Origin of the sequence: Psychrobacter sp. 72-O-c, assembly GCF_904846605.1 — a bacterium.
Taxonomy (GTDB): Bacteria; Pseudomonadota; Gammaproteobacteria; order Pseudomonadales; family Moraxellaceae; genus Psychrobacter.
In genome coordinates this window covers 1-52,504 of record NZ_CAJHBI010000024.1, presented here as the reverse complement: position 1 = coordinate 52,504, position 52,504 = coordinate 1, and the positions used below count along the sequence as shown (strand labels likewise).

Below are 52,504 nucleotides of genomic sequence, written 5' to 3'. Positions count from 1 at the left end.
GCCACCTGAGGTTTTAGCGGCTACTGTTGCGATAGCAGCAGTAAGGGTGGTTTTACCATGGTCAACGTGTCCAATAGTACCGACGTTGACGTGTGGCTTGTTGCGTTCAAACTTGGCCTTTGCCATGAGTTATTCCTCTTTATTTGGGGTTCAGCGCTTAATCAGCGTTAATACTTTTAGTATTTATACAAATATTAAGCCAATACTGACCACATTAAGACAGTTGTTAAAAGGGTGCACATGCAGTGTGCAGATATTATAAGAAAATTACGGCCAATAACAAGTCTTTTAACAAGTTATTGCCGTATTCTCAAATGACAATACAAAGATATACTCTATATTGCCATAATTAATTGGCTTTTAATTATTCGTCGCCATCTTTAGTGTTGAACTTAGAGATGATTTCAGCAGCAACTGATTTTGGAATTTCAGCGTACTTTTGGAATTCCATTGAGTAGGTTGCACGGCCTTGTGACATTGAGCGCATCTGAGTAGCATAGCCAAACATTTCTGCTAATGGTACTTCAGCGCGGATATGCTTAGTACCACCAGGCAGATCTTCCATACCTTGAACCATACCACGACGGCGGTTTAGATCGCCCATGATATCGCCCATGTAATCTTCAGGGGTTTCAACTTCAACTTTCATGACTGGCTCAAGTAGTGCTGGATTAGCAGCTAAGAAGCCTTTTCTGAAAGCGATAGAACCAGCCATCTTAAATGACAACTCATCCGAGTCAACGTCATGATAAGAACCATCATATAAGGTGGCTTTTACGCCAACGATTGGATAGCCAGCTAGGACGCCGTTTTTCATGCGCTCTTGAATTCCTTTATCAACCGCACTATGGAATTCTTTTGGTACCGTACCACCAACCACTTCTTCAGCGAATTCATATAACACTTCGCCTGCTGGATCCATAGGTTCAAGACGTAGCCAAACATGACCGAATTTACCACGACCACCGGTTTGACGTACGAATTTGCCTTCTTGTTGGACAGTCTCACGAATCGTTTCGCGATAAGCAACCTGTGGGGCACCAATGTTGGCTTCAACACCAAATTCACGCTTCATACGGTCAACAAGAATTTCTAAATGCAGCTCACCCATACCACTGATGATAGTCTGGCCAGATTCTTCGTCAGTATGCACACGGAACGATGGATCTTCTTTCGCTAAACGACCTAAAGCAATTGACATTCTTTCTTGGTCAGCTTTGGTCTTAGGTTCAACCGCTAGACTAATAACTGGATCTGGGAATTCCATACGCTCAAGGGTGATTACGTTGCTTTCGTCGCATAGTGTGTCACCAGTCGTCACATCTTTCATGCCGACTAAAGCGGCGATATCACCGGTACGAATTTCTGAAAGCTCTTCTTGAGTGTTCGCCATCATCTGAACGATACGACCAACGCGCTCACGTTTCATTTTAACGGGATTATAAACGCTGCTGCCTTGCTTTAGAACACCTGAATAAACACGAACGAAGGTTAAGTTACCGACGAACTTATCATTCATAATTTTAAAAGCAAGTGCTGAGAAAGGTGTGTCATCTGAAGCTTCACGGAAGCCTTCGCTTTCTTCTTTATCGTTAAGAATACCTTTAATAGCAGGTACGTCTATTGGCGCTGGTAGATATTGAATAACCGCATCCAACATCTTCTGTACGCCTTTGTTTTTGAAGGCAGTACCACAAAGTAGCGGAATGATTTCGTTAGCAATAGTCAACTGACGAATAGCGCCATTAATTTGCTCTATAGACAACTCACCATTGTCTAAGTACAAGTTCATAAGCTCTTCTGATGCTTCCGCAGCATTTTCTACGAGATATTCGCGATACTCTTCCGCTTTTTCTTGAAGTTCAGCTGGAATTTCACGCTCTTCGTATTCCATACCTTGAGACGCTTCGTCCCAATAAAGAGCTTTCATAGTGACTAAATCAACCACGCCTTCGAAATCATCTTCTTTACCAATTGGGATAACCAAAGGTACTGGCTTGCCGCCTAGACGGGTTTTGATTTGTTCAATAACGCGATAAAAATCAGCACCAACGCGATCCATTTTGTTCACGAAGGCAAGACGCGGTACTTTATATTTGTTTGCCTGACGCCATACGGTCTCAGACTGTGGCTGTACACCACCTACTGCACAGTAAACCATGCACGCACCATCAAGTACCCGCATAGAGCGTTCAACTTCAATCGTGAAGTCAACGTGACCTGGGGTGTCAATGATATTGATACGATGTTCATCAAACTGCTTAGCCATACCTGACCAAAAGCAGGTAGTTGCCGCTGACGTAATGGTAATACCGCGCTCTTGTTCTTGCTCCATCCAGTCCATGGTGGCTGCGCCATCATGTACTTCGCCAATTTTGTGACTGACACCGGTATAGAACAAAACACGCTCAGTAGTAGTCGTCTTACCAGCATCAATGTGCGCGGAGATACCAATATTGCGATAGCGCTTTAGGGGGGTTATACGAGCCATAGTGTTTTCCTAAGGAAAGTCGTTTATGTATTAATGTTTTTGGGGTCTCTACATTATATCCTGCAAAAGCAATCGGCTTTGGCATCTTACTGATTAATGAACCTAATACGGACAAAAAAGAGTAAATACTAAGAATATAGTGGCATTGGATTTAAGACAAAATCATCATGATAGATGTCCGCCATCTCAGCTGGTTGATGACATAAGTCACTCAGTAGCTAAATTAACGATGGCGGCAACCAATAGAATAAATAAACAATATAGTTATAAATTTCAAATGGGCGCCGGTCAACCAAATCCACAACTAATTGTGTCTGATTGACCAAGGCTTAAAGTCTTAAGCGACCTTAGAAGCGGTAATGTGAGAATGCTTTGTTAGCATCTGCCATGCGGTGAACTTCATCACGCTTTTTCATAGCATTACCTTTGCCTTCTGATGCATCACTCAATTCGCCTGCAAGACGTAGAGCCATTGATTTCTCAGAACGCTTAGCAGCGGCTTCAGCCAACCAACGCATAGCCAATGCAGTACGACGGGAGGGGCGTACTTCCATTGGTACTTGATAGGTAGCACCACCGACGCGGCGAGCTTTTACTTCTACCATTGGGCGAACATTTTCGAGCACTTCTTCGAAAAAAGTTACTGGATCTTCGATGTTACGCTTTTGGCTTACGGTCTCAAGAGCACCGTAAACGATACGCTCAGCAGTAGATTTTTTACCATCACTCATTATGTGGTTAATGAATTTGGCGATGACTTGGCTACCAAACTTAGGATCCGGTAGGATCTCACGGGTAGCTACGACGCGACGTCTTGGCATAATAAATTTCCTTATCTTCAGGAGAGTCTGACATTCATAATCTCATACTGGCATCAATATATTATGAGCGAGTAAAAGTTATCAGTCAGCCTTACTGCATGGTGGTGTGTTATGGCGGCAGTTTAATTAAATAAAATGCTCAAACCGCTAACATCAAACCCATGCACAGTTAATAGGTAGTACAAATAGACACTAAGTTAATATTATTGCTAATATTAAACTTTAGGTTTCTTCGCACCATATTTAGAGCGACCTTGCTTACGGTCTTTTACGCCAGCGCAATCTAGTGCACCGCGAACAGTGTGATAACGTACACCTGGTAGATCTTTTACACGACCACCGCGGATAAGAACAACACTGTGCTCTTGTAAGTTATGACCTTCGCCGCCGATGTAGCTTGATACTTCATAGCCTGAAGTCAAACGTACACGACATACTTTACGCATGGCAGAGTTAGGTTTTTTGGGCGTGGTAGTATATACACGAGTACATACACCGCGACGTTGTGGGCACGCTTGCAACGCAGGAACTTTTGACTTTTCCTTGATTGTTTTGCGACCCTTACGAATCAATTGGTTAGTTGTTGCCATAAGGCATGCTTCTCCCGTTTGGTATAAAACAAAAAAATGGGCTAATCCACCAGCCATCTAACGTTATACGTAGATTTTTGGGGTACCCATTTTTAGGACAGTGTATTATAAAGATATGTTGTTGCAATTTCAACCACTTATAGGCATTTTTACTTTACAACGTTCAATATATATGCATTAAGTATACGCTAATATTGACTAGCAATACAGCTAAGCCTGAGCAGTTACAATAAGCAGCTAACGATATAAACCTATAACTTCTATAAATTTGTCAATCGTTATGCGTTAAATGGTGATATTGTCTTATTTTTCAAGATATTATTGAGGATTATTAGAAACTATCTTCTCCAACAAGTCTTTTCTTAAGACAACACCACCTATTATCAACATTGTTTATTGATTTTTGATGGCTATTTCTTTGCAGCTACCTTTTGCTCATTATCAGCAGTTTTTTTGCTATCTGATTTTTTGTTATCACCAGATTCATTAGTTTTATTTGATTGCTTGTCGGCTGCTTTATCTGAGTTTTTTTCTGACTGTTTATCAGTCTTGCTGTCTGAGTCTTTTTGCTCAGCGTCTGTGGTTTTACTAACTTCTGCTTCGCTACTACTATCGTCAGTAATTGCCCGATTGGCAAGCTTGGGTTCTGGTGCAAAGGTAGCTTGTGCGACCCCAATGACTTCATCAATTAAGCCACTGTTATAACGCATGCCTACTGCAACGGCAGTTACCGGTAACAGGCGGCGTATCCAAGTTAAATCAATTTGATCCAAATCGATACCTACTTGTCCCGCAATGTTATCTACTTGTTCAGCATAGAAGTTGACGTTCTTATTTTTAAGTCCCAAGTTTCTAAGCTCACTGTGTAGGCCACGGCTTTGCGCATTATCAAGTAAGCCCTTACCCATTCCAATACCCGCTAACAGTGCTTGTTTTTCTTGCATTTTACTCAAATCAGCATTAGAGAGTAGCTCATAAGCCATTTTTATACCTTGTTTACCGGTCAGTGGTTTATTATAAACCGCCGCCAACTGATAGACGGTACGTAAAGATACCAATAGTAACCATAAAGTATCCGCCAATAGACCTGGCAGACCCGCTAAACCGGTCAAGCCACCTAGAGTTGCTAGGGCTCGATTTTGATTGGCAATATCGGTCGCTAACGCATAACGTTGCTCGTCGTCTAATGTGGCAATATCAGCGAACCGATGCTCCGCTGGCAAATCTAGCTGGCTCCAATTAGCGGCCAATTTTGCTACTTGTACAAAGGCGCCATCAATCACCGATTGAAACAAACTATCAGGGACTACTTTTTTGGCATACTTACCATAAGTTGCAAAGCGTGTACCAATTAATTGCTGAGTCGTTTTTAGCGTTTGCTCACGGAATAAGTCTTGCTGATAATCCTCATCCCCTAAATCTACTGCTTTATATTGACGTGGCTTGCCCGTTTTGGCATTGACGTTATCGATTAATGAACCGACACGCTCGAGATTACTACGGGTAAAGTGACCAACTGCGCTAATACCTTGAAAAAGAGTGCTACGCTTTGCCATTGTTATATCCTTAGTATAATGATTGTTATCGTTAAAGTGTTTTGGTTGAAAAGTAATACGATTAAAAAACTTAAATCCGAGCAGCCTTTAAGGTTTTAATAAACGCAAAATTAGTTTGGCTTAGAATAAGGTTATTACTCTAGCTGTTTTTTCACTGTAATGTCAGTGCGAACAATGTTATTACTATCGTGAAATTTGTATCTAAAAGTATGACTTATTTATAATTATAAACGCCACGCCTATCCTCTTCGTCTCATTTACCTCTAATGTTCCTGCTGTTTTTTTAAGTCTGATTATAGCTGATAGTCTGTTTCTCGAAAGCAATTAAAGAAACCTATTCAAATTGCCTAAAAAATTTAGCGGTATTTTTACCATTATTTTGTACTTGAGCAAGGATTTTGAACCCTTGATACGTTATCATAACGTGAATTAAGGTATGATTGATTTATTATTTAGATAATTTCTAGTCTTGTTACTACCCGATTAAGTCATTCAAAAAAGTACTTATAGTTAAAAACTATTTATAGACAAGCAGTAGAAGCAATCATTAGCAAATCGTTATTATAAGGAATAGAATATGCGCCGAGTTGTTATCACTGGAGCAGGGATTGTCTCTTGTATCGGACATGATTTAGACGCCGTTACTACTGCCCTAAAACAAGGGCAATCTGGTATTACCTTCAATGAATCTTATGCTGAGCATGGATTTAAATCGCAAGTTAGTGGCAGCATTGATAAAGCCGCCCTTGATACTTCTGGTATTGACCGTAAACTCAAGCGTTTTTTTAGTGACGCCAGTCTTTATGCTTATGTAAGCGCACTAGCCGCTATTAAGCAATCTGGCTTAACACTTGAGACCATCAATAATAACCCGCGCGTGGGTGTGGTTGCAGGCTCGGGCGGCGCATCAACAGAAGGTGTGGTCACCGCAGTAGACGCCATGCGCGAAAAAGGTCTGCGCGGTGTTGGAGCGATGGCGGTACCAAAAACCATGAGCAGCTCAGTATCCGCAGCGCTAGCGACTGGCCTTAAAATACAAGGCGTCTCCTACTCTATCTCTTCTGCTTGCGCAACTTCAACTCATTGTATCGGTCATGCCGCTGAGTTAATCCAGCTGGGCAAAGCAGACGTTGTGTTAGCGGGTGGTAGTGAAGCTGAGGACTGGACACAGTCTTGTATGTTTGATGCTATGGGTGCGATGAGTACGCAATATAATGACGTGCCCAAACAATCCTCGCGTGCTTATGATAGAGATCGCGACGGTTTTGTAATTGCCGGTGGTGGTGCGATGGTGGTGGTTGAAAGCTTAGAGCATGCGCAAGCTCGCGGTGCCAATATCTTGGCTGAAATCGTTGGTTATGGCGCTAGCTCGGATGGTGCGGAAATGGTCGCCCCGAGTGGTGAAGGTGCCATACGTTGTATGCAGCAAGCATTAGATCAAGCTGGTTTAAAAAGCGTTGATTATATCAATAGTCATGGTACCAGTACGCCATTAGGAGACATTACTGAACTTAAGGCCATTGCGGAAGTGTTTGGTGCTGATGCTAGTACTGAGGGTGCTTCTAATTCTAAAGCATCTGTTCCGCCTATCAGCTCAACCAAATCAATGACCGGTCATAGCTTAGGCGCAGTTGGAGCACAAGAATTAATCTATTGCCTACTGATGCTACAAGAAGACTTTATTGCCCCAAGTATTAATATTGAAAATTTGGATTCAGCTGCCGAGGGCTTTGATATTGTCACCGAAAAGCGTGATCATAAACTTGAAACTCTAATGAGCAATAGCTTTGGCTTTGGCGGTACCAATGCGACCTTAATTATCAAAAAATTCAACGTCTAATATATGATCGTAACTGATAACATTCAACAAACTCAATCATCAACGCCAGCTATGAAAATTAGCTGGCGTTTTGGTGACCTGCCAGCTTCAGAATTGCTGCCGGTATTGCAACAGCATTTAACTGCTCAGGATACTGATGCGCAATGGCAACTGGTATGGTTAAATAATGATGGACGACCAGTGATTGGCTTGCTGCCTAAAGTGGCGTGGTGTGTTTATTTTAATAATACTGATACCAATCGCAATCGCAATCGCAATCGCAATTCATCTGATCCCACTTCTACCGATACGCAATCATTTACTTATAAAGTGATCAAAAATTGTCGTGATAATAATTCTGTAACGACAACCTATATGAGTTATGCAGACTGGCAGGATGAGTTAATTACTTATAGCAAAGCTTTTGAAGCTGGCAATAGTAGTGCTCCGACTTCAATACATGAAGAAGGTGAGAAGCCCAGCTACTATCACGGTCTTATTGGCTTTATTGGTTATGATATTGCTGCCCATGAGCTAAGTCCAGCCGCTGACATTCCACAAACATCACAACCTTGTGCGGTTATAGGACATTATGATATTTATCTGACGCCGACGGATGCTACTAATAGTAGTGGAACCGGTTGGGATTTAAACGTTAGAACCAGCAATACGGACCCTGACAATGAAGCAGAAAACCCGCTTGTAACAGCGCTTATATCCTATTTAAATACGTTGGATAAAACTCTGTCTAATAGTAACCGTTCCAATAAGCAAATGCCTGAAACAGAATCCAAACTTGCACCGTTAATATTAACTGCGCAGTGGAGTAAGCTCGACTATCGGCAGGCATTTGAGCAGACCCAAAATTATTTAAAGCTGGGTGATTGTTATCAGATCAATCTTACGCAAGCGTGGCGAGGTCAGTTTGATAACTCGCGCGGCGATGTTGAAACAACAACGATACTTCTTGATTATTTGCCTGCCCTACACCGCAACACCCAAGCGCCATTTGCAGGGTATTTAGGGATTGATCGTTCAGACCAACCGACATTAAGCTTTGAGCTATTAAGTTGTTCACCGGAGTTATTTTTTACCTTCATTAAAGACGCTAAGACTGGCAAGCATCATATTCGTACCAAACCTATTAAGGGCACAATACCGCGCGGTATTAACACTGAGCAAGACTTGGCACTAAAGCAGCAACTGACTGATAGTAACAAAGACCGCGCTGAGAATGTCATGATTGTGGATTTATTACGCAATGATTTGGGTAAATATGCCAAGATCGGTAGCGTAAAAGTACCGCAACTATTCACGATTGAAAGCTTCAGCAACGTCCATCATATGGTCAGCACCATTACCGCTGAGCTAAAAGAAGACAGTCATCCTTTGGCGGTATTATTTGGCAGCTTACCAGCAGGGTCAATTACCGGTACGCCCAAAAGGCGCGCGGTTGAGATTATCTCTGAATTAGAAGCAGCGCCGCGCGGTGGCTATTGCGGTACCCTGGGCTATATGAATTTTGATGGTAGCGGTCAGTGGAATGTCCTGATTCGTACCCTGCAAGCCGACACCTCAGCAAGTAATACAGGACAAGTCAGTTTATGGGCGGGTGGCGGTATCACTATCGCCTCAGATTGTGACGCTGAATATCAAGAATGTCTCGATAAAGTCGGCAATTTACTTAATGTATTAAAGCAAGAAGCTGTCGCTAAATAGTCAGACATTAAATTATAAAACGTCGTTAGTTGATAGAAAGATTAAGTCGCTAGGTCAGTGGGGTCGGTAGTCCACCCAGCATTTCAGGACAGATGGGCACAATCCTGAGTTTACCGCTAAGTTGCGTTAATAAATCACTATCTGCCAGCTGCGCATGATTGCCATCGTAGCGAACACGCTGACCTAGCAGACAAGCACTGACTAAGATGGTTTCTTTTACCTTAATAGACATTTTTAACTGCTGATTAAATCCGTATCGTCAGGGGTTTGCATGCCTCTTACCGTATTGATGAGACGCTCATGTTGTGCTGCCGTACCAATAGTAATACGTAAATATTCTTGAATGCGTGGTTTATCAAAATGGCGCACGATAATGCCTTGCTCACGTAGTGTGTTGGCCACGTCACTAGCGTTACCATCTTTAGGACGCACAAAGATAAAGTTTGCATGTGACGGCAATACTTTATAACCCAATTCTGTCAGCTGGGCAGTCAATGACTCACGTAATTCGATAACCTGCTGGCAGGTTTGCTCAAAATATACGGTATCTAATACGCTAGCTCTTGCCCCTGCTTGTGCCAACTTATCTAATGGATAGCTGTTGAAGCTATTCTTCATACGAGTCAGCGCTGCGATTAACGACACGTTGCCGAATGCCATTCCTACTCGTAAACCAGCAAGCGAACGTGATTTTGAAAAGGTTTGAGTCACTAGAAGATTATCAAACTCATTAATTAAACTCACTGCTGAAACCGCAGTGTCTGAACTGTCCGAGTCTAGATGCGCAAAATCAATATAAGCCTCATCAATAACAATCACGGAATTAGAATGCTCACTAGCTAGCTTACGAATATCGCTTAGCGATAATAGTAGACCCGTTGGGGCGTTCGGATTGGCGATGATGATACCGCTACAAGGCTGACGATAAGCATCAGGATCAACACTAAAATCTGCTTCAAGGGCAATCTGTACCAGCTCGATGCCAAAGGTCTGTGCATAAACAGGATAAAAACTATAGCTGATATCTGGCGCTAAGACTGGTCGCTCTTTAAGGAAGAAGCTAGCGAATATTAGTGCCAATACTTCGTCTGAGCCGTTACCGACAAATACCTGATTGATATTTAAGTCATATAACTGGGCTAATGCTGCTCGCAAATCATCCGATTCAGGTGCAGGATAGAGACGTAATTCATCAGCTTGCTGCGCTAAAACAGCAGTGATGGCCTCCCCTACTTTTGGTGAAGGTGGAAATGGATTTTCATTGGTATTTAGTTTGCATAAGTTGTCATGCTGAGGCTGCTCACCGGGCACATAAGGTGATAGGTTGCGCGCTTTGGCTGACCACAATCTGGTGTCTATCTTTGGTTCACTCATAAGTTATCCTACTAATAGCTATATAGATGTTCATGAAATAGGTTTAACAACAGCTTAAAAAGCTAAAATGTATTACTGATAACGATAGCGAGCTGAGCGTGCATGCGCTTCTAAATCTTCGCGCTGCGCTAAAATGTCTGCGGTCTCAGCGAGTGGTTTACTACCACTTTCACTACAATAAATAATAGATGATTTCTTTTGAAAGTCATAAACGCCAAGTGGCGAAGAAAAACGCGCGGTACCTGAAGTCGGCAATACATGATTGGGTCCGGCACAGTAATCACCAATTGCCTCTGGCGTATGGCGTCCCATAAATATAGCACCAGCATGACGAATACTATCAAGTAGCGCATCGGGATCATCAACGGACAGCTCTAGATGTTCAGGTGCCACGCGATTGATGACTGCCATGCCTTCCTCTCGGTCTTTGACCAAAATAAGCGCGCCACGATTTTGTAAAGAATCACGGGCGATATCTGCTTTTGGCAACTCTGCTAAGGCCTTCTCAATCTCCGCTGCCACCGCTGCCAGCTGCTCAGCGCTGGTGGTCACAAAGATTGCTTGGGCAATACGGTCATGCTCAGCTTGCGATAACAAATCCATCGCCAGCCAATCGGCGCGATCATCTGCCTCGCCTTCCGCATAAACCAACACTTCAGAGGGCCCTGCAATCATATCAATACCCACTTGCCCGAATACCGCCCTTTTTGCCGCTGCAACATACTTATTACCCGGACCGGTTATTTTGTCCACTGCTGGGATAGTCTCAGTACCATAGGCCAATGCGGCTACCGCCTGTGCGCCACCAATGGTAAAAACACGATCAACTTGAGCCAAATGTGCTGCTGCCAATACCAGTGGATTGAGTACGCCTTTTGGGGCTGGCACGACCATGATAATCTCAGCAACCCCAGCAACTTTAGCAGGAATCGCATTCATCAGCACCGAGGACGGATAAGACGCTAAGCCGCCCGGCACATAGATACCCACACGATCAAGTGGTGTGATTTTTTGACCTAAACGGTTGCCTAACTCATCCTCATACTGCCAAGTTTCTTGCACTTGCCGTTCGTGGAATGTTTGTACTCGCGAGGCAGCGGTTGTTAATGCAGTTTTTACCTTATCATCAAGAGTAGCGAATGCCTCAGCAAGCGCGTCTTTAGACAACTCTAACTCATTTATACTCGTTGCTGGATGCTGATCAAACTGTTGAGTTAGTGCCAGTACTACGCCGTCACCGCCAGAGCGTACTTGAGCAATAATATCATCGACCGTTTTTAATAAGGTAACATCATTGACGGTCTCAAAGGCAAGCAAGGCTGTTAACTTTTGTTCAAAATCGATATCTTGGGTACTTAACTGGCGCATAACTTTATCCTATGATTGAGCTGATATATTACTGAGTTGCTATACTATTGAAATAGTACTGAGCTTTTATGAATACAATTTTATAAATATAAGACTGCGTTTTTATATTCTGGCAAACAGATATGATAAAACCAGTTTAGCACGCCTTATCTGTCTTGCAGCGCTAAACTGGTTTAAAAATACGTATAACCAACCTTTATATTATCAATGACTATCATATCTTATAGACAGAGGTAATTTTTTTGCGGTCTTAAACTTTAAAGATTACCAATTTACGATTACGAAGCGGTAGCAATACTGGCTTTAAAGCTATCTAAAATCGGCTCAAGGAGCGCAAATTTACGTTTATAGCTGACTTGATTGACAATAAGGCGCGAGGACACATCACAAATATGATCGAGTGCCTCAAGGCCGTTAGCCCGCAGCGTATTACCCGTATCGACTACATCGACAATCAAGTCCCCTAAGCCTACTAATGGCGCAAGCTCCATCGAACCATACAGCTTAATGACATCTACTTGCTGACCTTGACTGGCAAAGTAAGCACGCGCGACATTGACATATTTAGTCGCGATACGCAGGCGACGATTGGGTAATGGAGCACCTTTAACCCCAGCGGTCATGAGCTTACACTGAGCAATCTGTAGATCTAGCAATTCGTAAACATGATTGGCCCCATGCTCAAGCAAGACGTCTTTGCCAGCCACACCAAAATCAGCGGCGCCGTGCTCTACATAAGTCGGCACATCACTGGCACGTAGAATCAAAACGCGGACATTCGGGTTGGAAGTGGGGAAAATTAACTTACGTGAAGCTTCAGGGTCCTCTAACAGCTCAACGCCTGCTGCCTGTAGCAACGGCATAGTCTCTTCTAAAATACGCCCTTTAGATAAGGCCAGTGTTAAGCCAGTAAATTCATCATTCACTTCATTTAATAAGCTATCAGTTGCTTGGTCGTTTTGCTCAGTCTGATTTTTTTCAGTCATAATGGCGTCATGTCCATGTGCGGTTAAGGTCTCTCTATCTACAAGAGAGATTGTTCATTTTTATTGATAAAAAATATAATCATAAATGTTAATACGGCACGATATTTGTATCAATATTATTAGTCATTGGTATTGATACGATCAATATTAACGCCCAATGCACGCAGCTTGTTTTCCACGTCCTCATAGCCGCGATCAATATGATAAATACGATCTATCAAGCTCTCACCTTCAGCGGCAGCAGCAGCCATAACTAATGACATTGAAGCACGCAAATCAGTCGCCATCACCGGAGCCGCAGTAAAGCAATCAACCCCTTTAACCACAGCAGTATGACCATCTACTTGGATGGAAGCGCCCAAACGATTAAGCTCAGGGACATGCATATAACGATTTTCAAAGATGTTTTCGATGAAAGTACTAGTACCATCAGCCAGGCAAGCAATAGCCATTACCTGCGCTTGCATATCAGTTGGGAAACCAGGGTGCGGTTGGGTACGAATATCAACAGGCAACGGGCGACCTTTCATTTGCGCGCGAATCCAATCATCACCGCTAGTGATAATCGCACCCATATCTTCAAACTTCTCTAGCACTGGCGTCAATAATAGCGCAGAGGTATTTTTAGTCAATACATCACCGCGAGTCATCAACGCGCCTGCCAAATACGAGCCGGTTTCGATACGATCGGGTACCACTGAATACTCGCAGCCATGCAAGCGCTCAACGCCCTCGATAGTCATCGTTGCAGTGCCGATACCACTGATTTTAGCACCCATTTCGACCAGCATATTGGCCAAGTCAACCACTTCTGGCTCAAGCGCACAGTTGCCTAGAATAGTCGTGCCTTTCGCTAATGCTGCCGCCATGATGACGTTTTCAGTACCACCAACCGTAATCATATCAAAGGAGAAATTACAGCCGAGTAGCTTGCCGCCTTTTGGGGCTTGCGCTTTAACGTAGCCGTTTTCTACAGTAATACTAGCACCCATTGCCTCAAAGGCTTTGAGATGCTGATCGACTGGGCGTGAACCAATGGCACAGCCGCCAGGTAGCGAAACTTCTGCCTCACCAAAACGCGCTAGCAACGGACCTAGCACTAGAATTGAAGCACGCATGGTCTTAACCAAGTCGTACGGCGCATAGAAATTATCAATATTCTTAGTATCACAAGTGACGGTATCGTCTTGCTTTTGAATATTAATTCCCATGCCAGAGATCAGCTGAATCAACGTTCTCACATCTTGCAGCGAGGGCACATTATGTAATGTCGTTGGAGTCTCGGCCAATATCATCGCCGCCAGTAACGGCAAGGCTGCATTTTTGGCGCCAGAGATAGTAACTTCCCCTGCGATACGACTACTGCCGGTGATTAAAAACTGATCCATAAAAGTCACAACCTAGCTATAAGTATAAAGAAAATATGAAAAACCAGACCTACAAGGAGCGGCACCGCGAAGCGCTAGCCCTATATAACCTAGTTACGTATAAAAATATTTAGCCTTTTGATTGAACGTCCCACTCAGCAGGTGTTAATGCTTGAATGTTTAACGCATGAATATCACCACTGGCAATTTTATCATTTACGAGCGCATAAACCGCTTGCTGGCGCTGAACTGAGCGTTTGCCTTCAAAGCTAGCATCAACCACCCGCACATCAAACTTAGTACCTTGATTGGCTGCTTCAATAAAAGCTTCTGGGAAATGCTGCTGTAAAAATGCAATTAAATCGTCAGCGTTCATGCTCATAGAATATCCTGTTTTGTATTTGAAATAGCGTTTGGGTTTAATGTGGCGTCATTATAACAAGAGATTGATGGTCTTACAGTACTGTCTGCTAAATACCCTTGAGCTCTGGCGAGTTAAAGAAACTGCTAGCAAGTAACACTAAATGACCAGAGGGGCAAAGCATCAATTGAGCTTTTTATTCAAATACTGTAATACTTGCGCGCGCACATCGTTGACCCAGCGCAGTGGCGGCGCCATCGCCCCGATACTGGTCGCATGACTGGCACCTTCGATTTCCCCATTTTCGACCACCGCGCCATAATTTTTTAGGGCTTGAGTCATCTTAATAGTGTTCTGCTCGTAGACAATCTTATCGTTCTCAGCAGTCAGTAATAAATACGGTGGCTGTGGGCCTTTAATATGTCTGTCTGGCATTACCTGATCTGGGGTAGCATCAGCAGCAAAGGCAGTAGCGCTACTAAATTTTCGAAAATCGTAGCTGTAAGGACCAGCAATACCAACCACAGCGCGGATATCTTTTGGACTGATGCCATAAGGTGCCAAAAAATCTTCGTTGGAGATGGCGGCTACGGCATTAAATGCTCCTGAAGAATGCCCAACCACTGCTAAACGCTGAGGGTCGGCATGAAAGCTCGCTGCATTGTTATAGCTCCAGGCAATCGCTTTCGCGGTATCTTTTACATAATCGGGATAAACGTGTTCAGGCGCTTTGCGATAATTAATCACTGCGGTGATATAGCCAGCTTGAGCCAAACTTTGACCAACAAAGGCGTACTCTTCTTTGTTACCACTTTCCCATGAGCCACCATGCACGAATACCACCATAGGATAGCTGTCACTAATGCTCTTCTGCGTCTTCATCGCCTGTGCCAGTGGTTTAGGATAATACATATCCAAGTCTTGTAGTGGCTCGTTGCCATATAAAATGTTTTTACTGACCCCAACACCACCATTCGAGGTAATGCCGTTCACAATACTAAGCGCTGATAATGCTTGTGCTTGCTGGGTGGCTAAGGTAATGGCACTTACTGCCACTACACTTGCTCCGGCAAGCTTTAGCGCGCGAGATTTACGCGAGGGTTTGCCAGCAGTATTCTGAGTAGTGATATCACTAGTATCTGTTGTTTGATGTGCCTGTTCTTGATGTACTTTGTCTAAAGGTGAACCCTTCATAGCCAGTGTCCCTATTATAGTCTAGTCGACAGCCAACAATATAATGACTGCATTGTCGCTTTATTTTATCTGCGTCTTTTAATTTCTGTTATTTTACTGGCTGTCTGAGTATTTAACGTGTTTTTCCTGTTACGACTGTTTAGGGTTATTGTGACTGTCACCAATATAAAGCTGCGAATAATCGGGGTGGTTGGCATCACTAAAAAAACAAACCTTATATCTACTTATTTGACTGCTATACAGGCAATGTATCGGTTCTTATATTTACTGATTTTTATACAGATCAATATAAGGGCTTGATGACCCTTGCTCAGCATTCTCATTTTCTTCTGTGACGGTAGTCGGTGCGCTTGTTGACGTAGCGTCTCTGACGATAGGTGTTGCAGCGGCTGGTGACGAAGTGGCAGCATCAGCTAAATTACTCTCAGACATGATGTCCTCATCACTGATCGGCACGCCTCTATCATTAACGACGGTGGTGAGCAGTACCAACTCGGTGATACCAACGGTACTATTGGCAATATCGATCACATGACTTTGCTGAGTCGGTGTCATTCGTCCCATAATATAAACCACACCATCATTGGTCACGACTTTTATCTGTGAAGCTTTGACGCCGTCGTTGGCCACGACTTTCGCCAGCAACTTTGATGTGATATAGCCATCATGCACGGTTGAACTATAACCTTTAGCCACACTAACATTCAGCTCATTATAGACTTGGCGTACATCTGGCATAGAGCTGACTACTTTTTCAATTTGAACTTTGAGCGCCTCAGTGGGTACTTCGCCACTGAGCAGCACTTCACTATTAAAACTATCAATACCTATACGGCTGTTCTGTTGTAAATTCTCTTGTAGACCATAAATGTTAACCTTGACAGTGTGTTCAATACTACGGTCCAGTAGACGCTGCGGAATGGTTCGTTCGGTCATGGGAACCCCATACGTGCCTTCAGTACTATTGGTCAGATAATTGGTAGTACAGCCAGTACTTAAGATGCTGGTCATTAGCATAAGGCCAATCGCAGTACGGCGTGGCATTCCAAAAGTAGCGTTGAGCAAATGCATCCTTGTCATTATTTACCTCATAGAGCATTAGTTTGAACATTGTTGTTTCAGCTGATTTATTGCAGCTACTTTACTTAATTTTTCTCATTAGCGGTTAGGTTTTTGGTAACGACAGCTTGTTGCGTTGTCTTGTTTACCATTTAAGCGTGCCGCTATCACTATTCGCGCTACCATGCCGTGGCTATAAACGCCCCTATCAGCCATTCTGGTTGGTTATCTTTACCACTATCACCTTTATCATCATTAATACTATTAACAAGTTGCGCAATATCGTAGGCAATCACATCAAATCGACAGTCATAATGGGCATATGTAGGATGCTGATTTAAAAAGTATTTGGCGGTCTTGATAATCTTACGTTGTTTGGCTTTGGTGACGCTAAGCGCCGCATCACCGAAACTTGAACGTCGCCGCTGACGCACTTCAATAAACACCAGAGTCGACCACGCTTTCCCTGTCTCCAACATGATTAAATCTAGCTCACCAACTTTGGGTTTCTGCCAATTTTGAGCAATCAGTACCAAGCCTTGCGCTTGTAGAAACGCACACGCCTGCTGCTCAAAATAGCTGCCTTGGCGCTGCTTCGGTGAGGTTAGAGCCAGCGGGCGATGCGAGTTGCTTTTGTTAGGACTGCTCTTAACATTGTGATTAGCCATAGAGTTCTGACTTTGCCTAATTAACAATTCATAATTATCATAGCACAACATGCTAAACTAACCACTTTCGCGTTTTTATTACCTATTACTACTCGCTGACCCTTACTACCTGTTAATCGCTGCTTTTATCAGCGGCATTCTATCGGTAATGGCTCAGCATTATTTATTTTTTCATATCTTATTTTTAACGTCTTCGAGGTTTTCATGTCTACCCCTACCACCATGCCGGCTTGTTTGTATATTGTTGCGACCCCAATTGGTAACTTAAGCGACATGACACCGCGCGCTATCGATACCTTAAAGCAAGTCGCTATCATTGCTTGTGAAGACACGCGTACCTCAGGCAGGTTATTGTCGCATTTTGGCATTCATACTAAAGGCGATAGCAGTGATAGTGATAGATCTAATGATAACAACAGTTCTAATGATAAAAATAAACCTGATACTAAAAATAGTAGCTCTACAGATGGTAGCACTACGGACGATAAAGCCAAAGGTCATAACAAGCTGTGGGCGTATCATGAGCATAATAGCGCGATTCAAACGCCCAAAATTATCGAGATGATTCAACAAGGTCATTCGGTCGCATTGATTAGTGATGCGGGAACGCCACTGGTTAGTGACCCCGGTTATCAGTTGGTACAAGCCGCTCATGCTGCTGGCGTGGCCGTCTCCCCTATCGTTGGTGCATCGGCAGCGATTGCCGCGCTATCAGTAGCGGGTCTGCCTTCAGATCGTTTTAGCTTCATTGGCTTTTTGCCAGCAAAGACTCATGGACGTCAAAAACAATTAACTGATTTAAAATCGCGCCCCGAAACGCTAATTTTTTATGAAGCGCCGCACCGTATTATAAAAAGCTTAGCAGATATGGCAGAAGTATTTGGATCAGAACGCGGAGTCACTTTTTGCCGTGAGTTAACCAAGACCTTTGAAACCGTTCATAAAAGCACACTTGGCGAGTTGATTGAGTTCGTCAAAGCCGATGACAATCAGCAGCGTGGTGAGATGGTGGTGGTAGTCGCAGGTGATAATGCTGCGCAAGACGACGACGATATCAGTATCCACGATGAGCTATTACAGCGTCTTTTGGAAGATTTGTCAGTCAAAAAAGCGGCCGCCTTGGCTGCAGATATTACTGGCGTAAAAAAGAACGCGTTATATCAGCGCTTGCTTGAATTACAATCTAAATAATAAAACGACTATTTTATCGTTAATTTCATTTTAATAAAAAGTTTGGAGAAATAAGTAATGTACGATGTGATGGCGATAGGTAATGCGTTGGTTGATCATGAATATGTGCTGAGCGATGTTGCATTAGAAGAGACTGAGCTGACCAAAGGCAATATGACCCTAGCAGGAATTGAAGAGCAGCAGCAACTATTGGCGTATTTCCAGCTCGCCGAGATTGCGCCATCAAAACAAGCCGGTGGTGGTTCAGCGGCCAATACTATGTTTGCCTTTGCCAGCTTAGGCGGTAAGCCTTTTTATGCTTGCCGCGTGGGTGATGATAAGCAAGGGCAGTTTTATTTAAACGACTTGCATAAAGCGGGTGTTGCGACCTCAAAGCAGTCAATACATGCTGGTGGCGTGACGGGTTCATGTGTGGTCGCGGTAACCGAAGACGGCGAGCGTACCATGCAAACCTATCTTGGCACTTCAAGCGACATCACCGCTGACAACGTCGACTTTGACGCGCTGACGCAAGCAGATTGGCTGTATTTAGAAGGCTACTTGGCGATGTCTGAAAGCATTCAGCCTGCCATGACCCAACTGCGCCAACAAGCAGGTATTCATGGCGCTAAAATCGCGGTGAGCTTTGCTGATCCAGCAGTAGTGAAATTTGCTAAAGACGGTCTTCTCAATATGCTCGGCAATAAGGTGGCAGTGATATTCTGTAATAGCGAAGAGGCCAAGCTTTTCACGGATAAAAAACAAATCAAAGCTGCTGCCCGTGCATTACTTGAGCATTGCCAAATTGCTGTGGTCACTGATGGTGCAAAGGGTGCGGTTATTGCGCAAAAGCCTGAAAATGACAGCGATGATATCGCTATTCATGATGTTGCGGCACCAACCGTTACCAATGTCATCGATACCAATGGCGCGGGTGATAACTATGCCGGTGCGTTTTTATATGCGCTATCACAGCACTATAGCTTGCCAGAATGTGGTCGTCTTGCCAGCGAAATATCTGGACAAGTGATTCAACAGTTCGGTCCTCGCTTAGAGTCGCAAGATTACCGAGATATTGCTCGCCGTGTGTTGTCTGCTTAAGGATTTAACTTATCCTTTGAGTTGCTAAACAAGTAAGTAAGCAAACGATCAGTCAAACATCAAAAAAGCCCATATCAGACCGATATGGGCTTTTTTTATTTTATAAACCATTTTGCCTTTAACCAAGAAAAATTGGCAAACTAAGCAGAAGCTAAGGCTTGTTCTAAGTCCGCTTTAATATCTTCAATATGTTCAATACCAATAGAAAGTCTTACCATATCTTTGGTGACGCCTGCTTGTTCCAGCTCTTGCCCATTCAGCTGACGATGAGTAGTAGTTGCCGGATGACAGGCTAATGATTTGGCATCGCCGATATTCACCAAGCGTGTAATCAGCTGTAAGGCATCAATAAAGCGCGACCCTGCTTCGAGCCCACCTTTTACGCCAAAGGTAAGAATGGCCGATGGTGTGCCTTTCATATAGCGCTTAGCAAGCTCATGATCAGGATGATCAGGTAAACCTGCATATTTCACCCAAGCCACTTTGTCATGGTCGCGCAGGTATTCAGCAACGGCTTGCGCGTTCTGTACATGACGCTCCATGCGTAAGCTCAATGTCTCCATGCCTTGCATGATGCTAAAGGCATTTAGCGGACTTAATGCTGCCCCAGTATTACGTAGCGGAGCCACACGTGCACGAGCGATAAAGGCAGCAGCGCCCACGTCTTTGACGAAGTTTACGCCATGATAGCTGGCATCAGGAGTATTAAGTAGCGGGAAGCGCTCAGGATAATCACCCCAAGGGAAGGTACCACTATCGACAATTGCACCGCCGATAGAGGTCCCAGTGCCACTCATATATTTAGTCAATGAATGCACTACGATATCGGCACCAAATTCAAACGGACGGCAGAGTGCTGGCGTGGCAACCGTATTATCAATAACTACGGGAACGCCATATTCATGGGCAATATCACTCAACGCTTGAATATCGACAATGTTACCAAGTGGATTACCGATACTTTCTGCAAAAATCATCTTGGTCTTATCGTCGATTAAATCGTGGATAGATTCAGGATTGGTATGATCAAAAAAGCGTACTTCGATACCTTGGCGCGGTAAGGCATGGGCAAATAAATTATAAGTACCACCATATAACGTTGAGGTAGTGACAATATTGTCGCCCATTTCACAAATAGTCTGTATGGCATAGGTGATGGCTGCCATTCCTGAAGCCACTGCTAATCCGCCTATTCCGCCTTCAAGTGCAGCAACACGTTCTTCTAATACCGCATTGGTCGGGTTCATGATGCGCGTATAAATATTGCCCGCGACTTTTAGGTCAAATAAATCAGCACCATGCTGGGTGTCATCAAACGCATACGAGCTGGTGTGATAAATAGGTACAGCAACTGCTTTGGTCGTTGGCTCAACAGTGTAGCCGGCATGAATAGCTAGGGTTTCAAGACGCTGTTTTTGCTCTGATTGGTTACTTGCTTGTTCGTCACTCATAATGTGCTCCTTGGCGTTGATTAAACGCTTTATTGATTCAATAATCATCTCTAAAAAAGCTATTGCCTGAACGTTAGCTATAAAAAAAGCTGAGTTAATAGTAACCCAGCTTCTTTATGAAAAGAATAGCAAATTTTTAATCGCTTAGTGACTAATATTCACAAGCCAGCAGATACCCATATTGTTAACTGCTGTTATTTAACTTTTATTTAGCAGTTATTTGTAATAGGCATTTTCAGTACTAGTATGATCAGTCTCATCAACCACTTGCGTTAATTCTGGTATTTGCTGCTTCAGTTGCACTTCTACACCTTGACGCAAAGTCATATCGACTGCAGAACACCCTTGGCAACCGCCACCGAATTTTAATACGGCTGTGAGGCCAATACCTTCTTCTTCAATCAGCTCAAGCAATTGTACGTCACCACCATGCGCGGCTAAGCTCGGATTAATCTCAGACTGCAATACATAGTTAATACGTTCTTCAACACTGGCATCCGAACCCACTTTTGGCACTTTAGAATTCGGAGCACGGAAGGTCAACTGGCCACCGAAGCGGTCTTTATTATAGTCAATCACCGCATCTTCTAAATAGGGTACTGAAGCAGCGTCAATAAAGGCAGAAAAGTCCTCATAGCTGAATTGCAAATCAGCGATGTCTTCTTCACCTGGCTGATTATATGCCATGCAACATTCAGCGCGCGGTGTACCAGGATGCTCGACAAAGATACGTACACCGATACCAACAGTATCTTGCTTAGAGAGCAGGTCAGCTAAATAGCCTTGTGCCGCCTCAGTGATGGTAATGTTACTCTTGGTCTCAGTCTGCTCAGTATCTAATGCTGATTCATAGTCCGCAGGCGCGGTATCTGTTGGGTTATGCTCACTCATAATCATTCCTCATTCATTTGTAGGCGTTATGACATTATGGTATTAACGCCATATCTATTAAGGCTACTGTGTCGTCAATTTAGGGAAATGTGAATAATATCGATTATCGCAGCTTATCATTGAATCGGTCTAACCGCGATGGCTATCAAATTATATCGTTTATTATACCGCACTTAGAGGTTAATTCCGACCGCGCTACTGTGATTTAACGGCGACCGTTGCAAATGGTCATTATTGGTTTTTCTTATGAGCACGTTTAAAATATAAGCGCACTTTGTATAAACATTCTATCTTGGACACTGCGTCTGTTATTGTCTATATTAAGGCTGTTTTATTGATTATCAAGCTCTAACGCTTATAGGATATAAATTAGACACAGCATAAATTCAGTTCCTGTTTTTAACGTATGATCAGCATACTTTAGTGATGTTTGTTTACTTTTTTATAATAAGTACACCTTGCTAATAATCCAAGATTAATATAACAAACGCCCTAAACAAACGATTTAACTTGCATGAGATCACCTTTATGACTGATTCCGTATTATGATTAAAGAAACCCTAAATCTAGTGACCACTAAAGATGGTGAACAGGTCGCCGTTTGGAAAGTATTTGATAGCATCAAAGACAGTACTTTGGTTGATAGTCACGCGTCTAAAAAGCAGAATGTATTGTTGACTCACGGCACATTTTCGGACAAAAGAGTGTGTTTAGGAGTTGCAAAATATCTGGCGAAGCTTGGTCATACTTGCTATATCGTGGAATGGCGCGGACATGGTGATAGCTCTATACCAAAAGACAAATTCAATTTTGAAACTGTCGCTATTTATGATCTTGAGGCTACGTTTCACTACTTATTTGATGGCTTAAAACTGGATAATTTGCATTGTATCACCCACAGTGGCGGCGGTATTTGCTTGACTATGTTTTTAATCCAAGAAATATTAGCCCAAAACACACAATACATTAATAAAATAAATAGCATTACCATGTTTGCCTGCCAAGCTTATGGCGCGGTAATAAATCCTAAAAGCTACGCTAGAATCTTGCTGATTAAATCAATCACTCGGCTACTGGGCTACTTACCCGCAAAAAGGCTCAAATTAGGTACCATTAATGAAAATTATCATACCATGAGCCAATGGTATGACTGGAATCTAAACAAAAACTTTAAAAGTAGTTTGGCTAAGCAAGATGTCAACTATCAAAACACTGATTATAATGAAAACTTTGATTATCGCCAGCACATGCCCAAGGTTACTATACCCATTTATGCTATCAGTGCCAAAGGGGATGACTTTATTGCCCCATTCAGTGGTTGTCAGCTATTTTTAAATGACTTTAACAACCCTGCAAACGACTTTTGTGAATTCTCAATAAGTAATGGCGATTTGGAAGATTACTCCCATAGCCGAATAATAATGAGTCGTAACGCATCGAAAGAGATTTGGCCAACGGTTGCGGCATGGATTGAGAAACATGGGACATAGCAATTACACCTCGCGAAACATCTTTGCACTTGTCAGTAAGTTATGTGCTGTGTCAGTATTAGCGCCATTAAAAAATCATAAATAAATAAATAATTTATAGTAATTGTTAAGTGTATTTCACGGAGTTGGCATTTATGAGCGTATTATCGGAACAAGACCTAATGGCAAATCCAGCAGAAACCACAATAGAAAGCTCAGTTGGTTTAAAAGAACAAGAAGATATTAAACACTATCGTTATCTGATATTTATCGGCCGTTTTCAGCCCTTTCATCGTGGTCATAAGGCAGTGATTGACGAGGCATTAAAGCGCACTAATGATGTCATTATCCTGATTGGTTCAGCCAATTTACCGCGTAGCTTACGCAACCCATTTACCGTGGCTGAACGCACAGCAATGATTAAAGGGGCCTACTCAGCTGAAGAGGCGGCGCGTATTCATTGTGTGGCGCTGGATGATGCGCTATATAATGACACGCGCTGGCTGAAATATGTACAGGCTGCGGTAAGATCCGTTACCGGTGACTTACAGACCAACATCGGTTTGATTGGGCATTCTAAAGACAACTCCTCCTATTACCTAGCTCTGTTCCCCCACTGGGCATCAATTTCTGTTCCTAGTTATCATAATTTATCGGCTACCCCTATTCGTGACAGTTACCTGATGGGCGCAACGCCGACCTCTGAGCGCACCCCTGAATCGACTCGTAGAATATTAAACGACTTTAAAAAGACCACAGACTATCAGCAGCTGCACGAAGAAGCTGGCTTTATTGATAAATATAAAAAACAGTGGGAATCCGCTCCTTATCCACCAACGTTTATGACTGCTGATGCGTTAGTGGTACAGTCTGGGCATATTCTTTTGGTAGAGCGGCGTAGTATGCCGGGACGCGGCTTGTGGGCGTTACCAGGTGGTTTTCTTAATCCAAAAGAAACGCTGTTTGATGCCTGTATTCGTGAGCTACGTGAGGAGACCCGCCTTAAAGTCCCTGAGCCGGTATTGCGCGGCTCACGCCATAGCCAACATACCTTTGATGACCCATATCGCTCCGCACGTGGTCGTACTATTACTCAAGCTTTTTACTTTCAGCTCAAGAACGACCCAAAAGGTCTGCCAAAGGTAAAAGGTGGCGACGATGCTGCTCAAGCTTTTTGGTTACCACTGGCTGAACTTGATGCCAAGATGATGTTTGAAGATCACTATGCCATTATTATGAAGATGGTCGGCTTGTAAATTAGTTTTTTGCGATGATTTTTTGCTAAGCTGTCATCCAAAAAAAGCTTAATAGCCTGTTCTTACCAGCGCTTTTATAACCATTTTATTTTTTAACACTGTTTTATTTCAACGTCCAAATCGATAGACGATAGGGGCCGTTAATAGCAGAGGAGTTCTGTGATGTACACCAGCAATCTTAATAATCTAATTCTTAATAGCGACAGTTATAAGACTTCACATTGGGTACAATATCCGCCCGGCAGTGAATACCTATCTAGCTATATTGAAGCACGCAGCGGCGACTACGATGTGGTGTTTTTTGGACTGCAAGCTTTTATTAAAGAGTATCTCAGCACACCGATCACCCATCAAGATATTGATGAAGCCGAAATTGTTATTCATGCGCACGGTTTAACCTTTAACCGTGTAGATTGGGAACGTCTGGTTGATAAGCATGGCGGTTATTTGCCGCTACGCATTGAAGCTATTCCTGAAGGCACTATTGCGCCAGTATCCAATGTGGTCTGCCAGATAGTAAATACCGATCCCGAATTTTATTGGCTACCAAGCTATATTGAAACTGCCCTACTACGGGCGATTTGGTATCCTTCTACCGTGGCCAGTGTCTCGCGTTATTGCAAAAGCATCATTCGCCGTGCGTTAGAAAAGTCGGCGGACAATACAGAATCCCTGATTTTCCGCCTGCATGATTTCGGTTCACGCGGGGCCTCCAGTCATGAGTCGGTGGCGATTGGTAGCTTGGCACATTTAGTTAACTTTGCCGGTACGGATTCTATGACTGCCTTAGTTGCTGCCAGTCGCTGGTATCAAATGAGTAATGATATGTCAGCGTTTTCAATCCCTGCCGCTGAGCACAGTACCATGACCGCATGGGGTCGCGATGGCGAAACCGCAGCATTCGCTAATATGATTGAGCAGTTCGGCGGTGAAGGTAAAACCTTTTCGGTAGTGTCCGACAGTTATGACTTGTGGAATGCCATTGATAATATCTGGGGCGACACTTTAAAAGACGAGGTCAAAAATATGGGTGGCACCTTAGTTATCCGGCCTGATAGTGGTGAGCCGACTAAGGTTGTCCGTGAAGCCTTAGAGCGCTTGGCAGTGAAGTTTGGTACGACGCTTAATAGTAAAGGCTATCAAGTCCTGCCCGATTACGTGCGTATTATCCAAGGGGATGGCATCGGACCACAAAGCTTAAGTAAAATTATTAATGTGGTCATGGACGCGGGATTTAGCGCGGACAATATCACCTTTGGTATGGGCGGCGGTTTGCTGCAACAAGTCAATCGCGACACTATGAGCTGGGCGATGAAAGCCAGCGCTATATCTATCAACGGCACCTGGAAAGATATTTATAAAGATCCAGTCACCAGTCACTCTAAACGCTCTAAAAAAGGTCGATTGGCGTTGATAAAGGGCAGTAGTGGACAGCTGCAGACCATCAAAGCAGAAGATCTCAACGCTCATACTGACAATATGTTGCGTGATGTTTATGTCGATGGTAAGTTATTAGTTGAAGACAGTCTGACTACGATTAGGGAGCGCGCTGGATGGTAAACATTGCTAAAAATATGTTGTTTGCCCCTATTTATCTATATCAAGGGCGCAAGATCAAACGCGATACAGTACGTCTCCCTGAGCCAGACGGCGAACGATTTGGTCATGTTGAGCTGCACTCAGTAGATGGCTATATAGCCGCAACTTCAGCAGTCACAACCCTATCAGATTCAACCTCGCAAACGTTAAGTCTTATGGTCGTTGGCGATTCAGCAGCTGCCGGCGTTGGTAGTCAGACCCAGCAAGAGGCGTTAGTAGGTAAGTTAATACCCGCATTGCAGCAACAGCCTGCTATTAGTACACAGTTTAACGCGCTGAATTGGTCGTTGCAGGCTACCACTGGACATACCAGCTTCGATATTTTGCGCAGGCTTTATGTCCTGCCTGCGCCTAGCCAACCCGTCGATGTCATGGTACTGAGTGTCGGTGTTAATGACACTACCGCTAACGTCTCTACGAATAAATGGCAGCAGCAAATTGAAGATATTATTGCTATTGCTCAACGTAAGTTTGGCGTAAGAGAATTGATCTTTTTAAGCCTACCGCCAATGGCGCAGATGCCTGCGATACCTGCCCCGCTGAATAACTTTGTTGGTGCTAAAGCGTCAAGTCTTGATCAAATATTACAGCAAGTCTGTACGGATCATGATGGAGTCAACTATATGGCTACTGACTTTGCACGGATGATAGAAGAGCATTCGAATGGAACGCCAATCGATATCGCGGTGATGTTTGCCAGTGATGGCTTTCACCCTAGTAGCATAACTTATGGCTATTGGGCGCAGCAATTGGCAGCGTTAATTACTCAGCTATTAAATCCAACATGTAAAAATTATTGATAGATTTAACTTTCAAAAATCTCTTCACCAAAAATGACGCAAGAAAAGACCGCTGAATCATCAGCGGTCTTTTTTAATCTCAATTCTAGGCTAAGACATGTCTATGGTAGCGCATGGACAAAATAAGATCACGCAATACGTGGGTCTTATTCAGCAGTATCAGTATCAGTATCAGTATCAGTATCAGCAGCAGCTTTTTTATTACGGCCACCAAATGCACCAAAGCGTTTGTTGAAGCTAGCAACACGGCCTTCAGTAGAAGTTTTACGCTGCTCGCCAGTATAAAAAGGATGCGACGCACTTGAAATATCAAGTGGGAAGTATGGGTATTCTGTACCTTCGTGTTCACGAGTCGCTTTGGTTTTAACGGTTGAACGGGTCAAAAAGAACACGTCAGCGTTAGTGTCATGGAACAAAACGTCTTGGTAATCAGCAGGATGGATATCTTTACGCATAATAAACTCTCTATGTCCGATGTATGTCAGGCCTATGGACTAGTTGTCCGACTATAACATACGTAACTGAGGCACTAAGGACATCTACTAGTCTGGCAGCTACGTCACTGGCTTATTCCAGCACCCAACACCACACTTCTGCTCACTTAGCCTTTCCCCAGCGGGAAAATTAAACGACGATTTTAAAGGTTTTTGCTCGTTGATGCAAGCCTGTTGGGGTTAATACGCTGGTGAGAACCTGATAAAATAAATTAGAATGCAAACAGAAACACTATTTTAGCTTACCAATTTATTGCCTAATCACTTGTAATAGACCAACGTTGTTAAGATACTATTAATAAAGCTACTGACTTTTAATGATGAATGCGTTATAAACGACCAGTACTATTTACAATGCACTATCTAGAATACAGACACTATCCAATGATAGACACTTATAAGAAAACTCTATAAAGGACAATATATAATGGCAACCTCTTTATTAGCAGGAACAGCGAAGACCTTACTTATTACCTCAGCTCTTGCGGCAACTACCCTCGCTAGCGCGGCGCTACCTACCCAATGGCAGTTAGACGATTCTCACACTCGTGTCGGCTTTGAAGTTGAGCATTTAGGCTTTTCGACTACTATGGGTCGTTTTGATAGGGTTGACGGGTCGCTCAATTATAATATTAAAGCGCCGGATAAGACTCAAATGCAATTTACTATTGAGACCGACAGTATTAATACTGCTTGGGATGCTCGCGATAAGCATTTAAGGACTGATGACTTTTTTGATGTCGAAAAATATCCGACTATGACCTTTGAGTCTACCAACGTAAACTTTATTAATCCGCAACAAGCCAAAGTAATGGGTGATTTCACCTTATTGGGCAAGACTATGCCGCTCACTTTAGATGTGACGTTAAAGAAAATTGCCACTAGTCCAGTGACCAAAGAACCAGTTATTGGCTTCCGTGCGACTGGCAATATTGATCGCGCCGCTTATGGCATGACCACCTTTGCTGATGGCATCACTACTAATGTGCCCATTCAAATCGATGGCGAGCTAATAGAAAAAAAGGCCAAGTAAATTTAAGCTATTACGACTAATCCGGTTAGGTCATCATTGCTGACAATTATTTCTGACAGCCGACCTAACAAAAAAGCAGCCATTATAATGGCTGCTTTTTTGTTCTTAATATGAGGTTATGACATGCTATTTGGTTGGAACAATGTGCCACACATCAAGTTTATTATCGCCATCTTTGTCACCGACTTTTGTATCATTGGCGTAGAAATATAAAGGCTTACCGTTCATGGCCCATTGATATTTACCATCTTCACGTTGGAAGGCAGCGAATTGACCAGAAGCTTTAGCATTACTAGGCGCCATAAAGGTAGGCCACACTACCTGGCAAGCTGCGCCACACTCTGATTTGTTCATTGAGTCTTTGTCAAACGTGTACAACGTCATATGGTTCTTCGAGTCAACCAACATACCGTTCTTACTGGCGACTGGCGCCGTATTATTGCTGGTTGCTTGAACATCATGCGTGCCTGACATGTCGTTGCCAACTACGCTCTTTAGAGTTGTACAGCCTGTCAGTGCTAAAACGCCTGTTAATGCAGATAACATCATAATACTTTTCATGGTAATTTCCTTATAATCAAGAAGTACATTGGATTATTTTAAATTCTCATCGGGACTTTCTATTTTTAAATCTTCTATTCTTAGATCTTTTATTTTCAGATCTAAATTTAAACTGTTTTCGAATATAGCTTTGAACATTTTTAATATAGCACATACTTTGAAACAGCCAATTTTATCGTTAGAAAAACTTACAAAAGCGTTTAAGAGTTACAGATCCTATAAGCTAAATCCATAGTCTTAACTTAAAATTTATAGTAGATAAGCTTTGACATTAATCGAACAAGAACTACTGAAACAACTATTACTCAAATAACCATGGCTGCTCAAGTAATTACTGCTGAAATAGCCATTACCCAAACAGAGATTTAGCTCTACTCTACCCTTCTACGTAAGCTTCTTTTTTTTAATACCTCTCATATCTACCTGATGACAAAACCTATGCATTTACTTACGTATTTACTGGGTTATTTGTTATGAAATCTCGTACACTGGGCTTAAATATGATAAGTACATCTACACAATTTGAAACATAAAATTAGCTAAACTACACCTTTATTCAACATACCAAATCTGCCAGCCTATTGAAGTTAGACATAACAGCATGCATATTAGTGTTATTAACACAAAAACATCAGATTGCATCTCTCATAACTCTCTATCTGTCATAAATTCTAGATGTATAAATTATAAAGTCTAGACCTTACACAGTATTTATTCCTCATCTTGCTTACGATATTAAGGATATGACCACGACAATGACTCAATCTTTTACAAATACTAAATCCCCGTCCATCAAGCACGATGCTGCTACCTACGGAGTAGCCAACTATAAATCAGCAAAGCGAGTTGGCATTCTAGGTGGTGGTACAGCAGGGGCTACCATTGCCATTCGCTTGGCGGCATTGGGGCTTGAGACTTATTTGTTTGAAAAGAAAACCTCACTTGTTGATGGCCCACCAATGTGCCATTTGCATGCTGGTGGTAATCTATACCGCGAAATCCCTGATGAGGACTGCGTGGCACTCCTCAAACAATGTATCGATATTTTGCGCCTTTATCCTTATACCATGGATGTACGCCCAACCGTGTTTGCAGTACCGACTCGAGATGAAGGGCTACCCGAAGATTTGCTCCCGCGTCTGGATATTTTGACCGATGCCTATCAAGAGCTTATTGCACAAGACATTAATAATAAGGTCCTAGGCGAACCTGAAGATTATTATCAGCTCTATAGTCATGAGCAGTTAATTGAGCTCTCGGAGCGTAAACAAGTGGCGGTACCTGAATGCGTCGATGAATGGATGATACCGGTTGCCAAACATTTAGATTTAAATAAAGTTAAGTTTCCACTGATTGTGGTACAAGAGTATGGCTGGAATATCTTTCGCTTGGCGGCCTCCGCACAATTAGCCTTAGAAGGCTATGAGCATGCTCACGTCTTTACCGATACTCAAGTTAAAAAGGTGGTAGCCGTTGATTGTACGGATTGCTCAAACGCCGATCACCACGTTACCAAGTGGCGTATCGATTATCAGCAGAATGGTAAGTTGACCGATGACGCTATCGAAGTCGATTATTTAGTCAATGCTTGTGGTTTTCGTACCGGTATTATTGACGATATGGTCGGCATTGAAGTAACCCGTATGGTTGAGTTTAAATCCTCTTATATTACCCATTGGGGTGAGGCTGGCGGACAGATACCAGAAATTATTATTTATGGCCAACGCGGTACGCCAGAAGGCATGGCACAACTTACTCCTTATCCGGGTGGTTACTTCCAAATACATGGTATGAGTAATTTCGTTACTTTATTTGATGATGGCTTAGTTGCTTCTAATAAGGATAGTGCTCAACCCAAACTACCTGAGCAATATGTGCATTATATTGAAGACGGCTGGGATAAAGCACCGCTACAAGCGCGCAGTCAGCAATCCATCGAATATGTGGCAGAATTTGTACCCACATTTAATAGCGCACGCACCGTTGGTAACGCCTTATATGGCGGTCAACAAATTCCTGGTAAGGATGATACCTTACGGGTGGCGGATGTCAGCTTATATTCCAATCTACACTATGCGCGTGCTGAGAATGTTAAAGCCTCATCAACCTTGATTGCTGCGGATGAAATCGTTAACCAGCTGACTGAACTTGGCATACTAGACAATGACTTGCCAGCCAATCGCAGCCGCTACACTCATGAATGGCAGTATTTAGTTCATAACGATAGCGCGACGGTTGATGCTGTGGCACAAGTATTGGCTAGAGAACGCGGGTTTCCCCCTGCTATGGCCACTGTCAATCGTAGTATCCGTGAAGCGGCGTTAGATAGTTTAGTGCCAGCTTAAATATACGCTAAATATCAAGCATAAAAAACCGGAGTCAAAGACTAATCACTAGCCTTCTGTTCCGGTTTTTTATTTTATTTGGGTTGGTGGTTAGTTATTATTAGTTGCCCGCCTTATTTGCCCACTTTAGTTACCTGCCTTAATTACCCGCCATAGTATCTGTATCAACTTTGTCATCAATCTTAACGATCACTTGCAACAGTTCAATGGCCTCGTCAATCGTATTACAAACCACTAAGCGCTCAAGGTCTTGCTGCTTCATGAAGCCTTGGTCAGCCGTGTATTTCAAATGCTCAATCAAACAATCATAAAAACCATTGATATTCAGAATAATCATCGGTTTTTCGTGTTGATATAACTGTCGCCATGTCGCGATTTCCATGATTTCTTCTAGCGTACCTAGACCACCGGGTAAGGTGATAAAGGCATCCGCATATTCTGCCATCACCGTTTTACGTGTATGCATGGTATCGGTCAAGTGTAGACGTGTCAGTCCTTCATGCGCAATTTCATGTTTGAGCATAAAAGTTGGAATCACACCGACGGCTTGTGCGCCTCCTTTAATAACATCATCTGCCACCGCACCCATAAGGCCAATACTAGCACCACCGTAGACCAGACCCATACCATTTTCGGCTAAAGCTTGACCCAGCTCACGGGCAGCTTGTTCATAAATATCGCTATTACCCAAACGTGAGCCACAATAAACCGCGACCAAAGGCATAGCCAGCGTTGATTTATCCACGGCTTTTTCAATATTAGTAATATCTTGACTGGTTATTACTTCATAAGTGTCGTTGTTAATTTTCATCTGCATATAGTTTCCTTGATTTTTACTTAAATTAACATTTTTAACGCTGTTTTCAAATTATTTTTAGAGCGTTCTAGCATGGTTATCAGCAATATACCAATCACACATAATAAACACACACGATTAAGCCCTATAGTTGATTTGTTTTTAAACGGATGGAGTAGCTAGGAGAAATAGCCACTGGAGTGGCCTAGCCACAAAGCAAGTAGGAAAATATTTACCAGCTATAGGTGTCTACTAGCGCATCTATTTTATTAGATATTGACTATATTGCTAGCATTTATCTTACCATAGGCCACGCGATCTCGCGGCGACAGCGATTTAACACTACGCAATTACTACATTTTTTATGCTACTGCTTAGACTACCAAACACTTTGCCATCTAAGGCTTGGAAGCCTAGATCGGGATCAGTACAAAAACCTACCATCAGGAGTGCGATACCACTGTCGGTCTGCGTCGCCAACGGGCCACCAATAGCGGTGCAAAAAAGCCCTAGGCCAAACCACCAAAAACCAAACTAAGCAGGTGCCGAACAGCTAGCGCCATAGCGATAACAAGAGAAACATCGATGATGACGCAGCATAACTCGCTCATTCATGCTCTCAGCCAGTGACTCACCTAAATCGTATTGAGGATCGTCATCCACCAGCGTGCAAGCATACACCTTTACTGAATCCCCTTTTTTCACCAACATCCGCGTATACGTGCACATAAAATGTGCCCGACTCTCAACACTGGGGTATTTTTGCATACAGTTTTCAGTAATTTCCGGACTGCCGTCCTCCGAGCCCGGTATACCTAGATCTGGAAATACCGTGAACGCCAGATTCTGCGGAATACCCCACTCCTCGAATATCTCGCGGAACTTAGCATCCACTATGGAAGGTACTTCGTCAGCGTCGGTCTGACGCGCTATGGATACCTTGAAGCCCTGATCTACTAGCCAGCGTATGCCTTCTAACGCTTGATTAAAGCTGCCCTCACCCCGGTCTTTGTCGTGGCGGGCGCGGTCGGGGAAATCGAGACTGACGCGGAAATGAATGGGATAAAGGTTATTCAGTAGGGGTAACACTTGGTGCCGCCGCTTCAGCAGCGGCTCGGTAGCGTTAGTGAGCACAAAGCAGGGTCGATGTTGACTGGCATAGTTGAGGATATTCACAAAATCACGAATGACAAAAGGCTCGCCGCCGGTGAAGGAAAATTGCTCTACGTCCATACTCAAAGCTTCGTGAATAAAAGGTTTTACATCGCTCAGTTTCATTCCAGGAATACGTCCATCACCAGGGTGACTGCCTTCCAAGCAGAATGGACAGGCCAGATTGCAGGCGGTGCCAGTGTGAATCCATAATTCCTGTAACTTGTTTGCATCAATATAACCACGCGGTTCGTCGTTGCGGGTATGAGTCCAACTGTCGGCCGCACGGGCCTCCAGAACTTCCACTAGCGGAATTTGCTTGCGGGTCTTTTTGTTGGGCGGACTGGCTACAATCGAGGACATAAAAATTCCTTTTTTATTGAAATCTAATAGGCGTTGTCGCAATAAGGTGACTGATGCTGACGCTATAAAGGTCTCGAGTGACGCTAACGATGTGTTTTTTTCACCCTTGCCAGCACATGCTGGGACGAATGAACCTGCTTCCACTTGCGCACCATAGCTTTTACAGCTTCGTTTCAAGTTGAATACGGATGAATGATGCTGAGAATTTTGTCTTGGCACGGCGTCAGCACTTTTCTAAAACTGTAATCTTTACTTCAATAATAGCGCGGTCCAATCATCCCAGATAGTAGCGAGTAAGCTGATAATCGATACCCTTCTACAATAGTTGTTAACGATATACAAATTGCGCATAATAAACATAAATGAGATTAAACGCTATTGCCAGCATTTATATTACCATAAGTCGTATTATCACGCGGTAGCACCTATTTATCACTACGCAATGACTACATTGTTGTAAACTCTCGCAACTAAATCGACGGCAATTAACGCTGATGGATTGTTACTAATAAAGTGCCACCAAGCAATAGAAACGACAAAACTAACTAGGATAAAACAATGCACAATAAGCACACGCAATCTTCTTTAGATAAACAGGACAACGCTAATATCGATGTTTACTCACTAACTATAATGACCGAGCGTAATCAAGCGTTGACAGCCACCGTTTATCATCCTAAAGCTTCTGTAAAAAAAGCGGTAATAATTACGCCTGCGACAGGCATCAAGCGCCAGTTTTATCATAATTTTGCGCATTATTTAGCGGAACAGGGCTTTGGCGTGCTTACCTTTGACAATGAAGGCATTGGTGAGTCACTCACAACTGCTCTCGCTAAGTGTGATGCGTCACTGATAAGTTGGGGGCGTCATGATATGCCAGCAGTGCTTGACGCTTTGCAAGATGAATTTGCTGATGCCTCTTATCATCTAGTTGGTCATAGTGCTGGTGGTCAACTGATTGGCTTGATGCCAAATTACGAGTCTATTGCCTCTGTATTTAACGTCGCCTGCTCATCAGGATGTATTAAAAATATGGACATGCCTTATAAAATCAAAGCAATGGGCTTTATGGACTTTTTTATCCCCATAACCAATCTAACGTTAGGTTATACCCCTTCAGATAAGATAGGCATGGGCGAACCTTTACCTAAAGGCGTGGCTCGGCAATGGCGCGAGTGGTGCAATGGATCAGGCTACATCAAGACGGCCTTTGGCAAAAGTATACACACGCACTTTTATGACGACATTACTATGCCAGCATTGTGGTTGGGGTTCAGTGATGATGATATTGCCAATAACAAAAACATGGATGACATGATACGAGTCTATAGCCAGATGCCAGTACAAAAGCGCTTTTTAGACCCAAGAGATTTTGGACTTAGCAGTATCGGTCACATGCGTTATTTTAGTAGCAGGACACATGCAAAAGCACCTCAGCTATGGCAGATGGCTAGTAATTGGTTAAGCGAGCAGCCATAGACTCTTAATTGGACTTAACGGTCAATGAATTTATCGGTCTTAATAAACGTTTAGGGCTCATAAATATTGATGTCTTTACTTTTTTGCGTCCTCGGCTTCATCTAACTTTAAACGGTTGGTTAACGCAGAATATAACGACGGTTGCATGTTTTGGATGTTGCCTAGCATCCATTTAATGTAGCCGATGGGTACCTCTTTAATCGCTTGTCCTTTGTACTTACCAAACGGCATCTTACCTACGGGATTGGCAGTGTTTGAGATTTTATGGGCCGCGTCAAAATCGGTCGGCTCAATCTCTAGCCGTTCACAGCAGGCCTGATACAGTAAGTGGCACATACGTGCATCGCCTAATGCATCATGTGCGACAATAGTCATTTTAATTGCCGCACTTTTTCCCAATAATTGCTCAATACATTTAGATTGACTATAGGCGCTCCACTCTGGGAAGGCTACGCGGGCCAGTCTAACGGTACAAATGAGCTTAGCCGATGGCCGACCGATTACTCGCCAATCGAAGCGTACATTATGACCAATCAAATACTCCGGCAACTCAAATTCATCCAACTCAAAACGCTCAAGACCAGCCACATCCTGATCGGTAATCCCATGAATTCTGATAACGATTGGCGATATAGAACGACCACTGTTAAAGTATTTCATCCACTCAAAACCAGTAGCAACATTAATAGTCGCTACCTGAATAGGTCGTGGATCGCGACCTTGGTCGGTTTCAGTGTCGATAACAAGCGCAGTGGCAAGGTTGATCATATAAAAAACCATCGTAATCTAAAAGAAGCGTTATATTAGATATTATCAAAAACTTATGTAAAAATGCTATAAACAACAGCCCTATAGCGGCATCAATTTTGAAACAATACTATTCAAGCGGCTACAAGCGCATATAAGGAACGTCGATGCTACCAACTGAAAAAAATCGGCAACAACAACCAGCGTTGTTAAGCCGTTTGATAAGTGTACTGTTAAAGTCTATTTTCTTATTAGCGCTATTGTTTGTGCTGGATAAATTGCTACCCAGTATTAGCCAACAAACCCAATCCTTCGTGGTGTCAAAATGGCAGCAGATTAATCTATTACAACAGGAATTGCCCACAGAAAACAGCTTACCAAGTCCATTACCAGAACAGCATCTAACAGATACATGGGGCGGCGCTCGTAGCGAAGGTCGCTCCCATGAAGGCATTGATATTTTTGCCCCACGTGGTACGCCAATCAAATCGACAACAGCAGGGGTTGTCAGCAAGGTTGGGCAAAACAACTTAGGCGGACGCGTTGTGGTCATTGTGGGTCCTGGCGGCGCTGGGCATTATTACGCCCATATGGAAGACTACGCTGACATCAGCACCAATGATTGGGTCAATGCTGGCGATATTATAGGTTATGTGGGTAACAGTGGTAACGCTAAAGGCACACCGCCGCATGTGCATTATGGCATTTATATCAATGGCCGCGCGGTAAATCCCTATCCGCTGCTATCCAAAGATAACTAACAACTTTAGTGTTTTTCTGGGTTTTTTAGTTTATTGCTGTCTGAAAGCTTTTTATTTGTAGTAGTCAAAGCAGTTTTAGGTACGCAAATACTGGCAGGAGGAAATAAAATGCTAAAGGTCGAGCCTTGTCCTTCCTCCGACTCAATATTTAAGCTGGCTTGATGCTGATACAGGGCATGCTTCACTATTGCTAACCCTAGACCTGTTCCCCCGGTAGCGCGGCTACGGCCACTATCTACCCGATAAAAACGCTCGGTTAATCGGGAAATATGCTGCGGTGCGATACCGATGCCATCATCGATGACCGCAAACACGCAACCTTTCTCGGTCGCTGTCCAACTGATAACGATATTGCCGCCTTTTGGGGTATATTTGATGGCATTGACCACCAAATTTAGCAAGGCACTATTTATATACAGTTCCGCGCCGTATAGATTACTGTCAGTATTCACCTGCAAGCTAATTTGATGCCCATACTCTTTATTATAAACATTGGCATCGTCCAACAGCTGGGTGAGCAATCGCGTCATATCTATGAGGCTAAGCGCTGGTTTCTCTTCGTTCTCTAACCGAGATAATAATAACAAATCGTTGACAATACTGTTCATCCGCGAGGTTTGTTGGGTCATAAGTTTAAAACCGCGTTGCCACTGCGGCGCAATATCTGGCTGGTCAGAGAAGGTCTCAAGATAGCCCATTAGCACAGTCAACGGCGTGCGCAGCTCGTGCGAGACGTTGGCCACAAAGTCTTGACGCATTTGTTCTAAATGTTGCAAACGGGTTACATCATAAATTATCAACATCTTTTCGCCGCCAAAGTGCGTGACCTCACATTTTAGATAGCGTCCTGGATTTAGCCATGACACCATATGAATGCCGTTATTTGGAGAAACTGTCGTCTGATAATACTGCCGAAATTCTGGCACAGTAATTAAGTTGAAGATGCTATTACCTTGGTCGCTGGATTGTAGCGCCAGCAAGTCTTCTGCTGCCTGATTCCACCATTCCAAATCATCAGTATCGTTGAGCAAAATAACCGCATCTTGTAAGGCTAATAAAGAACTTCTAATTTTTTTAACCAAACCCATTAGTTTCTGTTGAGTGAGCCTTTCTTGTTTACGGTTTTGATACAGTTGCGACGCCACTACGCTGAGACCACCCAACATATCAGGAGACGGCGTATTCACCGGCTTATTGATCCAAGTATTGAACCGCTGCAAGGTATACATCCGCCACAAGCTATAGGATAGCAGCGCCGCGATGATACTTTCTAGTAAGTATGAGGTATAGAAACCTAATGCCACCCCACCGCTTAACCAAAACAGCAACCAGCTTATATCCGCCCACAGCAACGCATAACGGTTAGTTGGGCGTCGTTTGTTATCCGCTGGCTTCATCATATGAATATACTATCCTCACCACAGGCAACTGCATCGCTGTCGCCATGCCGTTTTTGTTAAACCATGCCATTTTTGTTGAACGTAGTTATCATTACTCCCCTACTTTTGCTACCCTATTCTTACTTAACTATTCTTGTTCAACCAAGCTAGAAAACCGATAACCAGTGCCGCGTACGGTTTGGATTAAGCTGGCACAGTCATAAGGTTGCAAGAGTTTGCGTAGACGGCGAATATGCACATCAATCGTACGGTCTTCTATATATACATTGCCACCCCATACTTGGTCAAGCAATTGAGTACGGGTATAAGCTCGCTCCGGATGACTCATAAAGAACGCCAATAATCTATATTCAGTTGGCCCAATATCAATCACCTTGCCATCGGCACTGACCCGCTGACTTTTGGGGTCAAGGCTCAATCCTGCTACTTCAATGGGCTTATCGGCACTCAGTGCACTGCTTCGACGCAGCACCGCCTTAATTCGCGAGACCAGCTCACGTGTTGAGAACGGCTTAGTAATATAATCATCCGCCCCCGCATCCAGCCCTTGCACTTTATTGTCTTCTTCGCCTTTGGCCGTGAGCATAATGACCGGAATCTCGGAGAGCAGCTCGTCTTTTTTGAGCATCCGGCAAAAATCAACGCCACTTTTATCACCCGGTAGCATCCAATCTAGTAAAATGAGTGCGGGACGATGGTCAACCACTTGTTGGTGCGCCTCCGCTATATCGACGGCTTGCAAACAGTCAAATCCGGCCATCTCTAATGTCATGACAATCATTTCACGGATTGCCGGCTCATCTTCGACAATCAAAATTTGCTCATTCTGCATACGATAGCCTTTTTTTAATGACAGCTTTTAAATGATAAGTAGTAAATGGTGAGTTGAAGGAATATGCAAACATAATAGTAAACGCTCGCCATCTTCCCCTTATTAAACAACTTTATTATGACGGCTTGATGACAATTTAAATTATCTGACAGCTTATTAAATTAACAAATAGCTTAAACTTCCAATAAAAAGTTTAGCGGCCCATCATTAATACTCTCAACTTGCATATTAGTCCCAAACTGACCGCTGGCAACTATAGAATGCTGAGTTTCTGCATAAACTATCAGCTCAGCGAATAAGGCTTGCGCGGCATCGGGCTTCATAGCTGCGCCAAAATCTGGCCGACGACCATTATTGGTGTTGGCCATTAAAGTAAACTGTGAAATCAGTAACAGTCCGCCACCAACTTGCTGTACGTTTTGATCAAGCTTGCCAACTTTGGAAGGATCAGTAGTATTCTCAAAAATGCGGTAAGTTAGAATTTTATCCACTAACCGCTGCGCATTATCAAACCTATCGTCATGCCCCAGCCCAATATAAGCTAATATTCCGTACTCAATTCTGCCAATACAACTGTCATCAACCGTGACGCTGGCACGGCTCACCCGTTGAATAAGTGCTTTCATTTATTAATTCCTTAGCAGATTATGATCATACCCTAATACGCGGTTCATGTTAAAATACGGCTATTGATTTACTTATTTTCTATTCTTATTTTAAACCCTATTCCGGTAACCTTGTCATGAATTTATTTACTACTCTACAGCAGTTTGTCCCGCAGCAGCAGCTGAGCAAAGTTGCTGGACGCTTGGCCGCTAGCCGTCACCCTGTCGTCAAACGCGTCTTTATTCGCAGCTTTGCCAAAGCTTATAACGTTCATTTGGATGACTATGAGCGTCAGAGCTTCAAAGCTTATGAGAGCTTTAACGACTTTTTTACCCGTGAGCTTAAAGACGATGCGCGCACCATTGATAGCACTACCAATGGTATCGTCAGCCCCGCCGATGGCGTGATATCACAGTTGGGTCAGATACAGGATCATAAGCTGCTACAAGCCAAAGGTCGGCATTACGATGTGGGTCAGCTGCTTGCTGATAGTGAAGATGGCAGTTATTTCGCAGATGGTAGCTTTGCCACGGTCTATCTCGCGCCCAGCAACTATCACCGCGTCCATATGCCATTTGATGGCACCTTAACCAAAACCCGTTACGTTCCCGGCACATTATTTTCGGTTAATACTACCACTGCCGTTAATATTCCTGACTTATTTGCTCGTAACGAGCGCTTGGTATGTATGTTTGATACTCAGTACGGCAAGGCCGCAGTAGTAATGGTCGGTGCGATGATTGTCGCTGGTATCGAGACAGTCGCTACTGGCAAAATCACTCGTACGGATGATATTCAAGAGACGAGTCATAACATGAGCTTGGCAAAAGGCGACGAGCTCGGATGCTTTTATTTGGGCTCAACAGCTATTGTAGTATTGCCAAAAGCTGCAATAGCGGACTGGCAAGACAATATGACCGCTAATGCTAGTGTGCAAATGGGACAGTTATTAGGTAAGTCCCATATGAAGGTTAATGCTAATACTGCCAACATTGATGAGAAAAATACTAGCGCTGCGAATGACGATAAAGAAACATAAACCATCATTTTTTAATCTAAGATCTATAAAACCAAGGGTTTGTCATCACTGACAAACCCTTTTTTGATGTCATAAGTAAGTAGCTCTTTAATTTAAGCACTTCAATCAAAACCCTACTTAATCAGATTACTAATAGTTTTGAATGCAGGATCTTTACTACTACGGCATAGCTCAAACAAGATAGTTTCTACAGTAGTAATCACCCCGCCAGCACGGCGAATACGACGAATAGCTTGCTTTTTATCGTAAGGAAAACGCGAGCCTACCGCATCACCAATGATGACCGGCTGCATACCATTATCGAGCAAATCAAGCGCCGTTTGTAAGACACAGACATGAGTTTCAACGCCGAATAGTAAAACAATACTACGATTTTGCTGAGCAAGATGGTTCCATGAGTCATCATTATCACAGGCACTGAATGTGACTTTCTCAAAACCTTTGGCATTAGCGCCTTCTAATAGCTCACGAATCTCAGGCAACGTATCGCCTAAGCCTTTTTTGTATTGCTCATTCAGCATGATCGGAATGTCAAGTGCTTGTAGACCTTTGACTAAAGTGGTTATTTTCTTGACGATATTTTCATGGTCGTAGATGTGCGGGGTCAGACGTTCTTGGACATCAATAATCATCGCTTGCGTATTTTCGCGGGCAATGCGGTAGGTGCGGTCGGTAATCATAGTGGGCATAGTACACTCCTTGTACGGCTAAAACCTATATGTATAGGTTGTTTTAACTTCAGATTTAGCATGAAATTATAGTTATTAATTATACTCTTATTTAGTCATAGTTTATCTGGTACGTCAATGAGGATAACCTATAGTAACAACTTATGGTTTTTTCATTCCATATCTTTCATGTCTGCCATTAATGCAAAAACCCCCAGTCATGATGACTGAGGGTTTTTGTTAAAACGCTTAATTACTGTGAAATTATTGAAACATCAACTGCTTATACACGCTCAATGATCGTAGAGATACCTTGACCAAGACCGATACACATCGTAGCCAGACCGACTTCAGTATCCATCTGTTCCATTGCGTTAAGCAAAGTCACAGTAATACGTGCGCCTGAACAACCCAGTGGGTGACCTAGGGCAATTGCACCACCATTGACGTTAATAATGTCTTGCTTGTCAGTCAAGTTCAGAGCTTTAAGCACTGACAGACCTTGAGCCGCGAAGGCTTCGTTAAGCTCGATAGTTTGCATGTCATCGATGCTCATGCCAGCGCGTTTTAGCGCTTTTTGCGTTGCTGGTACAGGGCCGTAACCCATAATAGCAGCGTCACAACCGGCAATTGCCATACTGCGAATACGAGCACGCGGCTTAAGACCTAAGTCTTTCGCTTTTTGCGCGCTCATCACTAGCATTGCTGACGCACCATCAGACAAGGCTGATGAAGTCGCTGCGGTTACCGTACCGCCTTTAGGGTCGAAGGCTGGGCGTAGCGCTTGCATTTGTTCCATAGTGGCATCAGGACGAATCACTTCATCAACCGTACACAGTTGCAAACGACCAGCAGCATCATGACCTTCGATACCGATGATTTCATTGTCAAAACGACCTTCAGTCGTCGCTTCCCATGCACGGCGATGAGATTCAAGACCAAACGCATCTTGCTCTTCGCGGCTGATATTGTTCATACGGCCAAGCATTTCAGCGGTCAAGCCCATCATATTTGAGGCTTTGGCATAGTGCTTAGACGCTGCTGGGTTTAGATCGACGCCATGCATCATACCGACGTGACCCATATGCTCAACACCACCAATGATGAAAGTATCACCTTGGTTGGTCATGATTTGCGCAGCGGCCGTGTGTAGCGCCTGCATGGAAGAGCCACACAGACGGTTAACGGTTTGACCGCCAGCGGTCTTAGGGATATCAGCTAGTAAACCGATGTTACGGCCGATGTTTAGACCTTGCTCTAGAGTCTGGTTGACACAACCCCAGATAATATCTTCGACGTCACGTGGATCAAAGTCGTTACGCTCTACTAAAGCGCGAACCAATTCAGCAGATAAGCTATCAGCGCGCACATGGCGGAACATGCCGTTCTTGGTTTTACCCATCGCCGAGCGTACGCCATCTACGATGACCACATCTTTTGGACTTAAAGTTGTCATATGCATTCCTTTCAATTTTTTATTGTCAGTGGCAGTACTACTATACTCGCATCGTTTAACCAATTATAAGGGGTTGAATCAATAACAAATTATCATCAACCGCTACCGAGCATGCGTACTGCGCTTCATCCTAGTAATGACTGCCCGTTACGCCGTTGCGTAAAAGGTATCGCCTGCTGCTGCCATATCGCGAATCTTTTGCGGGGCTTCATAAGCTTTGCCAAGGTGCGCATATTTTTCGCACAGCGCCAGATAGTTATCAAGACCCATTTGGTCGACATAACGGCATGGGCCACCACGGAATGGTGGGAAACCAACGCCCATAATCATGGCCATATCAGCTTCAGATGGCGTCGATACGATATTGTCTTCTAAGCAGCGTACGGTTTCATTACAAAAAGCCAGCATAGTGCGATCGATGATAGTTTGATCGTCGAACTCTTGCTTAGTGCTGTCGGTCGTGTCTTTGAGCAACGCATAAGTGGCATCATCAGCAACTTTTTTCGGCTTGCCGCGTTTGTCCATTTCATACTTATAGAAACCAACGCCGTTTTTCTGACCCAGACGATTATTGTCATAAAGATGCTGAATTGCGCCTTTATAGTCAGGTTTCATACGGTCAGGATAGCCTTCTGCCATCACTTCTGCGCCATGAACACCAGTATCTAGACCAACGACGTCGATCAGATAAGCAGGGCCCATTGGCCAGCCGAATTTTTCCATGACTTTATCGACATGGACAAAATCTGCGCCTTGCTTAAGTAACAAGTCAAAAGCACCAAAGTATGGGAATAGCACACGGTTGACTAAGAAACCTGGGCAATCATTGACCACAACAGGTACTTTGCCCATTTTGGTTGCTAGAGCGACCGTCGTGGCAATGGCTTCTTCTGAAGACTTCTCACCGCGAATAACCTCAACCAACGGCATGCGATGCACAGGGTTGAAGAAATGCATACCGACGAAGTTTTCTGGACGCTCAAGTGCTTCAGCTAGATAAGTAATAGAGATAGTTGAAGTATTTGAAGCTAAAATACAATCGTCTTTAACCAAGCCTTCCACTTCTTTAAGTACCGAACGCTTAACTTTTGGATTCTCAACAACCGCTTCAATAACAATGTCAGTATCGCTAAAGTCACCATAGTTCAATGTAGGACGAATACGACTTAAGGTTTCACCCATTTTGGTGGCAGTCATCTTGCCGCGATCAACCATTTTACCAAGCAACTTGCTGGCTTCACCCATACCAAGGTCTAATTGCTCAGACTTGATATCTTTCATGATAATTGGCAAGCCTTTGCTGGCTGCCTGATAAGCGATACCGCCGCCCATGATGCCTGCGCCTAGTACCGCAGCTTCATTGATTTCATGCGCTTGCTTGCTGTGTTGCTTGGCCAGTTTTTTGACCAACTGATCGCTTAAGAACAGACCAACCAAGCTCTCTGCTTGTGGGGTTTTGGCGGCTTTAGCAAAGCCTGCTGCTTCCACTTCAATCGCTTGATCACGAGGTAGATTAACGTGCTCTTCGATAGCTGCAATAGCCAGTGCTGGCGCAGGATATTGCTTAGGATTGGCTTTGGCAAAGATCATAGCTTTTGCGCTATTGAACGCCATTGTTTGCTCAAGCTGGTTCAGCTTAACGGGGTTTAACTTCTCTTCGCGTTTGGCTTCCCAGTCAAGTTCACCTGAAATACATTTTTTGACCAAATCAATGGCAGCATCTTGCAAGTCATCAGCAGGAACGGTCGCATCAACCAAGCCCAGTTTTAGCGCATCAAGCGCTTTTTTAGGCGTGCCGGTTGCGATAAGTTCAAGTGCATTGTCGATACCGATGATACGTGTACTACGTACGGTACCACCAAAGCCTGGGAAAATACCCAGTTGAGTTTCAGGCAAACCAATAATCGCCTTGTCACTCATGACGCGATATTCACAAACCAGAGTCATCTCACAACCACCGCCAAGCGCCGCACCATTAATGGCCGCAACTTTAGGGAATGGCAAGTCTTCAAAGCGGTTAAAGGCGTCGTTGACTTTGACGCCCCAGTCTCTAATCTCGCTTTCAGACTTCCTAAAAGAGGCGACGAATTCTGTAATATCAGCACCAGCGATAAAGACGCCTTTGCTTGACGTTACGATCAAACCTTTAACGTCATCGGCTTTCTCAAGTGCAGTTACGACTTCGCCAAATTGCTTATTAGTTTCAGCATCGAACTTGTTCACGCTCTCGTTTTCGGCGTTGTATTGCATGTTGACGATGCCATCCTCTAGCATTGTCACCGTGATGCGATTTCCTTGGTATACCATGTGGAACTCCTTGCTATATAATAAAAGCTACGTTTTAAAGTTAAAGTAAATAGCCAGTTATTGTTAATAAAACAGGTAATAACACAGTCAATCTGACAGATTAACCGCGATGATGTCTTTATTATCCAGCGCTCATTGCTTTATCTAGCATGCATTGCTATGGCGCTTCATTTTTATACTTTTTTTGCTTATATTTGGCTCAATAGTTGGCTTTATCGGTCAGATAACCTGTTTATATACTCAGCATTTAAATCATTAAGCCGTCTTAACATCAATTAGTGTAGGGGATTATGCCCCCAACTGTCACAAGCTAATACCGGACTCGTAAGTCACTATCAAGCATTTACCTCTGTAATTACGTACTTTACATGCATGAGTGTGTACTGGTTTTTAGGGTCATAATGTTGCTAACATTATCAATAGTGCTGTTTAGGTTGTCAGTAATACGGTTAAAATTTTCAAGGGTACTACAGTCACTCACCGCTTTATCAGAACACATTAAGACGGCAAGTTAAATCATCAATACGTAACCAAAATAAATAACGCTTAAAGCGTCCATACAAGCCTCAGCATCTATCATGCTACACTAACTGTATTTCTATTGTTCACCTTATCATTGGTTAGATTATGACTGTTTCTTCTGCGCCACGCTTTGTCCCTTTTAATAATTTCGAGTCGTTTCACAACAGGCTACGCGCACAATTAGCGCAAGATATTGATACCCTATTTGCCTATGCTCAATTGCCCAGCCCATTAATAGACGCCTGCCGTTATGTAATGACCGGTCAAGGGAAACTGGTTCGGCCATTATTAGTAGCAAGTGCCTTTGTTAGTATAAAAGCAGCTAGCATAAGTGCCACCAATAATTCCTCTGTAACTGAACTAGCAAATACTACCGATGAAAATGAAACAGACAATTTAGATAGCTTAGACAATTTGGATAAGCTTTTACATGGCCAAGCGCACTACGATATGTGCCGCCGTGCCGCATTGGCGGTAGAGTTACTGCACACCTACTCATTAGTGCACGATGACTTGCCATGTATGGATGACGATGAGCTACGCCGTGGTCAGCCGACTGCTCATATAGTATTTGATGAGGCGACTGCTCTGCTGGCTGGTGATGTGTTACAGACCCTAGCTTTTGAGGTATTGACCGCAGAAATCCCGACCTTTATACCTTTTGATTCGCAAATAGCCAGCCAGCTATCAGCTCTATTTGCACCGCGAGCACGGCGTATGGTGGCAGGACAAATGCTTGATATCAACGCTGAAGCCAGCAGCAATATCACCCAAGACGATTTAGAAGCTATTCACCGTGACAAAACAGGTGCCTTGATTGAGGCAGCAGTATTGATGGGTGGAATCTGTGCGCAAGCAACTGCCCCACAACGTATCGCATTGCAAGATTGTGCGCAGCATATTGGGCTGGCTTTTCAAGTACAAGATGACATTTTAGACGTCACTACCAGTACCGATACCTTAGGCAAACCCGCTGGCAGCGATGAAAAGTTAGACAAATCTACCTATGTTAAATTGATGGGTGTTGACGCCGCCAAAGATTATTCGCAGTCACTATTTAATGACGGACGGGCGGCAATTACTCGTGAGCTTGGCAACAATACAGAAAGTGATGCGCTACTTGAGCTTATTGAATGGCTCTGGTCTCGTAAAAAATAGACACGTAAGAAATAGACGTGTAAAAAATAGTCTAGGAAAATAAGCTCATAAATATAAATGGACAACAACAGACCCATAAAAAAGGACTTAAATGTAGAGGGCGGCTATGACTAATATCAATACCCAACGTATTTATCTAGGCACTGGCGGCTATAGCGATACCGACTTATTAGGCACGCTTTATCCAACCGGTACTAAGAAAACGGACTTCTTACGTGAGTATGCCAAACAATACGGGGCGGTAGAGATTAATAGCACTTTTTACGCACCTATTGGTCAAAAAGCCTTTGCGGGTATGGTTAATAAAGCCTATGTCCAAGCCGAAAGTGAATTGCAATTCGCCGTCAAGCTTCATCAAGATTTCACTCATGCCCGTAAAGGCAGTCCCGAACATGCACAAGCCTTTCTTACTGCCCTAACCCCTCTTATCGAAGCAAATTGCCTAGCGCCATTGTTATTACAGTTCCCGCATGGCTTTGATCGCACTCGCGACAATAGGCTCTATCTAGCCAATCTAGTCAGCTGGTTTAAAGACTATCCCTTAGCGGTTGAGTTTCGTCATAACAGTTGGCACACGCCACAAGTCGTCGATAGCTTTGGCGAGCAAAGTCTTATCTGGTGCAGCGTTGACTATCCCAAAGTGAAAGGTCTACCGCCATCACGACTGATATTTACCCAGCGTACGGGCTATCTGCGCATGCATGGTAATAATCTAAATTGGTGGGATGCGATGAGTGCCAGCGACCGTCATGACTATCGTTACAGCGAAGCAGAAATGCAGGATTGGGCGCAAGCGATTGCCAATCAGCGTCAGCATTTTGATACCTTATATATCTTCTTTCAAAATACGGTTAATGCGCATGCTTTTTATAATATTGCGATGTTACGTGAGGCGTTGGTTAAGTTTGGGTTTGAAGTGTTGTAGTATTAATGGGCTTAAGCAAATCTGAGGCGATAAACGAGTTCTGATGAAGATAAGGAATATGGAGTAATACTTGTGGATGAACTATTTTTGATGGGCAGGGATTGTGACAAAAGAAAGGCTCACTAAGTAAGTTAAATCACATTGATTATAATATACCTCCCCCTATCTCTATAGAACATCGACCTCTATAGAACATCGATTTCTTGTAATAATCTAACTAATATTTGAAATAACAAACTACTTAGACACAAAATTTATAATGGACTATTTCTTCATATATTATATTTAGCTATTAAATATTTAGCGTCTTATTACTCTCTTGAAAACTAGCTATTAAGCCTTCATATGATAATAGCGTGCAATTATATGATATAGGAAGTGAAGATTTATGAAGGATTTTAATAGCTTAGAAAGTGTAGCTCAAGCTTTAGAGGAAGGTGACTTTTCAGGTGTAGATACTGATATTGAAACTGTTGAAGAGCTTGTAGATGCACTAGTCGCTACTGGAGATATAGATCAGGTTTTTGTAAGCCATGATGATCATCTCGGTCTAAAAGATGGTCTGCCAAGTGAGTTTCTCAACTTACTATTAAGCGAAGCTACTAAACCAGAATTTGAAGATGAATTAGAAGAAATTCTAGACCAAGCAAATATAATTATTCCTCTAGCGAATAGGGAGTTATCTGAAGACGACATTGATGACATACGAGAAGATAAAATTTATCGAGGTGAAGACCCTGACGATTAACTTATATATATTACATAGAAGTAAAGATGACGAACAAGTAGTTATATGACGCTTTGAGTAAATTTAGCGACAAAAAAAGGACACCTCGCGGCGTCCTTTTTTTCTTACTTATAAAGCTAAGACAATCTGATTTTTGAAGATGTACTTATAGAAGATGTACTTATAAAAGTTACTTACTCTTCAACACCAGCATCTTGACCTTTATATTTCGCATTCGCGTAGTCCCAGTTCACTAGCTTATCTAGGAAGGTATCAACGTAATCAGGACGACGGTTACGATAATCGATATAGTACGCATGTTCCCATACATCACAAGTCAATACGGCTACTTGACCATGGGCTAATGGGTTATCAGCGTTACCAGTTTTGGCGATTGATAGTTTGCCGCCGACTTTATCTGTAACGAGCCATGCCCAACCTGAACCAAACTGTGAAGTTGCTGCGTTTTTGAACTCTTCACGGAACTTATCATAGCTACCGAAGTCTTCTTCGATTTTGCCTTTTAAGTCACCAGTAGGTTCGCCGCCGCCATTCTCAGGCGTCATGCAGTTCCAATAGAAGGTATGGTTCCATACTTGGGCTGCTTGGTTAAACATAACTTTTTTGCTGTCATCTTCAACCGTTGCTTTGATGATTTCTGGCAGTGTTTTGTCTTCTAGACCAGAACCTGGTAGCAAATCATTTAGCTTATTCACATAAGCGGCGTGATGCTTGTCATGATGAAACTCTAGAGTCTCAGCGCTGACATGTGGCTCGAGTGCGTCTTTTGCATAGGGCAAATTTGGTAAAGTAATCTTTGACATAGTTATTTTATCCTTGCTGGTTTAGCCATTAATCTTATGTTCCAATTGCGCGTCTGTCATAAAAATATTTGCTTTAACACACCTACCTCAAACTTCACAGACAACACAATCGTTACTGCGATATTTTAAGGTATTGTTTAAACTTATAACCATAAAATATCGAGCTAAATTGGCTGAGTTTATTGTTAATTAGAATTATTACTCAATGTGCTATTGCACATCGTTATAAATTTAGAGGTTAAGCACATAACTGTTAGTTAATTAATACTAGCCAGTTGATGCATTAATCTATTGTTAATTTTAAATTTACAACTCATAAGCTATAATTCACTGTAGCTTACTGGTCATTATAGCAACGATTGCGGACAATATCCGTTACCGAATGTTATAGTCGCCTTAATTCGACTATTTTAAGTAGTTTATAGAGGGTATGGGTTAGCAAACTACCTACTTGAAGCATCAAATAATCGTCCCAATTAACAATAAACCATAATAATTTGATAGCCAATAATCGAACAATCAAATAATAAATACTTAAATCACGGACTTGTCCTATGAGCGATGCAGAAACCCAATTACAGACCACCCAGAAGAATCAGACCACTTGGGTGCTTGCCAGTAATAATAAAGGCAAACTTGCTGAATTCAAAAGACTGTTTGCCGAAGCCAATCTAGACGTTACTATCATTCCGCAAGGCGAGCTGGATATTGAAGATGCTGTCGAGGATGGTCTTAGCTTCATTGAGAACGCCATCATCAAAGCACGTCATGCCAGCCGTATTAGTGGCAAGCCAGCTATTGCTGACGATTCAGGACTATGCGTGCCGGTACTTGGTAATGCGCCTGGAATATATTCAGCCCGTTACGCTGGCGAACACGGTAATGATGCGAATAATAATGCCAAACTCGTCGCCGACTTGCAGCCTATCCGCGATAAGCAATCCGATCGGCCTATTAAGGGTATGTTTGTCTGTGTGCTGGCAATGGTTCGCCATGCCGATGACTCGCTACCGATTATCGCGCAGGGATTGTGGAAAGGTGAGATTTTAGACCAGCCGCATGGCGAGGGCGGTTTTGGTTATGATCCGCTATTTTGGTTACCTGATATGCAAGCAACGGCTGCCAGCTTAAACGCTACTGATAAAAATCAGGTCAGTCATCGCGGGCAAGCTATCCAGCAGTTATTGCAACAGCTATAAAATAGTCTATCATTACAGCTGGCTTTTTCTGCTGTGACTTCATCATGACTACTAAGGTCATGAGAGTTTGTAAACGCCTATAGCAGACAAAACAGATAACTTTTACTTTAATTAACAGATAGATTATACTGTTCTACTTTTAAAATTTTATCGAAAGCCGCTATTTATCGCTTTAATTCATTAAAAAGCATTACTATTAAAGCGTATTAGTGGATTATTATTGATATTGGGCATTCTATATTGTTTATATCGATAGTGTCACTGGTGATTGCCAGTCGTACTATCTGGATGTCGATATCCCCTATTCTTTTCATTCCAACAGCAATCGGCATAACGAGTCCCCATTTTGAGGCGCGATTGCCTGTTATTTTAATCCTAAAGGTGTAATCAACATGGCTACAGATTTACAGATCACAACCAACAAGCTGTCTGAAAAAGAAACCCAGCTGACGGTTAAAGTACCTGTCGAAAAAATTCAAAACAAAGTTGAAGGCCGTATTCGTCAAGTTGCGAAAACCGCCAAAATTGACGGTTTCCGTAAAGGCAACGTTCCTATGTCGCATATCCGCAGCCAATATGGTGCTGGTATTCAACAAGAAGTTATTAACGATGTAATCCGCGATACTGTATTTGAAGCGATTAAAGCTGAAGATATCCGCGCTGTCGGCATGCCTAACATCGATGATGTAAAACTTGAAGACGATTTCTTAGTGTATCAAGCAACGGTTGAAATCTTCCCAGAAGTTGACGTGCAAGGTATTAACGACATTGAAGTTGAACGTCATACCGCCACTGTTAAAGAAGAAGATGTTGACACTATGATCGAAAATCTACAAAAGCAACGTGAAGAGTTTGTAGAGAAAAAAGGCAAAGCAGCTAGCGGTAATCAGGTTATATTTGACTTTGAAGGCACAATCGACGGCGAGAAATTTGAAGGCGGCTCATCTGAAGACTTCAAATTGGTTATCGGTAGCAACCAGATGATTCCAGGTTTTGAAGCGGGTATCAAAGGCATGAAAGCCGATGAAGAAAAAACCATCGACGTAACTTTCCCAGAAGACTATCAAGCGGAAGATCTTGCTGGTAAAGAAGCCCAATTCAAAATTAGCGTTAAGAAAGTTGAAAAATCTAAACTTCCTGAAATCAATGAAGAGTTCCTTGAGCTGTTCGGCGTGACCGAGGGCGGCGTTGAGAAACTAAAAGACGACGTTCGTAAGAACATGGAACGCGAAATCAAAAATGCTGCCCGTAGCCAAGTTAAGCAAGCTACTTTTGATGCCTTGTTAGAAAAGAACGAGTTTGACGTGCCAAACGCCATGCTAGAGCAAGAAATTGAGCGTCAACGTAGCATGATGATGCAACGTTTTGCTCAACAGTTCGGTTCAAGCGCTGATAGCTTTGACAAAGACATGTTGCCAAATGAGCTATTTGAAGAGCAAGCATTGCGTGCCGCCCGTCTTGGTATCATCGTTGCTCGCGTTATCGACACTAAAGGTATAGAAGTTGACCAAGCGCGTGTTGAGACTTTCATCAAAGAATCTTCAGAAAACTACGAAGATCCGGCAGAAGTCATCGAGTACTACACTAATGATAAGCAGCAGCGCGCTAACATTGAGTCTGTAGTGCTAGAAGACCAAGTGGTTGATTATCTGATTGAGCAAGGTAAAGTAACTGACAAAGAAGTCAGCTATCAAGACCTTCTTGCTGCCCAGCAACAACAGCAGCAAGCAATGTAGTTTAGACTGAGCGCTATCTGTTTTTAGATTAGATAGCGCTTACGTTCTTGACTCTATACCAATACGGCCCTGATCTTTTGATCGGGGCCGTATTTTTTTGTGCAAACCAAGTAGCAATCTAAGTAATATCTCAATTGGTATAGTCAATAAACCAAAAAAGAACTACAATACCTAAATGACCTACTCAAATGATTTTCGACAACTCGTATTAAGCAAGATTGCAGCAGGGCAAACGGTACGCCGCGTTGCCCAAGACTTTAATAT

General features: G+C 43.1%; 46 protein-coding genes. 18 read left to right on the top strand and 28 right to left on the bottom strand.

Features of this window, described 5'->3' with window-relative positions; translation table 11 throughout:
- The 5 genes from JMX97_RS09835 to JMX97_RS09815 form a co-directional block, all read right to left on the bottom strand.
- On the bottom strand, positions 1-126 hold a 126-nt coding region (locus tag JMX97_RS09835; RefSeq protein WP_227675427.1), incomplete at its 3' end, for a GTP-binding protein.
- Between the two features lie 238 nt (positions 127-364).
- Positions 365-2,491, bottom strand: coding sequence for an elongation factor G (fusA, locus tag JMX97_RS09830; protein ID WP_201557639.1), 2,127 nt, complete (start codon positions 2,489-2,491; stop codon positions 365-367).
- A gap of 347 nt (positions 2,492-2,838) precedes the next feature.
- Complete coding sequence (gene rpsG / locus JMX97_RS09825; RefSeq protein ID WP_201557637.1) at positions 2,839-3,312, bottom strand: 30S ribosomal protein S7; 474 nt, start codon at positions 3,310-3,312, stop codon at positions 2,839-2,841.
- A 215-nt stretch (positions 3,313-3,527) separates the two neighbouring features.
- Entirely contained in the window at positions 3,528-3,902 is a 375-nt protein-coding gene (rpsL, locus tag JMX97_RS09820; RefSeq protein WP_201557636.1) for a 30S ribosomal protein S12, read from the bottom strand.
- Positions 3,903-4,312: 410 nt separating this feature from the next.
- Positions 4,313-5,458 carry an EcsC family protein gene (locus tag JMX97_RS09815; RefSeq protein ID WP_201557634.1) on the bottom strand — a complete coding sequence of 382 codons (1,146 nt, stop codon included), beginning with the start codon at positions 5,456-5,458 and terminating at the stop codon, positions 4,313-4,315.
- A gap of 577 nt (positions 5,459-6,035) precedes the next feature.
- Between JMX97_RS09815 and JMX97_RS09810 the strand changes: the two genes are divergently transcribed.
- Together JMX97_RS09810 and JMX97_RS09805 are read left to right on the top strand one after the other, a co-directional pair.
- A complete protein-coding gene (locus JMX97_RS09810; protein ID WP_201557633.1) occupies positions 6,036-7,298 on the top strand; it encodes a beta-ketoacyl synthase N-terminal-like domain-containing protein in 1,263 nt (420 codons plus the stop codon).
- A gap of 3 nt (positions 7,299-7,301) precedes the next feature.
- Complete coding sequence (locus JMX97_RS09805; protein WP_201557632.1) at positions 7,302-8,996, top strand: anthranilate synthase component I family protein; 1,695 nt, start codon at positions 7,302-7,304, stop codon at positions 8,994-8,996.
- A 49-nt stretch (positions 8,997-9,045) separates the two neighbouring features.
- Here the strand turns inward: JMX97_RS09805 and JMX97_RS09800 are convergent, their stop codons facing one another.
- The 9 genes from JMX97_RS09800 to JMX97_RS09760 form a co-directional block, all read right to left on the bottom strand.
- A complete protein-coding gene (locus JMX97_RS09800; protein ID WP_201557631.1) occupies positions 9,046-9,228 on the bottom strand; it encodes a DUF523 domain-containing protein in 183 nt (60 codons plus the stop codon).
- Between the two features lie 2 nt (positions 9,229-9,230).
- Entirely contained in the window at positions 9,231-10,370 is a 1,140-nt protein-coding gene (gene hisC, locus JMX97_RS09795; RefSeq protein WP_201557630.1) for a histidinol-phosphate transaminase, read from the bottom strand.
- 72 nt (positions 10,371-10,442) lie between these two features.
- Entirely contained in the window at positions 10,443-11,738 is a 1,296-nt protein-coding gene (gene hisD / locus JMX97_RS09790; RefSeq protein ID WP_201557629.1) for a histidinol dehydrogenase, read from the bottom strand.
- Positions 11,739-12,016: 278 nt separating this feature from the next.
- Positions 12,017-12,724, bottom strand: coding sequence for an ATP phosphoribosyltransferase (hisG, locus tag JMX97_RS09785; protein ID WP_201557628.1), 708 nt, complete (start codon positions 12,722-12,724; stop codon positions 12,017-12,019).
- A gap of 119 nt (positions 12,725-12,843) precedes the next feature.
- The gene (murA, locus tag JMX97_RS09780) at positions 12,844-14,112 is read right to left on the bottom strand and encodes a UDP-N-acetylglucosamine 1-carboxyvinyltransferase (RefSeq protein ID WP_201557620.1); all 1,269 of its coding nucleotides are present in this window, start codon (positions 14,110-14,112) and stop codon (positions 12,844-12,846) included.
- Between the two features lie 109 nt (positions 14,113-14,221).
- Positions 14,222-14,473, bottom strand: coding sequence for a BolA family protein (locus JMX97_RS09775; RefSeq protein WP_320157743.1), 252 nt, complete (start codon positions 14,471-14,473; stop codon positions 14,222-14,224).
- 162 nt (positions 14,474-14,635) lie between these two features.
- On the bottom strand, positions 14,636-15,646 hold the full coding sequence (locus JMX97_RS09770) for an alpha/beta hydrolase (protein WP_201557614.1): 1,011 nt from the start codon (positions 15,644-15,646) through the stop codon (positions 14,636-14,638).
- A 264-nt stretch (positions 15,647-15,910) separates the two neighbouring features.
- Positions 15,911-16,726 carry a BON domain-containing protein gene (locus JMX97_RS09765; RefSeq protein ID WP_201557613.1) on the bottom strand — a complete coding sequence of 272 codons (816 nt, stop codon included), beginning with the start codon at positions 16,724-16,726 and terminating at the stop codon, positions 15,911-15,913.
- Between the two features lie 158 nt (positions 16,727-16,884).
- Positions 16,885-17,373, bottom strand: coding sequence for a YraN family protein (locus JMX97_RS09760; protein WP_413786403.1), 489 nt, complete (start codon positions 17,371-17,373; stop codon positions 16,885-16,887).
- 204 nt (positions 17,374-17,577) lie between these two features.
- Between JMX97_RS09760 and rsmI the strand changes: the two genes are divergently transcribed.
- On the top strand, positions 17,578-18,564 hold the full coding sequence (gene rsmI, locus JMX97_RS09755) for a 16S rRNA (cytidine(1402)-2'-O)-methyltransferase (RefSeq protein ID WP_201557611.1): 987 nt from the start codon (positions 17,578-17,580) through the stop codon (positions 18,562-18,564).
- Between the two features lie 57 nt (positions 18,565-18,621).
- A complete protein-coding gene (locus JMX97_RS09750) occupies positions 18,622-19,644 on the top strand; it encodes an adenosine kinase (RefSeq protein ID WP_201557610.1) in 1,023 nt (340 codons plus the stop codon).
- Positions 19,645-19,784: 140 nt separating this feature from the next.
- Here JMX97_RS09750 and JMX97_RS09745 read toward each other — a convergent pair whose 3' ends face one another.
- Together JMX97_RS09745 and nfuA are read right to left on the bottom strand one after the other, a co-directional pair.
- Positions 19,785-21,095 (bottom strand): O-acetylhomoserine aminocarboxypropyltransferase/cysteine synthase family protein, encoded by a 1,311-nt coding sequence (locus JMX97_RS09745; RefSeq protein WP_201557608.1) that lies wholly within the window; start codon positions 21,093-21,095, stop codon positions 19,785-19,787.
- 216 nt (positions 21,096-21,311) lie between these two features.
- Positions 21,312-21,986, bottom strand: a complete 675-nt coding sequence (gene nfuA, locus JMX97_RS09740) for a Fe-S biogenesis protein NfuA (protein ID WP_201557601.1) — start codon at positions 21,984-21,986, stop codon at positions 21,312-21,314.
- A 545-nt stretch (positions 21,987-22,531) separates the two neighbouring features.
- Between nfuA and JMX97_RS09735 the strand changes: the two genes are divergently transcribed.
- From JMX97_RS09735 to JMX97_RS09720, 4 genes are all read left to right on the top strand, one after another.
- Entirely contained in the window at positions 22,532-23,476 is a 945-nt protein-coding gene (locus JMX97_RS09735; protein ID WP_201557593.1) for an alpha/beta fold hydrolase, read from the top strand.
- 134 nt (positions 23,477-23,610) lie between these two features.
- The gene (locus JMX97_RS09730) at positions 23,611-24,711 is read left to right on the top strand and encodes a bifunctional nicotinamide-nucleotide adenylyltransferase/Nudix hydroxylase (RefSeq protein WP_201557591.1); all 1,101 of its coding nucleotides are present in this window, start codon (positions 23,611-23,613) and stop codon (positions 24,709-24,711) included.
- 162 nt (positions 24,712-24,873) lie between these two features.
- A complete protein-coding gene (locus JMX97_RS09725) occupies positions 24,874-26,271 on the top strand; it encodes a nicotinate phosphoribosyltransferase (RefSeq protein WP_201557643.1) in 1,398 nt (465 codons plus the stop codon).
- On the top strand, positions 26,265-27,110 hold the full coding sequence (locus tag JMX97_RS09720; protein ID WP_201557590.1) for an SGNH/GDSL hydrolase family protein: 846 nt from the start codon (positions 26,265-26,267) through the stop codon (positions 27,108-27,110). Before JMX97_RS09725 ends, JMX97_RS09720 begins: the two co-directional genes overlap by 7 nt.
- Positions 27,111-27,256: 146 nt before the next feature.
- On the opposite strand, the gene JMX97_RS09715 is transcribed toward JMX97_RS09720, so the two are convergent.
- A complete protein-coding gene (locus JMX97_RS09715) occupies positions 27,257-27,565 on the bottom strand; it encodes a type B 50S ribosomal protein L31 (protein ID WP_201557589.1) in 309 nt (102 codons plus the stop codon).
- Between the two features lie 466 nt (positions 27,566-28,031).
- Between JMX97_RS09715 and JMX97_RS09710 the strand changes: the two genes are divergently transcribed.
- A complete protein-coding gene (locus tag JMX97_RS09710) occupies positions 28,032-28,637 on the top strand; it encodes a YceI family protein (RefSeq protein ID WP_201557583.1) in 606 nt (201 codons plus the stop codon).
- 126 nt (positions 28,638-28,763) lie between these two features.
- On the opposite strand, the gene JMX97_RS09705 is transcribed toward JMX97_RS09710, so the two are convergent.
- On the bottom strand, positions 28,764-29,198 hold the full coding sequence (locus JMX97_RS09705) for a hypothetical protein (RefSeq protein ID WP_201557580.1): 435 nt from the start codon (positions 29,196-29,198) through the stop codon (positions 28,764-28,766).
- A gap of 755 nt (positions 29,199-29,953) precedes the next feature.
- Between JMX97_RS09705 and JMX97_RS09700 the strand changes: the two genes are divergently transcribed.
- The gene (locus JMX97_RS09700; RefSeq protein ID WP_201557578.1) at positions 29,954-31,543 is read left to right on the top strand and encodes an FAD-dependent oxidoreductase; all 1,590 of its coding nucleotides are present in this window, start codon (positions 29,954-29,956) and stop codon (positions 31,541-31,543) included.
- Positions 31,544-31,682: 139 nt separating this feature from the next.
- On the opposite strand, the gene JMX97_RS09695 is transcribed toward JMX97_RS09700, so the two are convergent.
- A complete protein-coding gene (locus JMX97_RS09695) occupies positions 31,683-32,360 on the bottom strand; it encodes a TIGR00730 family Rossman fold protein (RefSeq protein WP_201557571.1) in 678 nt (225 codons plus the stop codon).
- Positions 32,361-32,873: 513 nt separating this feature from the next.
- A complete protein-coding gene (locus JMX97_RS09690) occupies positions 32,874-33,854 on the bottom strand; it encodes a radical SAM protein (protein ID WP_201557569.1) in 981 nt (326 codons plus the stop codon).
- Positions 33,855-34,412: 558 nt separating this feature from the next.
- Between JMX97_RS09690 and JMX97_RS09685 the strand changes: the two genes are divergently transcribed.
- Complete coding sequence (locus JMX97_RS09685) at positions 34,413-35,333, top strand: alpha/beta fold hydrolase (RefSeq protein WP_201557567.1); 921 nt, start codon at positions 34,413-34,415, stop codon at positions 35,331-35,333.
- 75 nt (positions 35,334-35,408) lie between these two features.
- Here JMX97_RS09685 and JMX97_RS09680 read toward each other — a convergent pair whose 3' ends face one another.
- Positions 35,409-36,101 carry a putative quorum-sensing-regulated virulence factor gene (locus tag JMX97_RS09680; protein ID WP_227671542.1) on the bottom strand — a complete coding sequence of 231 codons (693 nt, stop codon included), beginning with the start codon at positions 36,099-36,101 and terminating at the stop codon, positions 35,409-35,411.
- Positions 36,102-36,247: 146 nt separating this feature from the next.
- On the opposite strand from JMX97_RS09680, the gene JMX97_RS09675 reads away from it, so the two are divergent.
- Positions 36,248-36,841, top strand: a complete 594-nt coding sequence (locus tag JMX97_RS09675) for a M23 family metallopeptidase (protein ID WP_201557563.1) — start codon at positions 36,248-36,250, stop codon at positions 36,839-36,841.
- A 5-nt stretch (positions 36,842-36,846) separates the two neighbouring features.
- Here the strand turns inward: JMX97_RS09675 and phoR are convergent, their stop codons facing one another.
- The 3 genes from phoR to dtd all read right to left on the bottom strand — a co-directional run bounded on the left by phoR (position 36,847) and on the right by dtd (position 39,699).
- Entirely contained in the window at positions 36,847-38,241 is a 1,395-nt protein-coding gene (phoR, locus tag JMX97_RS09670; protein ID WP_227671541.1) for a phosphate regulon sensor histidine kinase PhoR, read from the bottom strand.
- 127 nt (positions 38,242-38,368) lie between these two features.
- A complete protein-coding gene (phoB, locus tag JMX97_RS09665) occupies positions 38,369-39,073 on the bottom strand; it encodes a phosphate regulon transcriptional regulator PhoB (RefSeq protein WP_201557561.1) in 705 nt (234 codons plus the stop codon).
- A gap of 173 nt (positions 39,074-39,246) precedes the next feature.
- Positions 39,247-39,699, bottom strand: coding sequence for a D-aminoacyl-tRNA deacylase (dtd, locus tag JMX97_RS09660; protein ID WP_201557552.1), 453 nt, complete (start codon positions 39,697-39,699; stop codon positions 39,247-39,249).
- A gap of 116 nt (positions 39,700-39,815) precedes the next feature.
- Between dtd and asd the strand changes: the two genes are divergently transcribed.
- A complete protein-coding gene (asd, locus tag JMX97_RS09655) occupies positions 39,816-40,718 on the top strand; it encodes an archaetidylserine decarboxylase (protein WP_201557550.1) in 903 nt (300 codons plus the stop codon).
- A 113-nt stretch (positions 40,719-40,831) separates the two neighbouring features.
- Here the strand turns inward: asd and JMX97_RS09650 are convergent, their stop codons facing one another.
- The 3 genes from JMX97_RS09650 to fadB all read right to left on the bottom strand — a co-directional run bounded on the left by JMX97_RS09650 (position 40,832) and on the right by fadB (position 45,149).
- Positions 40,832-41,407, bottom strand: coding sequence for an isochorismatase family protein (locus JMX97_RS09650; protein ID WP_201557548.1), 576 nt, complete (start codon positions 41,405-41,407; stop codon positions 40,832-40,834).
- Between the two features lie 262 nt (positions 41,408-41,669).
- Positions 41,670-42,842 carry an acetyl-CoA C-acyltransferase FadA gene (gene fadA / locus JMX97_RS09645; RefSeq protein WP_201557540.1) on the bottom strand — a complete coding sequence of 391 codons (1,173 nt, stop codon included), beginning with the start codon at positions 42,840-42,842 and terminating at the stop codon, positions 41,670-41,672.
- A 147-nt stretch (positions 42,843-42,989) separates the two neighbouring features.
- Positions 42,990-45,149, bottom strand: coding sequence for a fatty acid oxidation complex subunit alpha FadB (gene fadB, locus JMX97_RS09640; RefSeq protein ID WP_201557532.1), 2,160 nt, complete (start codon positions 45,147-45,149; stop codon positions 42,990-42,992).
- Positions 45,150-45,776: 627 nt separating this feature from the next.
- On the opposite strand from fadB, the gene JMX97_RS09635 reads away from it, so the two are divergent.
- The 3 genes from JMX97_RS09635 (at position 45,777) to JMX97_RS09625 (ending at position 48,502) form a co-directional block, all read left to right on the top strand.
- On the top strand, positions 45,777-46,829 hold the full coding sequence (locus JMX97_RS09635; protein ID WP_201557523.1) for a polyprenyl synthetase family protein: 1,053 nt from the start codon (positions 45,777-45,779) through the stop codon (positions 46,827-46,829).
- A 106-nt stretch (positions 46,830-46,935) separates the two neighbouring features.
- The gene (locus JMX97_RS09630) at positions 46,936-47,754 is read left to right on the top strand and encodes a DUF72 domain-containing protein (RefSeq protein ID WP_201557521.1); all 819 of its coding nucleotides are present in this window, start codon (positions 46,936-46,938) and stop codon (positions 47,752-47,754) included.
- 388 nt (positions 47,755-48,142) lie between these two features.
- A complete protein-coding gene (locus JMX97_RS09625; RefSeq protein WP_201557519.1) occupies positions 48,143-48,502 on the top strand; it encodes a hypothetical protein in 360 nt (119 codons plus the stop codon).
- Between the two features lie 173 nt (positions 48,503-48,675).
- On the opposite strand, the gene JMX97_RS09620 is transcribed toward JMX97_RS09625, so the two are convergent.
- Positions 48,676-49,305 (bottom strand): superoxide dismutase, encoded by a 630-nt coding sequence (locus JMX97_RS09620; protein ID WP_201557517.1) that lies wholly within the window; start codon positions 49,303-49,305, stop codon positions 48,676-48,678.
- 554 nt (positions 49,306-49,859) lie between these two features.
- Between JMX97_RS09620 and rdgB the strand changes: the two genes are divergently transcribed.
- Complete coding sequence (rdgB, locus tag JMX97_RS09615) at positions 49,860-50,504, top strand: RdgB/HAM1 family non-canonical purine NTP pyrophosphatase (protein WP_201557515.1); 645 nt, start codon at positions 49,860-49,862, stop codon at positions 50,502-50,504.
- A 392-nt stretch (positions 50,505-50,896) separates the two neighbouring features.
- Entirely contained in the window at positions 50,897-52,240 is a 1,344-nt protein-coding gene (gene tig / locus JMX97_RS09610; protein WP_201557509.1) for a trigger factor, read from the top strand.
- Positions 52,241-52,504: the final 264 nt, after the last annotated feature.

Bases quoted from the DNA above. Each gene is read 5' to 3' on its own strand.
- JMX97_RS09720 (WP_201557590.1), top strand. From the start codon at position 26,265: ATGGTAAACATTGCTAAAAATATGTTGTTTGCCCCTATTTATCTATAT.
- JMX97_RS09815 (WP_201557634.1), bottom strand. From the start codon at position 5,458: ATGGCAAAGCGTAGCACTCTTTTTCAAGGTATTAGCGCAGTTGGTCAC.
- rpsG (WP_201557637.1), bottom strand. From the start codon at position 3,312: ATGCCAAGACGTCGCGTCGTAGCTACCCGTGAGATCCTACCGGATCCT.
- JMX97_RS09745 (WP_201557608.1), bottom strand. From the start codon at position 21,095: ATGAGTGACGAACAAGCAAGTAACCAATCAGAGCAAAAACAGCGTCTT.
- JMX97_RS09625 (WP_201557519.1), top strand. From the start codon at position 48,143: ATGAAGGATTTTAATAGCTTAGAAAGTGTAGCTCAAGCTTTAGAGGAA.
- fadB (WP_201557532.1), bottom strand. From the start codon at position 45,149: ATGGTATACCAAGGAAATCGCATCACGGTGACAATGCTAGAGGATGGC.
- JMX97_RS09750 (WP_201557610.1), top strand. From the start codon at position 18,622: ATGTACGATGTGATGGCGATAGGTAATGCGTTGGTTGATCATGAATAT.
- JMX97_RS09730 (WP_201557591.1), top strand. From the start codon at position 23,611: ATGAGCGTATTATCGGAACAAGACCTAATGGCAAATCCAGCAGAAACC.
- JMX97_RS09690 (WP_201557569.1), bottom strand. From the start codon at position 33,854: ATGTCCTCGATTGTAGCCAGTCCGCCCAACAAAAAGACCCGCAAGCAA.
- nfuA (WP_201557601.1), bottom strand. From the start codon at position 21,986: ATGAGTGAGCATAACCCAACAGATACCGCGCCTGCGGACTATGAATCA.
- JMX97_RS09775 (WP_320157743.1), bottom strand. From the start codon at position 14,473: ATGAGCATGAACGCTGACGATTTAATTGCATTTTTACAGCAGCATTTC.
- JMX97_RS09710 (WP_201557583.1), top strand. From the start codon at position 28,032: ATGGCAACCTCTTTATTAGCAGGAACAGCGAAGACCTTACTTATTACC.
- fusA (WP_201557639.1), bottom strand. From the start codon at position 2,491: ATGGCTCGTATAACCCCCCTAAAGCGCTATCGCAATATTGGTATCTCC.
- phoR (WP_227671541.1), bottom strand. From the start codon at position 38,241: ATGATGAAGCCAGCGGATAACAAACGACGCCCAACTAACCGTTATGCG.
- JMX97_RS09800 (WP_201557631.1), bottom strand. From the start codon at position 9,228: ATGTCTATTAAGGTAAAAGAAACCATCTTAGTCAGTGCTTGTCTGCTA.
- JMX97_RS09630 (WP_201557521.1), top strand. From the start codon at position 46,936: ATGACTAATATCAATACCCAACGTATTTATCTAGGCACTGGCGGCTAT.
- hisC (WP_201557630.1), bottom strand. From the start codon at position 10,370: ATGAGTGAACCAAAGATAGACACCAGATTGTGGTCAGCCAAAGCGCGC.
- JMX97_RS09805 (WP_201557632.1), top strand. From the start codon at position 7,302: ATGATCGTAACTGATAACATTCAACAAACTCAATCATCAACGCCAGCT.
- rpsL (WP_201557636.1), bottom strand. From the start codon at position 3,902: ATGGCAACAACTAACCAATTGATTCGTAAGGGTCGCAAAACAATCAAG.
- JMX97_RS09650 (WP_201557548.1), bottom strand. From the start codon at position 41,407: ATGCCCACTATGATTACCGACCGCACCTACCGCATTGCCCGCGAAAAT.
- JMX97_RS09700 (WP_201557578.1), top strand. From the start codon at position 29,954: ATGACTCAATCTTTTACAAATACTAAATCCCCGTCCATCAAGCACGAT.
- phoB (WP_201557561.1), bottom strand. From the start codon at position 39,073: ATGCAGAATGAGCAAATTTTGATTGTCGAAGATGAGCCGGCAATCCGT.
- hisG (WP_201557628.1), bottom strand. From the start codon at position 12,724: ATGACTGAAAAAAATCAGACTGAGCAAAACGACCAAGCAACTGATAGC.
- JMX97_RS09695 (WP_201557571.1), bottom strand. From the start codon at position 32,360: ATGCAGATGAAAATTAACAACGACACTTATGAAGTAATAACCAGTCAA.
- JMX97_RS09705 (WP_201557580.1), bottom strand. From the start codon at position 29,198: ATGAAAAGTATTATGATGTTATCTGCATTAACAGGCGTTTTAGCACTG.
- JMX97_RS09765 (WP_201557613.1), bottom strand. From the start codon at position 16,726: ATGACAAGGATGCATTTGCTCAACGCTACTTTTGGAATGCCACGCCGT.
- JMX97_RS09635 (WP_201557523.1), top strand. From the start codon at position 45,777: ATGACTGTTTCTTCTGCGCCACGCTTTGTCCCTTTTAATAATTTCGAG.
- JMX97_RS09760 (WP_413786403.1), bottom strand. From the start codon at position 17,373: ATGGCTAATCACAATGTTAAGAGCAGTCCTAACAAAAGCAACTCGCAT.
- hisD (WP_201557629.1), bottom strand. From the start codon at position 11,738: ATGCGCCAGTTAAGTACCCAAGATATCGATTTTGAACAAAAGTTAACA.
- JMX97_RS09725 (WP_201557643.1), top strand. From the start codon at position 24,874: ATGTACACCAGCAATCTTAATAATCTAATTCTTAATAGCGACAGTTAT.
- tig (WP_201557509.1), top strand. From the start codon at position 50,897: ATGGCTACAGATTTACAGATCACAACCAACAAGCTGTCTGAAAAAGAA.
- fadA (WP_201557540.1), bottom strand. From the start codon at position 42,842: ATGACAACTTTAAGTCCAAAAGATGTGGTCATCGTAGATGGCGTACGC.
- JMX97_RS09735 (WP_201557593.1), top strand. From the start codon at position 22,532: ATGATTAAAGAAACCCTAAATCTAGTGACCACTAAAGATGGTGAACAG.
- JMX97_RS09675 (WP_201557563.1), top strand. From the start codon at position 36,248: ATGCTACCAACTGAAAAAAATCGGCAACAACAACCAGCGTTGTTAAGC.
- JMX97_RS09680 (WP_227671542.1), bottom strand. From the start codon at position 36,101: ATGATCAACCTTGCCACTGCGCTTGTTATCGACACTGAAACCGACCAA.
- JMX97_RS09620 (WP_201557517.1), bottom strand. From the start codon at position 49,305: ATGTCAAAGATTACTTTACCAAATTTGCCCTATGCAAAAGACGCACTC.
- murA (WP_201557620.1), bottom strand. From the start codon at position 14,112: ATGGATCAGTTTTTAATCACCGGCAGTAGTCGTATCGCAGGGGAAGTT.
- JMX97_RS09685 (WP_201557567.1), top strand. From the start codon at position 34,413: ATGCACAATAAGCACACGCAATCTTCTTTAGATAAACAGGACAACGCT.
- JMX97_RS09810 (WP_201557633.1), top strand. From the start codon at position 6,036: ATGCGCCGAGTTGTTATCACTGGAGCAGGGATTGTCTCTTGTATCGGA.
- JMX97_RS09715 (WP_201557589.1), bottom strand. From the start codon at position 27,565: ATGCGTAAAGATATCCATCCTGCTGATTACCAAGACGTTTTGTTCCAT.
- JMX97_RS09770 (WP_201557614.1), bottom strand. From the start codon at position 15,646: ATGAAGGGTTCACCTTTAGACAAAGTACATCAAGAACAGGCACATCAA.
- asd (WP_201557550.1), top strand. From the start codon at position 39,816: ATGAATTTATTTACTACTCTACAGCAGTTTGTCCCGCAGCAGCAGCTG.
- dtd (WP_201557552.1), bottom strand. From the start codon at position 39,699: ATGAAAGCACTTATTCAACGGGTGAGCCGTGCCAGCGTCACGGTTGAT.
- rsmI (WP_201557611.1), top strand. From the start codon at position 17,578: ATGTCTACCCCTACCACCATGCCGGCTTGTTTGTATATTGTTGCGACC.
- rdgB (WP_201557515.1), top strand. From the start codon at position 49,860: ATGAGCGATGCAGAAACCCAATTACAGACCACCCAGAAGAATCAGACC.